Raw genomic sequence first — 57,671 nt, 5'->3', positions numbered from 1 at the left:
GTTAAAAATCAGCCGGCCGACGGTTGTTTCGAGCAGCTCCCCGTTAATCCTCACTCTAATAAGAGCGTGAATATCAACAACTCCGACATCTTTTGCCATAATCGCTTCACGGGAAGAGAAAAAGGTTTTGCCTTCGCCTTTTACCCCTTTTTTGGAGGCTGAGAGATAGTACGAACCAAGCACTATATCCTGTGAAGGCGTAGCCAAAGCTCCGCCGTTGGCGGGAGACATAATATTATTCGACGACAGCATCAAGGTTCTGGCTTCAAGCTGCGCCTCGAGAGACAGAGGCACGTGAACAGCCATCTGGTCGCCGTCAAAGTCCGCGTTGAAAGCGGCGCAGACAAGCGGATGTATCTGTATGGCCTTCCCCTCTATAAGGGTCGGATGAAATCCTTGAACACCCAATTTGTGCAGAGTCGGCGCCCTGTTGAGCAAAACGGGATGGTCCTTTATTATTTCTTCGAGGATATCCCAGACTTCCGGCCTTTCCCTCTCTACAAGTTTCTTGGCGCTCTTTACCGTCTGCACGTAACCCTTTTCTTCAAGCTTACGTATGATAAAAGGCTTGAATAATTCCAGAGCCATTGATTTTGGAATACCGCACTGGTGCATTTCAAGCTCCGGACCTACTACAATCACTGAACGCCCGGAATAATCCACTCGCTTGCCCAGAAGATTTTGACGGAAACGGCCCTTTTTCCCTTTAAGCATATCACTTAAACTCTTGAGAGGTCTGTTCCCGTGACCTCTTACCGGGCGGGAACGCCTCCCGTTATCAAACAAAGCGTCAACAGCTTCCTGGAGCATTCTCTTTTCATTTCTCAATATTACTTCGGGTGCCCGTATCTCAATGAGCTTCTTTAACCTGTTGTTTCGGTTAATAACCCTTCTGTATAAATCGTTCAGATCAGATGTCGCAAACCTGCCCCCTTCCAGGGGAACGAGCGGGCGCAGATCCGGCGGAAGTACCGGAATAGTTTCAAGTATCATCCACTCCGCTTTATTGGGACTGCCGAGAAAGGCTTCCATTACTCTAAGTCTCTTTAGCACTTTTTTCTTGCGCTGCATTGAGGTTTCGACTTTCGCCTGTGCTCTGAGATTAATAGATTCCTCTTCAATATCCACCTGGGCGAGAAGTTCTCTTATAGCCATTCCACCCATCTTGGCGGTAAATTCTACCTCTTTTTCAACAAGCTCATAATATGTTTCTTCATCTATAAGCTGCTTATGTTTAAGCCCTGATTCACCGGGGTCTATAACAACTCTGGACTCATAGTACAATATTCTTTCAAGGTTACGGATTGAAATCCCCAGCATATATCCTATACGGCTCGGAATGCCTTTCAGAAACCATATATGAGCAACGGGAACGGCAAGTTCGATATGCCCCATACGTTCTCTCCGCACCTTCGAATGAGTCACTTCCACGCCGCATCTGTCACAAATCACCCCTCTGTAACGAATCCGTTTATATTTACCGCAGGCACATTCCCAGTCTTTGACGGGGCCGAATATTCTCTCGCAGAAAAGTCCGTCCTTCTCCGGTTTGAAAGAACGATAGTTAATGGTTTCGGGTTTTAAGACTTCTCCGTAACTCCATGAACGAATAGCTTCCGGTGAAGCCAGCTTGATTCCCATAGCGTCTATTCCGCCGGGGTGATTTCGATTTTTATCAAAAAAGGTAGTATACAAAGGAAACCTCCAACTCTTTATTCCCTTTCAAGACTTACATCCAGACACAAACTCTGAAGTTCTTTTAACAGCACACTAAACGATTCCGGCAAACCCGGTTCGGGCGCGGTTCCACCCTTTACGATTGATTCATATACTTTACTTCTTCCGCTTACATCATCGGATTTGACAGTTAACATTTCCTGAAGGCAATAGGCGGCTCCGTAAGCTTCAAGAGCCCATACCTCCATCTCACCGAATCTCTGACCGCCGAACTGAGCCTTGCCTCCAAGCGGCTGCTGTGAAACAAGTGAATAAGGCCCGATAGACCTCGCGTGAATTTTATCATCAACAAGGTGTGAGAGTTTCATCATATAAATATATCCGACTGTAACCTTGTTATCGAAAACTTCGCCCGACCTGCCGTCGTAGAGGACAGCCTTCCCGTCTTCGGGCAATCCGGATTCCTTCAATGCCTCTTTAATCTCGGACACTGTCGCTCCGTTAAACACGGGAGTGATCGCTCTCGCTCCCTGTTTCTGCGTGGCCCAGCCGAGGTGTGTCTCAAGAATCTGTCCGACATTCATCCTGCTCGGTACTCCCAGCGGATTCAGTAAGATATCAACGGGGGTGCCGTCTTCCATGTAAGGCATATCTTCTTCGGGTACTATTGTAGAAATAACCCCTTTGTTTCCGTGCCGGCCGGAAATCTTATCGCCAACAGCTATTTTCCTCTTCCGGGCAACATAAACTTTAACAAGCTTGTTTACACCGGGGGGAAGTTCATCGCCGCGTTTTACTCTTTCGACCTCTTTTTCATATTTCGCGTCTATCCCGTCAATAGCTCTCGTGGCGGTCTCCATCAAAGATTGAATCTTTTCGTCAACCTTTGAATTCTTCACTATAGGCAGTCCCCAGTGCAGATAATCAACATCTATGGTATCGAGTAATTTTTCCGTAATCTTCCTGCCCGCTTTTGCCTGTATCTCGCCGGTTTCAGAATGAATCAGCTTCTCGGTTGTCTGCCCGAGCATTAACTTTTCCAATCTTTCTTTTCTTTTGCTTTTTACGAATTCCTTCTTCTCCTGGAATTTTTTCTCAAGGGCCTTGATTTCTTTCTTTTCCTGATTTTTCGCCCTATCATCACGTTCTTTCCTGGAAAATAGTTTGACGTCAATTACTATCCCGTCCATGCCGGTTCCGGCCTTGAGGGAAGCGTCACGCACATCTCCCGCTTTTTCTCCAAAAATCGCTTTAAGCAGCCTTTCTTCGGGAGTAAGTTCGGTTTCACCCTTCGGGGTAACCTTTCCGACAAGAATATCACCGGTTTTAACACGGGCTCCCACCATTATTATTCCGTCTCCATCGAGGTTGGACAATGAGTCCTCTCCCACGTTCGGAAGTTCCCTTGTGATCTCTTCCTTGCCGGCTTTAGTGTCCCGTACCTGCAATTCATACTCTTCGACATGAATAGAGGTCAAAACGTCTTCTTTCACAAGCCTCTCGCTAATGGCAATGGCATCCTCGTAGTTATACCCGCGCCAAGGCATAAAGGCGACAAGCAGATTCCTTCCAATAGCCAGATCGCCTTTAACAGAAGCTGAAGCATCGGCTATTACATCGCCTTTCTTAATCTTATCACCGAGGTTTACTATAGGCTTCTGGTTAATACAAGTATCCTGGTTTGAACGCTTGTATTTTACCAGCCTGTACTCGTCAATCCCGCCGAATCCCGAGAAATCATCCAGATCGCTGTCACTGCTGTCGACATTGTAAGAAATCTGTATTCTGTCAGCGGAAACGTTTTTCACCGTACCGCTTCTCTTGGCAATCGCGAGAACCCCGGAATCGTACGCGGCTTTACTTTCCAGACCAGTCCCGACTAACGGCGCTTCAGGTTTCAGAAGGGGAACAGCCTGACGCTGCATATTGCAGCCCATTAAAGCTCTGTTGGCATCATCATGTTCGAGGAAAGGTATAAGAGCGGCTGATATACCAACAAGCTGATTCGTTGAAATATCTATATAATTAATACCCTTAGGGTCCACAAGTACGAAATCGCCTTTACTTCTTGCCATTATTTTATCAGAAGTAAACTTCCCTTTTTTATCAACCGGTGAACTCCCATGGGCTATTATCATGTCATCTTCCATATCAGCGGATAACATCTCTACTTCATCAGTTACAACACCGTCCTTCACTTTCAAATACGGTGTTTCCAGAAAACCGAATTCATTGAGGTGGCCGAAAGAAGCAAGTGACGTAATCAAACCTATGTTAGGTCCCTCGGGTGTTTCAATGGGACACAGGCGGCCGTAATGCGTAAAATGCACATCTCTGACTTCAAATCCGGCTCTTTCCCGTGTCAATCCGCCCGGACCAAGGGCTGAAAGACGCCGTTTGTGAGTCAGCTCGGCTATAGGGTTAGTCTGATCCATAAATTGCGAAAGCTGACTGCTTCCGAAAAAGGATTGTATCACGGCGCTGACAGTCCTCGCGTTAACCAGATCATAGGGTGTCGGGTTATCTGATTCCTGAATAGTCATTCTCTCACGGATTATTCTGGCCATCCTGGAAAGACCTATTGAAAACTGATTTGAGAGAAGTTCTCCTATAGATCTGACACGCCTGTTGCCCAGATGATCAATATCATCAACCGGGCCGTCAGTTTCCTTGAGATTGATAAGGTTCGCCACAACGGCAATAAAGTCTTTGGGCGTTAATGTCGTCGTTTCAATTGGAACATCTATACCAAGACGCTTATTTATCTTATATCGCCCCACCCTCGCCAGATCGTATCGCTTCGGATTGAAGAACAACCTCTGAAGAAGAGCTTTGGCCGTTTCGAGAGTTGGCGGATTCCCGGGCCGCAGCAGATTGTAGATCCGCTTCAAAGCCTCTTCACTATTGGAAGTCTTGTCCTTAGCGAGAGTTTTGAGAATAACATCACTGTCAAGTCCCTTCTTCTTTTTTACAAGGACAAGTTTTGAGATCTTTCTCTCTTTCATTGATGTTAGAATCTCTTCAGTAATCAATTTGCCGCACTCAATGATTATTTCGCCTGTTTCGGGATCAACAATATCTTCCGCGACGGCTTTGTCGATCAGAGCGTTATCTTTCTTGTTCTTTCTCGGTGATAATTTATAAACCTCTTTTTTGTGGAAAAGCTTTATGATAGCGCTGTCCGGCTCAAACCCCATCGCTTTGAGAAGTGTCGTCACGGGCATTTTCCGGCGGCGGTCGATGTAAACGTACATTACGTCATTGACATCTACCGCGAATTGCACCCATGATCCCCGGTATGGAATTATCCTGGCGCTGAAGAGTCTTTTTCCGTTAGCGTGGTATTTGTCGCTGAAAACCGCTCCGGGAGAACGGTGCAGCTGACTTACAATTACCCTTTCCGCGCCATTGATGATAAAAGTGCCTCTATCCGTTATAAGAGGAATTTCACCAAGATAGACATCACTCTGGATAATGTCTTTTATAGCTTCCTTGTCGGCACCCTTTTCCATTATAACAAGACGCAGAGAAGCCTTCAGCGGAACCGCGTAAGTGAGATCCCGGTCCCTGCATTCCTCAACTGAATACTTCGGTTCACCTACGTTATAACCAAGATACTCCAGTGAAAAATTACCCCTCGATGATACAATGGGAAATATCGATTTAAAAACCGACTCCAACCCAACGTCTTTCCTTTTCTCCTTCGAAACTTTCGGCTGGAGAAAAGTGTCATAAGATGATAGCTGCAGATCCAACAAATGGGGAAGCCCCATCACTTTGGGAGTTTTTCTGTAATCGATTCGCTTAGACATTTTAATCATGCGAAACGGCCCTTCCCTTTCTTTGGTCTTATATTCAACATCAACCAAACTAGTAAATTACTTAAGTTCTACGGTAGCTCCAACTTCTTCTATCTTAGATTTAAGTTCATCCGCTTCATCCTTGGCGACACCCTCTTTGACGGGTACCGGCGCGGATTCAACAAGCTTCTTAGCTTCAATAAGTCCCAGGTCTGTAATCGACCGGATAACCTTAATTACCTGAATTTTCTGGCTTCCTATATCTTTCAGAACCACGTCAAATTCAGTTTGCTCTTCTTCCTCTCCGCCGGCCTGAGCGCCCGCGGCGCCTCCAGCCATCATAGCTACGGGAGCAGAAGCGCTGACACCAAAGAGATCTTCGAGAACTTCTACGAGCTCCGAAAGTTCCATTACAGTCAGTTCTTTGACCATATCCACTATCTTCTTAACATTTGCGGATTCAGGCTCTACGCTTTCCTTCTCTTCAGATTTCTCTTCCTTTTTGTCCTCTTTCTTTTCTTCCTTCTTTTCCTCTTTTTCAGTCTTTTTTTCTTTCTTCTTCGTCTCTTTCTTTTTAGTTTCTTTCTTCTTGGTTTCCTCTTTCTTGTCCTCTTTCTTCTCAGCTTTCTCCTCTTTTACTTCTACTTCCTCTTTCTTCTTTTTCTCTTCCTTCTTATCGGCAGACATTCTTACCTCTCTTTCAAGATTATTTCAAAGTTATCAAAAAAACATGTCTTATCTTACAATCCGAGCCTTAAGCCGCTCCCTTCTTTTCGGAAATGGCATGGAGAACATATACAAGATTCCGACGGGAAGCATCGAGGCAGTTAATAAGACCTCGCACCGGATTCTGAAGTGTCCCAACCAGTTTCGCCTGAAGTTCGGCTTTGCCCGGGAGTGACGCAAATGCGACCGTCTTTTTTTCATCGAGAATACGGCCGTTTACCAAAGCCCCCTTAAAACGGGGTAATTCATGTTCATCGGCAAATTTCTTTAAAATCTGAGCGGGCAGGACTTCTTCTTCGGCGCTGACAGCAAAAGCTGTCGGTCCGGAGAAAAATTTATTCATACCCTCTATGCCCATACTGTCGAACGCTCTGACAGCCAGGGTGTTTTTGATAACCCTGAAAGTGACATTATTTTCATAACATTCTCGCCTGAGCTTCGAAATTGCGGCAACATCCAACCCCTTATAGTCATTCAATATTACACTCTTAGCTCCTTTCAAGAGCTCTACGAGCTCGTCAACTCTGTCTATTTTGGCCTGCTGCACCATCAGATATACTCCTTTCCCTTTATCTCGCTATATCTACTATTGATGTTCTGTCAAGTTTAATGGAAGGACCCATGGTACTTGAGATATAAATAGTTAAGAAATATCTCCCTTTAGCGGCGGAAGGTTTAGCTCTGAGAAGCTCTTTCACTATCGCACTGATATTATCAGCGAGTTTCTCCTTATCGAAAGACATCTTCCCCACTTGAACATGGATATTACCGTTTTTGTCAACACGGTATTCCAGCTTTCCCGCCTTTGCCTCAGTGACCGCCTTTGTCACATCGGACGACACCGTCCCCGCTTTTGGATTCGGCATCAGTCCTCTGGGGCCCAAAAAGCGGCCCAGTTTGCCGACTTCGCTCATCATATCGGGGGTCGCGATGGCAACGTCAAACTCAAACCATCCATCATTTATCTTCTCAATATACTCGTCAAAACCCGCGTAATCGGCTCCGGCTTCCAGAGCTTCGCGTTCCTTGTCGCCCTGGGCAAAAACCAAAACTCTTACTTTCTTGCCCGTTCCGTGAGGAAGCATCACCGTTCCCCTTACCTGCTGGTCGGCATGCTTGGGATTGACTCCGAGCCTGGCTGAAAATTCAATCCCTTCATCAAAATTCGCCGGTTTCTGACTCTTAATGAGTTCCACAGCTTCACCTAGAGGATATTCTTTTGCTGGATCTATCTCTTTCTGGTTGTCCACATATCTTTTGCCGTGCTTCATCTTACTATCACTTTCTGTCTTAAAAACCTAGTTTTCAACAACTATCCCCATACTCCTGGCGCTGCCTTTTACGATCTTTACAGCGGCTTCAAGATTATAGGCATTTAAATCCTTCATTTTTTCTTTGGCAATCTCTTCTACTTGGGCTAATGATATTTTCGCCACTTTCTCCTTGTTCGGTTCCCCCGAACCCTTGGCGATCTTTGCCGCTTTTCTTAAGAATTCTGACGCCGGCGGCGATTTCGTCTCAAAAGTGAAACTCTTATCAGCATAAACAGTTATCTCTACGGGAACAATACTGCCAACCATCTTTTCAGTCGCCGAGTTAAACTGTTTGCAAAAATCCATCGAACTTACCTGAAGCTGGCCCAGCGCTGGTCCAACAGGAGGAGCCGGCGTAGCCTTTCCGCCGGGAATCTGAAGTTTAATAACCTTTAGAATCTTCTTTTTTCTTTTTTTAGCCATTGGTCGCGACTCTCCTCAATCTGAAATTCCTTATTCTTAGAGAAATTCTGTGACTTACAGCGGCTTTACCTGAAGAAAATCAAGCTCAACCGGCGTTTCTCTTCCGAAAATACTTACCAGGACCTTCAATTTGCCCCGTTCCGGGCTTATTTCATCAACAATACCTGTAAACTCAGAAAACGGTCCATCGACAACATTAACGTGTTCACCCAATGTGAAAGGAACTTCGGGAATAATCCCTTCTCTCTTCTCCATCCTTCCCAGTATTCTGTCCACATCCTTTTTGGGAATGGGCAGGGGTTTCTCTCTCCCCCCCACAAAATGCGTAACTCCCGTAACATTCTCGACAAGATTCCATGTTTCATTGCTCATTTCCATCTGGATCACTATATAGCTGGGAAAGAGTTTGCGTTCTCTTACTTTCTTCTTACCCTTCTTCATCTCCGCTACTTCTTCAGTTGCCACAAGTATATTCCCGAACTTATCCTCTAATCCGGAATTTTTCGCAATTCTTTCTATTGAATCGCGCACTTTCTTTTCCCGCCCGGAATAGGTGTGAACGACATACCATTTCATATTTTTATATTGATCATTATCTTCTGTCTTTTGAATATTCTGATCGTCCTTACCTTCACCCCTCTCTTCGGGCTCATCTGGCGCGGTGCTCTTTGAAGAATCCTCAGCTTTCCCCGCCTCAGCCGCCTTCTCTTCCGGGTGATTCTCCTGATCAGAAACGCTGTTTTTATTTTCCTTATCAGCTAATTCTTCTGTCTTATTTTTTGAAATTTCTTCGCCCATTCTTTTTCCTCAAAATCTAATTGAACTGAATTACCATCCCAGCAGATATCTGATGATAAACGAAAGTATGTTATCAACAACACCGATGAAAACAGTTACTACAAAGGAAGCAATAATTACCAGTTTTGTGGATTCTTTCAGTTCTTCACGAGAAGGCCACGTTACTTTCTTCATTTCCACTTTTACTTCTCTGAAAAAATTTCCAATTTTTTCTATCATTACAACCTCCATGGTACATCAACAAAACAGCCTTTTCTCTGACAGAACGCGTGAGCTGCTCTGCTGTATTTCCGCTTTGCCGCTACACGCGCGAACTCCAGCGTATCTTGGCCGGCTGTTTGAAACCCTTAGCCTCGCGCTACCTCGTTTGTTTGTGCAGCGTGTGCTTACCGCAGAATCTGCAGTATTTCTTCTGTTCTAATCTGTCAGGATGCAGACGCCTGTTCTTTGTTGTCTGGTAATTCCTATTCTTGCACTTCGTGCAAGCCATAGTTACTTTCTGTCTCATTTTTCGCTACACCTTTTATATAAAAATTCTTACTCAATAATTTCAGTTACAACACCAGCTCCGACGGTTCTTCCGCCTTCACGGATAGCAAACCGCAACTCCTTCTCCATCGCTATCGGGCTTATCAGCTCCACCGTCAGCTCAACATCATCACCCGGCATTACCATCTCCGTGCCTTCCGGCAGCGTTGCTACTCCCGTTACATCTGTCGTGCGAAAATAAAACTGCGGCCTGTACCCTTCAAAAAACGGCGTGTGACGACCGCCCTCTTCCTTCTTCAATACATATACCTTGCACTTGAACTTCTTATGAGGCGTTATCGATCCGGGCTTCGCGGCTACCATCCCTCGAAGCAGATCCTTCTTGTTTATCCCTCTGAGCAGCAACCCGACATTGTCCCCGGCTCTACCCTCATCAAGAAGCTTCCTGAACATCTCCACTCCCGTCACTACGGTCTTCTGCGTGTCCCTTATCCCCACTATCTCCACATTTTCACCTACATTTACTATCCCGCGCTCTATCCTTCCCGTTCCTACCGTGCCCCTTCCCGTTATCGAAAAGACATCCTCGACAGGCATCAAAAACGGCTTGTCCAAATCCCTCTCCGGCTCGGGTATATAACTGTCCAACGCATCCATCAGCTCCCATATACACTTGGCCTCTTCCGAATCCGGATCATCGCTCTCAAGAGCCTTAAGCGCGCTGCCCTTTATTATCGGTATCTCGTCCCCGGGAAATTCATACTCGTCCAAAAGCTCCCTCACCTCAAGCTCCACAAGCTCTATAAGCTCCGGATCATCAACCATGTCCGTCTTGTTCATAAATACCAGAAGCGCCGGCACATTAACCTGCCGCGCCAAAAGTATATGCTCCCTCGTCTGCGGCATGGGCCCGTCCGCGGCACTCACTACCACTATAGCCCCGTCCATCTGCGCCGCGCCGGTTATCATATTCTTAATGTAATCCGCGTGACCGGGACAATCCACATGCGCGTAATGCCGGTTCTCAGTCTCGTATTCAACATGCGCCGTGGCTATCGTTATGCCTCTGTCTCTCTCCTCCGGCGCCTTGTCTATCTCGTCAAACGGAACGAAATCCGCCCAACCCTTCGTCGCCAGATGCTTCGTCATAGCCGCTGTCAGCGTCGTCTTGCCATGATCCACGTGCCCTATTGTCCCTACATTTAAATGCGGCTTGGTCCTTTCAAATTTCTCCTTAGCCATTGGAGTATTTCCTCCTGCTCAAAAACATAATGTTCTCTAAGCCCACGACCGGATTTGAACCGGTGACCTCGTCCTTACCAAGGACGTGCTCTTCCTCCTGAGCTACGTGGGCAATGTATAACCCACAACAATTAAAACTGGAGCGGGAAACGGGGCTCGAACCCGCGACCCTCAGCTTGGAAGGCTGACGCTCTACCAACTGAGCTATTCCCGCTCTTTAATCCCGAATCATCGTTAATCCTTCGGGAATAACGAGCATTAGCCTGGTGGGGAGGGGAGGATTCGAACCTCCGAAGGCTTCGCCGACAGATTTACAGTCTGTTCCCTTTGACCACTCGGGAACCTCCCCCACTTACCTCAACAAAAAGACCGGCAGAACGGCTGAAATATTTAACTTTCAGCTATTCTTCCAGTGTGCTACAGCAAATTTATTTCTAAGCTGTTTTATCCGGTCTTGCAATTAGCTGGAGCTGGCGAAGGGAATTGAACCCCCAACCTACTGATTACAAATCAGTTGCTCTACCTTTGAGCTACGCCAGCAAAGGGCGTACTCCACCCTTAAAAAGGCTTAATTAATCAATAATATTTTCTCAGAGGTTTTATGTCAAGTAAAAACCTGTCGATTCCTTGAATAAAAAACAATAAAATCCACCATCCGTAAAACAAATAATTCAGATATCATTTCATCTCAACAGATAAATCAGAAAATATCAACAAGTCTGCTACTTGTCACAACTAAAAACCCGGTCAATCCAACCGGGTTTTGCAATATATGGTTACGCTCAATAAATGTAAAGTGGTTTTTTGATAATTTGCCTGTTGTAAATCATCAGGAAATTATTTGCCTCCCCCCCGACCGGGGAGCGCTTTGGCATTTACGTTACTCTATATTTTAGATACCACTTATTCGCATACTAAAGGCAGGCTATTGCAACATCAATAAAAAACAGTTTTTTGTTACCAGAGAATTCATCTCAGTTGTTCAGCCAATCCGGGAAGCATAATTATTCAGGCGATCCAGAAACAGTTCTTTTGACCACAGCTGCACAAACGGCAGTTCTTCCGCCGGGGACTTTGAAATGCCAATAGCCCGATAGAAGCTAAATATCCATTCCATTTGCCAACATGAGCAACTAAATAGTTTTGCCGTTACTAAAATAATGTCCTAAATTCCGAGGAATGTTCAAACCCTTTAAATATGTACGAATATTTATATTTGATAATCAGCCAGCCCGGTAAATATATATTTTTTACCGCGTTGATATAAATTCTTTCAGATCCGAATCCAGTATTCTTTGAAGCTCGACAAAATTGTCCCCGCTTGTTTCTGTGAGCAGAAAACCGAATACCGGATACTCCTTGTAATCGATTTTCCTGAGCTCTAACGGATTTTCAAACCTTGAAAGCAGTTTGTCGTAGTCAAAAGAAGTGACCTTATCTCCCTCTATGCCGGTTGAATTGTCCAGCACAATGAGAGCGTAAAGCTTTCCTTCTTTTCCTTCCAGAATCCTCGGCCACTGAGGCCTCTTCCGTGAGTAATAATACAGATAGGGATTAAACCCGTATGCCAGATATGAAATGTCCGCCGTTGTACACCAGGCGCCGAAACGCATCGGGTTTACTTCAACGGGCAGGAGAGTGCCGCTGTTCTCCCTGCGGAGCTCGATATGGACCGGGAAGTTTTTTACCCCGGTCAACCGGCCTATTTTCCCCGCGAAATCGGTGAACTCTTCAATATTATTTTCGATAATCTCCTTGGATGTAATATAAACCCTGTCACTGACATCTTCGTCTGAAGAAAATATATGTTTCAGGATACCTAAGATCACTGGTTCGCCCGAAGAATCATAATAGGCGTCAACGGCAAATTCTTCACCTTCAACGTATTCTTCGATAATGAATGACCCCGTATCTAACACCTTTTCCGGGTACAACCCTTTCAACTGTTTTATCTCCTCTGTTATCAAACCAATTGTCTTTACCCACTCTTCGCGTGTGGAAACCTTATAAACCCCCATGCTGAAAAATCCAACTGCCGGTTTGATAACAAAGGGGAGAGGAATATCCTCAAACCTTATCTCTTCTAAATCTCCAGCTCGAACCTCCATGAAGAACAGATCCCGAAAGACAGATTCAGTAAGCTGTCTGAATTTGATCTTGTCCTTGAATAAATCAATTTTGCCGGGCAGCCCGCTGAATGCCAGATTCTTTGATATCCATCCTATTGAGTTCTCAGATGTAGTATAAACGGAGGGATTATCAGAATTCCGAAAAATTTCAATTGCTTCCTCTTCACTCACAAGGTTAGTCCCGCTGTAAAGACCGAGCTTCTTTGCTATATCCGTACTTACAACGGGAATCGAGTTGTCCCGGACAGTCTTCTTGAAAAATTCCGAGATGTATGGTTTATCCGCGAAAAACATTATTTTGAAGTCCTCTGTTAAATTCAAATGCCGTGAAGAAGATTCCTTTCAGGAAAGTACTGACCGGAAAAGGAAGGGTTATTCTCCGTGAACTGTTTTCTACTCTTCGCTCAGCAACTGGTTTATCTTTTTTCCCAACTCTATTTTTGAAAACGGCTTCTGAATAAAATTAACTCCCTCATCCAATACGCCCTTTTCAGCAATAACATTCTTGGTGTAACCGGACATAAACAATATCTTAATATCAGGGTAATGGGACTTGAGTTTATCTGCCAGTTCGCTTCCGTTCATTTCCGGCATAATCACATCGGATATAAGCAATTTTATTTTATTCTCATTCTCCGCCGCGAGCTCGAAAGCCTCCCCGGCAGTACTGGCGGTCAGAACACTGTAGCCTAATTTCTCCAGTATCAGTCTTATTAATTCCAGAACACTGTTTTCATCTTCAACCACGAGAATTGTTTCGCCGCCGCCAATCCCGCCCCCATCTGTGCTTTCCTCGTTCGCTTTGCTCCCTTCACCTTTATGCCGGGGAAAGTAACACTTAACAGTCGTTCCTCTCCCCAGCTCGCTGTAAACATTAATAAAACCTCTGTTCTGCTTCATGACGCCGTAGATCATCGCAAGCCCGAGGCCGGCGCTTCCTTCTGAATCTTTCGTTGTATAATACGGTTCGAAGATATTGTCGAGCTCATTTTTATCAATACCGACGCCGTCGTCACTTACTGCCAGCATAACAAATTCGCCCGCGGTGAATCCGGCGTGTTTACCGCAATAGTCTTCATCCAAGAACACGTTTTCAGTCTCTATGATTATTTTACCGTTCCCCCCGATGGCGTCCCTGGCGTTTACGCAGAGGTTGACCAGAACCTGGTCGATCTGGGATTTATCCACCTTGACATTCCAGATTTCTTCTTCCGGCATCCAGGCCAGATCCACGTTCTCACCTATGAGTTGTTTCAGCATCTTAAGCATATCTTCAATCGTATCGTTCAGCCCCATAACCTCTGGATCAATAGTCTGCTTACGGGCAAAAGCCAAAAGCTGCCTGGTAATATCTCTTGACCGTTCAGCAGCTTTTTGAATTTCTAATAGATCTCTATAGAGGGGATTATCCGGCTTCAGCTTTCCAAGAATCAACTCCGTGTATCCTAGAATGACACTCAGCATATTATTGTGATCATGCGCCACCCCGCCCGCGAGCCGTCCTACAGATTCCATCTTTGTAGCCTGTATCAACTGCGACTGGAGTTCATTCCGTTTCTCTTCCATCTTCTTTCTCTCGGTGATATCCTCACAAACCCCCTCTATCCAGCCTTTATCGGGATATATCTTCGCGGAGTATCTGGCATAAAAAATTGAACCGTCCTTCCGGTAGAACCTCGCCTCGAAATTATTAATTTTCCCGTTCCTTCTGATTTCCTCGACCATTCTTTCCCTTGTTCCGGGATCAACATAGTTTTCAGAAGTTATATAGCTGCCAATCAATTCCTCTCTGCTGCTGTAACCGAACATTCTTGCCATCTGCTGATTACTTTCGAGAATCATTCCGTCTTCAATCTTTGTCCTGAATAATCCTACCTGCACGTTATGAAAAAGATCGCGGTATGTTTCTTCACTTTCCCGTAATCTTAGCTCGGCTTTTCTCTGCCCTGTAGTTTCCTGCACAAATCCCAGGAACCGGTCCCGGTTCATTTTGACCGCTGATATCCGCCAATATTTTACATTTCCGTTTTTATCTTTAAAGGGAAGTTCCTCATCGGAATATTCTTCTTCACAGAGGCGTTGAAAGTGAGAAACACCCATTTCCATGCTGTTAGCGGGCAAGAGGTCATGGATACTCATATTCAGCAGCTCCTCCTCTGTATATCCCGTAATCCCGGAGGCAGCCGGGTTGACTTCTACATAATTTCCCTCCATGTCGGCGACGAAAATGCCGTAGGGGGCTTTTTTAACATAGTTGCGCCATCTCTTTTCCTTATCCCTCAAGGTGCTTTCCAATTTTTTATGCCGGGTGATATCTTTCATCACACAGTATGTCTGTTTGAAGCGGCCGCCGGGGTCATAGCCAATTCGACCTTCAAACGACATAAATAAATAATGCCCGTCTTTATGCCTTATTCTAAACTGCGCGTCGTGAATATATCCGCGTTTTTTTAATTCCGGAAAATGTTTATCAAATTGCCGTTTGCTGTCCGGGTGCAGAAACTCCGCGAAATTTTTACCTGTAACTTCATCATTTTCATAACCGAGCATCTCCACCCAGGCGGGATTTACATCTATGAAACAGCCGTTTTTATCGAGGGAATGATAAGGCAGGGGAATATTTTCATACATTTTGCTGAATTTTTCATTTGTTTCACGGTGTAGACATTCCCTTTTCTTGCTCCCGGTAATGTCAAATAAAATATCGATCGCGCCTATTATGTCTCCGTTCTCGTCTCTAAGAGGTGAAGCCTTTGATAAATATCCCATTTGGCTCTCTGATGTTAATTCAGCTTCTTGCGGTTCGCCCGTCTCTATCGCTTCTATAACCGGACAGCCGCCGCAGGGTTTATCCAGTCCCCAGACAGCGTAACATTTATTCCCTTCTATCTCTCCGGGGGACAACCCCGCGCTGCCGGTGTAATACCTGTTTGCCCAGACTATATTGAACTCTGTGTCGAGAACGGCAATTCTGACGGAGGCTTGCTCTAGAAAACCCTTTATATCCTCTTTCAATATTTCCTTGATTTTCATTTCTATTCTCCGGCAATTCTCAACACTTAAACATTTTCAGGTCTTAAGCCCTTTTCCTTCCTGAAAGCTCAGCCTTCTTCACTCACCTTAGACTGATAAACTGTCACACTCAAAAAATCTTACCGTTCAACTCGCCGGGACACCTCAACCCGGGGGATAAATATCCCGGCATTTATTGGAACTTGCGATCGAAAATGTATGATAACAGTTATTATATAATCATCGTTCTTATGTTTCAATTCAAATCGAGAGGAATACCGGTTCAAAACATCTTCTATTCGACCTGTTTTGTCAAAACCAAGGTAGAACTAAACGAGCTTAGGGGAATATTGGTTTCGGCGATTTATCTCAGCTTGAAATAACTCCTGAAGAAATTTCCGCCCGTTGCCTTTCGCAATCCGTCAATATTTCTTTTCGCAGCCTCACTTCCCTTCTCGATGCACTCTTCGAGCCTTCCGAAATCTGTCCAGTGCATATCTCCCGTGTCAATTTCAACTACATAATCGGCTTTGCTAATGAGCATCCTGAACAGTTTCAACTTTGCCAGCTGGTCACCCCTCAGGATAACATCCATAGAGTTTCTAAGCCTTCCCACCGGGCGGGGGTCATACCCGAAAATAATTCCGATAACTACATCGGCGCCCAGTTCCCTCGCCGCGAGTACCGGATCATTAGCCGTCACTCCGCCGTCCACAAGCAACTTGCTCCCCATCTCTACAGCCGGGAATATTCCCGGAATCGCCGTGCTTGCCCTGAGAGCGTCCTTTATCAACCCCTCCCTGAATATCACATCTTCCCCGGATACCAGATCGAGCGCTACGGCGGCGAAGGGAATCTCTGTGTCTTCAAATTTTTTTTCATTATAGAATTCATCGAAAAATCTCTTTACAGGCTCCTCTGAAATAAGTGAAGGCTTTAAGAGCGCTTCAGCAAAGGTAACCCTCGATCTGGCCTTGTTTCTGATCCTGTCAAACCAGTTGTTCTCCCTGCTCGGTCTCAATCTGTCAAGTTTCAAATCCTTGTACATTTCAGATTTAACGAGTGAAAAGGCCGTTTGCTTCAACTTGCCGATATCCGGCTCGAGGGCGTAATTCGCTCCAATAATCGCCCCTATGCTTGTACCGGAGATAACATCGACAGGTATCTTGTTTTTCTCAAGAACTTCAAGTAAGCCGATATGAGCGAGTCCTTTTGCTCCGCCGCCCGCCAGCGCTAGACCTATCTTCTTTTTTCCAAATATCATCAAACACCCGCTGAATTTTTATAAAATTAACAGTCCCTATATTCAACCAAGAAGCCCGATTTGTCAAGAGATGTAAATATGGCAGCTTACAAGATTGCCATATAGAACTTGACTGCCGGTTGCTTCGGGCATTACTTTTGTTTCATACACTTAAAAAAGAAGGAATATAATATTGAAATCCAAGCTGGCCGATAAACGGGGATCTGAAAAGAAAAGGATTTTCAGAAGGGAATTTTCCCTGTTTATTTTCTCATTCTTTTCGATATGGATCCTCTCCTACATACTTGTTCGGATGAACCCCTCCATCACATCGCGCCTTCAGAATATTGTATCAAAAGAAATCGCCTTTTTCCTCAAACTGATGCGGTATGATTTTGATTTAAGGGGAAGCGTCTTTATATTTCAGACATCTCACGGAATTGAAAAAATGAGTGTAATAGCTGAATGCACGGGGCTTTATACCACGATGATATTCCTGTCGATTATCGGGGCGTTTCCGGCAAGAAACAGCGGAAAACTAATCGGCATTCTGATCGGCATTCCCGCCATCCATATTCTGAATATGCTCAGGATGATATTTATCTCTCTTATCCTTTACCATAAGAGATCGCTGTTTGGTTTTTTTCACGGATACTTATGGCAGGTCGGGTTTGTCGTTTTCATGCTTATACTGGTATTTCTGTGGATGAATAAATTCGCCCGGTTCGAAAAACCAGAAAGCGCCGGCGAGAAAAAATGAAACGAAAGGCCGCGCGGTGAAAATCAAAGAGTATTTTAGAAACACTGAAAATGCCGGTATCGGGAGATGGATATTGGTATTTGCCGTCCGTTTTACCGCCGCCTCCCTTCTCTTCTTTATACTGTATATCCTGGGTGGAAGTTACTACGCTAAGCTGATAGCTTACGGAGCAAAACCGGTTCTCGCGGTTTTCAGCCACGATGTAATAGTCGAAAAAGCCATGAATGTGACAGAAGATATAGCCATTAACCCCGTTGTCTTCTTCTCGCTCGTAACGGCTGTTTCGGGTATCAGACTGAAAAAGAAATTATCTGCGGCGGCGATCGGATTTCTGATCCTCACGGCGGCTAATATCCTGACCCTCTCGGCGGCTTTCTTGAGCTTCTACGAGAAAAGTGAAACGTTATGGTCCGGCACCGAATTCCTCAGCCTTACCATAAACTTCTTCCTTCCAATCCTTCTGTGGTTCGCTCTATTGCCGCTGGAAAAGGTTTTGCCGCTGGGCGGTTCGAGGGAACGTTGATCCGCCTGGTGTTTTCTATTCATTTGTGCGGGGTTTAACCTTGGAGCCTTCGGCGCTGTCCTCCACGATATAACCCATCTCTTTTATTTTGTCCCTAAGCGCGTCAGCTTCTTCGAACTCTTTTCTTTCTCTCGCCTTTTCTCTCTTCCGAACGAGCTCTAAAACTTCTTCCGGAATATCATATCCCGCGGCGGGAAGACCTTCTGCGAAGAGACCGAGAATATCATTAAACATATTCATAGTGTCTGTCAGCTTCTTAACCACGGCGGGATGTTCCGCGAGGTCTGTCCCGGAGGAGTTCTTGACCCTGTTGATCTCGCGTACCAGATGAAAAATGTGGCCTACCGCCTCGGCGCTGTTAAAATCATCATCCATCGCCCCCAGAAACTTATCCCGCACCTCGCCTGTGACCTCAGCCAGCTTCAGCGCCTTTTCCCCTTTGCCTGAGGTGCCTGAACCGCCGCCGCGGCTGAAGCATTCATCGAGATACATACAGGCATTCCTGATCCTCTCCAGCCCCGCTTCGGCTTCCCGCATAAGCTCTCTGCTGAATTCGGCTCTACTGCGGAAATGTGTTGAAATAAGATAAAAACGGATTACATCCCCTGAAAACTCCCTGTTTACCTCGTCTATTGAGAAGAAATGCTGTGTTGATTTAGACATTTTCTCGCCGCGTAGGTTCAAAAGCCCGTTGTGCATCCAGTAATTCACGAAATTCCTTCCCGTTGCCGATTCGCTCTGGGCTATTTCGTTTTCATGATGAGGAAAGATAAGATCCTCCCCGCCGCCGTGCATATCTAAAGTCTGACCGAGGTACTTCATCGACATGGCGGAACATTCAATATGCCATCCCGGACGCCCCCTGCCCCACGGGGAATCCCATGCCGGTTCATCCTCCTTGGCAGCTTTCCAGAGAGTAAAATCAAGCGGGTCTTCCTTGTTCTCTCCAGCCGCGATCCTCGCGCCGACCTTAAGGTCGTCTATCTTTCTGCCCGAGAGTTTTCCGTACTCTTTGAACTTTCTGACGCGAAAGTAGACATCACCCTGTGATTCATAGGCATACCCTTTTTCTTCCAATTTCCTGACGAGTTCGATTATATCATCTATATGCTCTGTGGCTTTCGGATAAACATCAGCGGGCAATATGCCCAGAAGGCGGGCGCAACGAAAATATTCATCTATATTTCTCTCGGCGAGGTCCTTAAAAGCAATGCCCTCGTCATTGGCTTTCTTTATTATCTTATCGTCAACATCGGTGAAATTCTGGACGTAAGTCACGTCATACCCTTTGAACATAAGATAACGCCTGATGATATCGCCGGAGACAAAAGCAAGCATATGACCCATATGCGGCTTTCCCTGTACGGTCAACCCGCAGAAATAAATACCGGCCTTCCCCTTTTCAACAGGTTTAAACTCTTCCTTTCTGCCGGTAAATCTATTGTACACCTTTAGAGCCATTAAAAAACTCCTTTCCAACAGCTTGACAACTTCATATATCCACTATCGAGGCTTCGCGAAATAACTAAATAAGATTCCGGACTGTTTCCTCATCCAGAGATTTAACAACTTCGACTATCAGCTTTACGGCATTATCAAAATCACTTCGATCCAATATTCCGGCGCCGCTGTGAATATAACGGGTCGGGATTCCGAAAACAATGGCGGGAACGCCGGACCTGTCCATGTGCAATTTGCCGCCGTCAGTGCCGCCTACCGATATAGAGCTGAAATGATACGGTATTTTCTTCTTCTCAGCTGTCGAGACAACCAGGTCTCTGAGCTTACGGTTTGGAATAAGAGAAGCGTCGTACACACAGATCGACACCCCGCCTCCGAGCTTTTCCATACCGCCTTCGGGAGCTCCGGGAATGTCCTGAGCTATCCCCACATCGACGGCCAGAGCCACATCGGGATTCACATAATGTCCGCTTGTAACAGCTCCTCTCAAACCTACTTCTTCCTGAACAGTTCCCACACCGTAAACCCCGCAGGGCGGATCAACAGAGCTGAGTTTTTTTAAGGCTTCCACAACGGCCATACATCCAATCCTGTTATCCCAGGCCTTCGCCAGATAGGTCCTGCCCCCGTTTAGAGGGAGAAATTCTGTGTCTGGAACAACTGGATCTCCGGGCATTACACCCAGATCTTCAGGTTTTTCGTCACCCGTAAGCCCTATATCTATATAGAGATCTTTCGCTTTTATCTCTTTTTTTCTTTCTTCCGCCTCCATATGAAACGGACTCTTAGAGGCAATTACTCCGTTTATCCAGCCCTTGCTTGTCTTTATCCTCACCTGAAGTCCGAGAAGCCGCGGTGCCCACCATCCTCCGATCTTATTGAATTTAATGAAAGAGCCCGAGAAATGAGAAACCATAAGTCCCACTTCATCCATATGGCCGGCGATCATAACCCTCGGCTTCTTGCGCCCCTTCTTAAGACGCCCGACGAATGAGCCGAGACCACATTTTTCAATCGAGGCAACCTTTCCGAGATGCTTCTCCATCAGCGCGAAGACCTCTTCTTCAGCTCCTGAGACACCCGCCGTTTCGGTAAATTCCTTCATCATCTTCTCTATCCGATCCATCATTCCCTCCAGTTCTATCTCCCGGGTAAAAAACTGTCTTTATTTATATTAGCTGTTTTAAAATTCATCACTTTTTTCCGCTTCTCTCAAGAGCCAGAAGACATATCTTCTCAATCAGCATGTCAAAAGGTATGCCGGCCTGACCGGCCGCCATGGGCACGAGACTCAGCTGGGTCATTCCGGGAAGGGTGTTAAGCTCAAGGCAGAAGATCCCGCTCTCGCTGTCGACCCTGAAATCCACCCTCGCGTAATCACGGCACAGAAGAGTATTGTAGGCAATTAAAGCCTGGGTTTTCAAGCTTTCAGCGCAAGCAGGCTCTATCTCTGCCGGCACAACATATTCGCTGCTTCCTTTTGTGTATTTACATTTGTAATTATAGAATCCTCCCTCGGGAATAATCTCAACCGGGGGGAAAGCCTCCCCGCCTACGACAGCTACGGTCAATTCTCTTCCGGGAATATACCTCTCTATTATGAGTTTATCTCCGAACTCGGCTCCCTTTTTCAGCGCCCCGTCCAGCTCGGAAGCCTTCTCTACAAAGGAAAAACCCACGCTTGATCCCTGAGAGTTAGGTTTTACAACAACGGGGAATCCGATTCCTTCTCCTATCCTCTTCTCTATCTCTTTGTCTGCCGCGCCTTGCCGGCAACTGTAAAGAATATGTTCAGCTGTCTGTACACCGGCTTGGCTCATAAGGGCTTTCGATAGATCCTTGTTCATCGCTATGGCGCTCCCCAGAATCCCGGCCCCCGTGTATACAACGCCGGCGGTCTCGAGAAGAGCCTGCACGGTGCCGTCTTCTCCGGCTCCGCCGTGAAGCGCGTTAAAAAGCAGATCCGCGCGCCCAGTCCACTCGCCGCGAAGCCAGCCCAGCGACTCAGCGGAGTCAACCCGCGGAACCTCTTCGGGAGGTTCCGTGTCAATCCCTGAATTTTCCCCTTCGCGGTATTTTCCATCCGGACGAGCAGAGTCGACGGGAAAGACTTCGTGCCCGCGCCCGCGCAGGGCCTTTATTATTTCACCGCCGCTGGCTAAGGATACATCCCTCTCCGGCGAATCACCGCCGAGAAGTACCGCCACTTTAAGTTTTCTTATATTTTTTTCCAAACTTAAGCCTTTCAATTCTTATTCCGGTCGCTATTATCAGCGGGAAAGAAAGAGTGCCCCGGAAAGCTTTAAATAGTTCATCTCCTGCTCTTCGAATAGGCGTGCTTTAAAGAATCAAGCACATCCTCTTTCCCCTTTATCATTATAATCGAAGAAAGATCGGGACCATGTTCTTCTCCGGTCAAAGCAACCCTTAAAGGTTTATAGAGATCTTTTCCCTTAACTCCCGCCTTCTTTCCTGAACTTTTTATAACATTTCTAACATTTTCGCCCGTCCACTCAGATATATTTTCCACTCCTTCAATTAGATACCCTATCAGCTCTCCGCTTTCCGCCAGGGTCTCCAGCGCCTCAGGGCTGAATTCCGGCTTCCGCGGCGAGAAGGGGAGTATTAAGGTCTCGATTTCCGAAAAGTGTGACATATTCTCTGAAATCACATTAAAGATCTTTTCAATCTCACCGCGTTTATATCTTTCCACAAAATATTCGGGGAAATACTTCAGGGCTGACTCTAAATACCTCTCCGCTTTACCGGCGCGTATATTCTGAGCGGAAACCCAATCGAGCTTTGTGACATCGAAGATGCTCGGGCTTTCCGAGACACGCTCAAGTGTAAACTCGCTTATCAGACTCTCAAGCCCCATAATTTCCCTTTGATCCGGACTCGACCATCCGAGCATGGCAAGATAATTCACGACCGCGTCCGGGGGGTATCCCTTCCTTCTGTAGTCTCTGACATTGGGAGCTCCGTGCCTCTTGCTAAGCTTAGACCTGTCCGAACCGAGAATAAGCGGTATGTGGGCAAACTCCGGTATATCCATGCCGAGTGCTCCGTAAACCATTATCTGACGGAGTGTATTAGAGAGATGCTCCTCTCCTCTTATAACATGCGTTATTTTCATAAGGGCGTCGTCGACAGCGGCCGCGAAGTTATAGGTTGGAAGGCCGTTTGACCTTAGAATCACGAAATCACCCACCATCCCCGGAGGAAAGACAACGTCCCCCCTGATAATATCTTTAATCCTTCTTTCTTTTTCCGCATCTACAATGAAGCGCGTGCTTTCCGGAACGCCTTCTTTTCTCTTTTCCTCTATCTCGCCGGCGCTCAGATGCCTGCAGGTCCCGTCATACCTGGGCGGAAGGCCTTCCTTTATCATCCGTTCTTTTTTGCGGGCCAGCAGCTCCTCGGAACAAAAACAGGGATACGCCTTTCTTTCACTGACTAATCTACCCGCGTAATCACTATAGATATCTATTCTTTCAGACTGACGATATGGACCGAAATCGCCGCCTGAACCCGGGCCTTCATCCCACTTCAGGCCGAGCCATTCTATATCTTCAAGCATCGCCGTTTCCAGCTCGGCGCTGGAGCGCTTCCTGTCGGTATCTTCTATACGAAGTATAAAACTGCCTCCCTCGTGCCTGGCGAAGAGCCAGTTGAAGAGGGCGGTTCTGGCGCCGCCGACATGCAGATAACCTGTCGGACTGGGCGCGAATCTAACTCTTACTTTTTCCATAACACCTTCCCGCCTGCACAAAAAAAATTCTTATTCTTTTATTTACTATTTCCCCGCGCTCTTTCAAGGGCGGCTTGCCGCAAGTCAAAGCAAAGGGTGCTTTCCAGCCCCGGAAACTTTCATGCTTAATCATTCTTAAGCAGCGCGACCGCTCTTGCTTCCATTGCCTTTCCTCTTCCAACCTCCCCCATACCTTCCCCCCTCGTAAACTTAACAGATACCGCGGAGCGATCTATTTCAAGGGAACGGGCTATATTATCTGTCATTTCAGGACGGTAGGAAGCTAAACGGGGATTCTCGGCGTTTACGATCGAATCGATATTGACTATTTTGAATCCGGCGTTTGAAATAAGTTCTGATATCTTTTCAAGAATAATCAGACTTGAAAGCCCCCGAAACTCCTCACTTTCGGGGAAATGCCGCCCAAGATCCTCCAGATTAGCCGCCCCGAGCAGGGCGTCACCCACGGCATGGGAAAGCACATCCGCGTCAGAATGACCGTCAAGCCCCTTGTGATACTCTATTTCCACACCGCCGAGAATAAGATCTCTTCCCTCGGTAAGAGGGTGAATATCATAACCGATACCAACCCTGTAACCTTCGTCGCCCACTAATTCTCACCTGCCCTTCATTCTGACTCAGCAAGATCGAGCTTCTTCTCTGTCAGAAAACTTAAAGCCACTTTAATATCATCTTTGAAGGTTACTTTGATATTCCATATCTCACCCTCGACGACCTTTACCGGCAGGCCGGCGGCCAGGACAAGAGAACTTTCATCGGTGGCTGTTCTTATGCTTTCTTCAGCCGTATCATAAGCCTCTCTTATAATTTCAGGGGCGAATGCCTGCGGGGTTTGAATCCCGACAACCCTCTCGCGCGGCACTATTCCTTCAAGTCTTTCATCTCTTATTCTCGCGAGCGTCTCGGTTGCTTGAAGCACCGGGACGGCCGCCCCGGATTCCATGCCGGCATCTACTACCTTCCGGACGAGACTGGGCGAAACAAAAGGTCTGCAGGCGTCATGAACGAGAATGAGACGGGCGTCTTTTATTTCATCCAAACCGATATTCACCGACTGCTGACGGGAATTCCCTCCGGCAATCACCCGGCATTTTGCGTCAGGAACTTCGGCTGTGAGCTTCTCCTCCGCCTTCTCCTCCCAGCCTGAAGGTACGAGAACAATAAATTCGATGGATTCATCAATTATGTTAATACTCTCTATCGATCTTGCCAGCAGGGTTCTCCCCTCTATCCGGAAAAAACTCTTAGGAATTTCCTTTCCGAATCTTTTTCCCCTTCCGGCTCCAGCTATAATGCAAGTAATTCCGCCTTTAGCCATATGTTGCCTTTCTCTTCCTGAATAATTAAGTTAGAATATTTCCAATTTCAGATACTTCCCCGGATTCTTCTTGATATCCTCTATCAGTTCCTCGAGCTCAATCACCGTGCTCTGAAGACGGTCAATAAACTCTCTGTCATTCAAAAGCGTTCCGGCCGTAGAGTCGGATGATTTCAGTCCTTTGGATATATCAACGAGAAGGGCCGTTAATGTGTCCACTCTCCCCACCACTACCGGCATTCTGCCCATTGTAGTATCGAACCCGGCAATTATCCTCTCTATTTTTTCTGAATTCCTTCCGAGTATGGAATCTATTCTCATGCTCGAGCTCTTGAAAGCCTCCGTGCTTTTCTTAAAGTCGGGAGATGTCTCTGAAATTAAACTCCTCAGCTGATCTGTTATAACGGCGAGATTCTCTATTGATCTCTTCAATTTGCCTTCCCCGGTCAGGATTCGGCTTATTTTCCCTATATTCTCTGAAATATCGTTCAGCCCGTCCATGACATCGCTCAGGGAAGAGAATGTTTCCGATATCCCGGGCTTGTAAACGCCTTCCAGTGTGGCGCCCTCCTGAATAGCTTTTTCCGAAGTGCCCCTTACTATCAGAATCACCCTTTCGCCCAGAAGCCCGTGAGATTGTAAAATCACTTTCGAATCCTCCGGAATAAAAGTTCCCGTGTCTATTCTCATCCCCACATCAACCCTGTCCCTTAAGAGTTTGACATTATGAACTTCACCCCTTTCAACCCCATTTACATTCACGGCGTCCCCGGGGCTGATTCCGCCAACCATTGGAAAAACGGCGTAGATCTGATAGCTTTTCCTTCCGATTTTAACCCCTTCAAACCACATAAGACCGGCTATCAAGATAAAAAGGGCGGCAACCACGGTAACTCCCACCTTCAATTCAAGTGATCTGAATTTCATTTTACTCCTCGGTCAATAATCCTGTTCAGCTGAAACCTGTCAGCTCTGTATTAAGCGGCAGCTTGTCTATCTACGTTCCGATCGGTAAATTGCCCTCGACAAATCCCTTTACTAAAGGATTATCCGAATTTTCAACTTGCCGGGGCGTACCCTCATATACAATCTTCCCTTCGTGAAGCATGGCTATTCTGTCACTCACAATATACGCGCTCTTTATATCGTGAGTGACGATAACAGATGTTATCTCCAGTTCCTTCTGCAGGTTCAGGATTAATCTGTTTATCACACCTGACATAACAGGGTCAAGTCCCGTTGTGGGTTCATCGTAAAGAACCACTTCCGGATCCATCGCCACAGCCCTCGCCAGGGCAACTCTCTTCTTCATACCGCCGCTTAATTCCGAAGGGTATTTCTCCGTAACGTCGGCAAGTCCGACAAGATTCAGTTTTTCAAGAACAATCCGGTTTATCCTGCCTATATCATACTCTGTGTGTTTTACAAGGGCGAGCGCCACATTTTCACCCACTGTCATCGAATCAAAGAGCGCTGAACCCTGAAAGAGCATACCAAAGTGCATTCTCATTTTAAATAATTTTCTGGTGCTGAATTTCGTTATATCCTCATTCTCGAAGTAGATCTCTCCCGCGTCGGGCTTCATCAGGCCCGCGATATTCCTGAGCAGCACACTTTTGCCGCATCCGCTTCTCCCGATTACAACAACGGTTTCTCCTTTAAACACATCCAAATCAAGACCGGTGAGCACATGCTGCCCTTCAAAGGTCTTCGAAATATTGACAATCCGGATCACCGGGCGGCTGTTTGTACTTTTGCTGTTATCTGTCATATACTTTCACCCCCGGCCTTTACACCGCGAATATGATACGGAATATTATCGTCGCCAGCAGATAGTTCGAAACAAGAATCAGAAGGCAGGACGAGACAACGGCTTTCATCGTCGAGAGACCGACTCCCTCGGCACCCTCCTTCGTCGCGAAACCATAATAGCAACCCATGAGCGAGATTATAAATCCGAAGAAAAAGGTTTTCATCAATCCCCCGACGACATCCTGATATCTGAAGAGGAGTTTCAGTCCGTCGGCAAAAACGTTGTAGTTTATTCCGATGGAAAACTTCGCCACAACCATACCTCCTAGAATAGCGAGAAAATCTGAAAACACGGTCAGTACGGGAAGCATGATAACAGCGGCGACTATTCTGGGGAGAACGAGATATTCGATTGGATCAACGGCGATCATTTCCATCGCGTCGAGTTGTTCAGTGACCTTCATCGTTCCGAGTTCAGCGGCCATCGCGGCGCTCACCCTTCCGCCTACAACAAGTGCCGTAAGAACGGGTCCCAGCTCCAGCGTGACGGTTTTCCCGACTACGGCGCCGAGGTATTGAAGCGGTACGTATCCATGAAACTGGTATGCCGCCTGAACAGCGGTAACCGCGCCCACAAACAATGACGTTACGAGCACCAGCGGGATCGACCCGACCCCTATTCTCTCCATCTGCTTAAACAGGCTTCGAAGATTACGGGGCAGTTTTGGAAGACGGCTGAAAACCCTCAGGATAAGCAGACCTATCGCCCCCGCCTCTTCTAAGAAATTGACAATGAGTCTGCCTATAAGGAAAAACAATCTGAATAACCGCCTTCAATAAATCGTTATACCGAATCCTTCTAATTACAAATACCGTAAAACCCGGTAAACCTGTTTTTGACAGCCTCACATATAACCACCCTGCTGATCAACTTTTTTCCGTAAGGTACGGGCGGTCTTAGACAGAATCAGTCCACTTCACCCGGAACGTCGATGTCTGTGAGGGAACGAAATCTCGTGTACTTCTTTTCGAACAACAGATTAACGGTGCCTGTAGGACCATTACGCTGTTTCCCTATTATCAGTTCCGCTTTTCCTTCATGTTCCGGATCGTCCGGATGATAGAATTCAGGCCTGTAAAGAAAAAGAACGACATCCGCGTCCTGCTCGATAGCTCCCGATTCTCTCAAGTCGGACAGCATCGGGCGTTTGTCTCCTCCCCGTGATTCTACCGCCCGGGAAAGCTGCGAGAGGGCTACAACCGGCAAATTCAGCTCCTTCGCGAGGGCCTTAAGCGAACGTGATATAAATGATATCTCCTGCTGCCTGTTTTCCTTCCCGATATCTAAGCGTATAAGCTGAAGATAATCGACGAGGATAAGTGCTATGTCGTGTTCCGCCTTCATCCTTCTCGCTCTCGCTCTCATTTCAAGCGGCGTTATAGCGGGAGTGTCGTCTATAAATATCTTCGCTTCAGAAAGAAGACCTGCGGCGTTCGTAAGCCTCTCTATATCCTTAGCCGATGTAAATCCTCTCCTGACTTTCTGTGAATCCACTTCGCCTTCAGAACAGAGGATCCTTTGAGCAAGGAGTTCCTTCGACATTTCAAGACTGAAAACCGCGACCGGTTTCTTCTCGGTGAGACCCACATGCTGTGCTATGTTCAGCGCGAAACTGGTTTTGCCCATTGAAGGCCGCCCCGCGACTATAACCATTTCCCCGGCATGAAGTCCCGCCGTGTATTTATCGAGGTCAATAAATCCGCTTGAAACCCCCGTTACACTCTCTCTCGTTTCATGAATTCTCTGTATCTCTTCAAAACGGTCTTTGAGAACATCCTTGATATGAGCAAATCCCTGACTCGCCCTTTCTTCAGAAACATGGAAAATACGCTGCTCGGCTTCATCGAGGATCGAATTCGCGTCCGTGCGGCCTCTGTAACAGCTCTCCGAAATCTTTGTGGACGCCCGGATAAGCTGCCGGAGCAGATACTTTTCAAGCACGATTTTCGAGTAGTATTCTATATTCGCGGCTGAAGGCACACTGTCAACAAGCTCAGTGAGAGTCGCCATGCCGCCTATAGCCTCCAAGTCATCTGTCTTCGTAAGTTCCTCTGAAAGGGTCATCACATCGATGGGTTCACGTCTTGTAAAAAGGGAGACCATCGCCCTGAAAATCCTTGAGTTCGCCGGATGGTAGAAGGCCTCCTTGTTTACGATCTCTATTGCCCTGGGCGCTGCTTCCGCCTCGAGCATCATTCCGCCCAGCACGGCCCTCTCGGCCTCAATCGACTGCGGAGGAACTCTTCCCATATTTATTCCGGCGGTATCCTCTTTTATCTTATCTGTCACAAAACCCTCCATAGGGCAGATGAATGATTACCTTCTAAAGTTCCTTTTCTTTCGCTTCGCTGTAGATCGTTTTGAGTAATTTCATATCTTCCCACGTCGGCCTTTTGAAATGAGGATTCCTCAGCAGGGCGGCCGGATGATAAGTCACTATCGTCTTTATCCCATTGTAATAGTGAATCTGTCCTCTCATTTTCCCGAGAGGAGTTTTGCTTCTAAGCAGATTCTGCGCGGCGACGCGGCCGAGGGCGCAAATAACCGCCGGATTTAAAAGCTCGAGCTGCCTTCTAAGATATGGCTCACACGCGCTGATTTCATCCTCTTTCGGGTCCCTGTTCCCCGGGGGGCGGCATTTCAGAATATTGGTTATAAAGACCTCATCCCTTTCAAGATCTATCGCGCGCAATATTTTGTCGAGGAGCTTGCCCGCCCGGCCCACAAAGGGCTCCCCCTGAAGGTCTTCGTTCTTCCCCGGGGCTTCCCCGAGGAATACTATGCCGGAAGATGTCCCGCCGGCTCCGAACACGGTGTTCGTTCTTTTTTCTGAAAGCCCGCAGCGCGCGCAGCTGGAGACTTCCAGCTTGAGCCCTTCAAAATCGAGTTCGCCGAGTTTATCTTCACTTCCGGAGGATCTCTCCTCGAACAAAGTGTCCTGAGAGGGGCCGCGCTCGGAATATCTTATTCCGTTCTCAACTTTTACTTCCTTTTCAGCCTCATGATCCCTTTTCATATAACCTTCGCCCTTATCCTCTCTGGCGGTTTCCGCGGCGGAACCGGAGAAGCTGCCGGCATCCTTTGTGCTCTCAGCGTGTGCTCTCTCTTTTTCAGTACGGTAGAGAATATTACTTCCTCTCTTTAATCTTCCGAGCAAGTAGTTTCTCACCTCAAAGAGGATATCAGTTCCGGCTTCGCGATTCAATTCTAACCCTTCTTTTTTCTTTCCGGGGTCAATAATTCCTTTAATATTATTCCCGCCGCTTCTTCCTTTGAAACAACCGGCGTTGAGAGCAGCTTCCCCGATTTGTCAAAAAGTGTTATCTTGTTTGTGGGAACGGAAAAGCCGCTTTTTTCTCCAATCATGTTGAGAACAATAAAATCACAATTTTTATCTTTAAGTTTTCTCATGGCTTTCCGCTCGCCGCCGGAAGACTCCAGCGCGAACCCTATAACACGCTGATTTTCGGACTTTCTTTTTCCCGCCAGAGCGAGGATGTCGTCTGTCTTCTTAAGCTCAATAGACAGCTTCTCTTTATCCCTTTTGATCTTTTTATCTTTCGGGTCGCAGGGAGTGTAGTCCGAGACAGCGGCTGCCATAATAAGCACGTCGCAGCCGCCGAATAACTTTAGAACCGCGTCTTTCATTTCAGCCGCGGTTTTTACTCTCGTAACGGCATCTGTCCGTGGGGGAGGAAAATCGGCCTGTCCGTGAATAAGTGAAACCTCAGCTCCCATATTCACTGCCTGCTTTGCTATGGCGAAACCCATCTTTCCGGAAGATCTGTTCGATATATACCGAACGCTGTCGATCTCTTCTTCAGTCCTTCCGGCCGTTATGAGAACCCTTACTCCTTCAAGCCGGCCCCCACCCTCAAATGAGCTCGCGATCCTCCGCTTTATATCTTCCGGTTCCATCATTCTTCCCCTGCCCGTTTCACCGCAGGCAAGGTCTCCGGAACCGGGCTCGATAATAACCCTATTATCTTCCCTCAGCGTCTTGATATTCCTCTGTGTCGCCGGATTAAGCCACATTCCTTCATTCATGGCCGGAGCTACAAGCACGGGGCATCCGGCGGCGCACACAACAGAGCTTGCCAGATCGTCGGCTATACCGGCGCTCATTTTAGCCATAAAGTCAGCCGTCGCGGGAGCTACTATAATCCTCTCGGCCCAGCCGGCCAGATCAATATGAGGAATTTCCGGCGTGTCCCTTTGATCAAACAGTTCTACCCGCACAGGGTTAGACGATAATGTTTCAAATGTTAACGGAGTTACAAATCTGGTCGCGGCTCTGGTCATCACGACCCTGACCCGAGCCCCTCCGCGTACCAGCAGACGAACCAGATAAACGGACTTGTAGAGGGATATCCCGCCTGTGGCAACGAGAAGGATTCTTCTTTCATTCAAGCTTTTCTGATATTTATTCTTCCCCCGATGACTTTGCATATTTATACTTTACTTTCCCTTCAACAACGCGTCTCAGCGCTATTGTAGTGACCTTCTCCTGAACCTCTTCACCGGAAAGCCGCAGAAGCGCGCTTATTCTCTTAGCCTCGCTAGAGACTACTCTTACAATCTCATACCGGTTCTTGTCCATATTGAGGAATTTTTCCATAACTTCAATATCCATAGCGACCCCTTAACATACTGTCGAATTACGGTAAACAACCCACTTCGCAGAACAATTTACATAATCGATCAGAGAAAGTATAATTAAATATAATTTTCTCTGATAATCAACCTATTTTCACAAATCAGCTCTTTCCGAGCGCATCGATTCCGCCTTGATTATCGTACAAATATCTTCGACGCAGCGTTCAACCTGTTTATTTACAACAACGTAATCGTACTTCCCGGAACAATCCATTTCACGCCTGGCGTTATCGAGTCTCTTTCTGACCGCCTGCTTATCATCTGTCTTTCGCCCTCTCAGCCTGCTCTCGAGCTGCTCAAGCGAGGGTGGGAGTATCATTATCAAAACAGCGTCGGGGATCTTCTCTTTCAACGCCAGACCGCCCTGAACATCCAATTCCAGAGCCACGTTCCATCCCTCCCCGATCTTCTCTTCAACGTAACCGATGCTTGTTCCGTAGAGATTGCCGTAGACTTCAGCCCATTCGATAAACTCTCCCTTTTCTATTCTATCTTTAAAATCCTCACTGTCTGTAAAGAAATAGCTCTCTCCGTCAACTTCACCCTCGCGGGGAGGGCGGGTTGTAAAGGATATGGATTCCTTTAAATTATCAAATCTGGCAAGCACGTGCCTGTTTACAGTTGACTTGCCAACTCCGGACGGACCGGAGATTACTATCACGAAAGGTTCTCTTAAGCGAATGATATCACACCTCCAGAGCTCTTAACTCTGAGCTTCCCTTAGCCGGCGCACAAGAGTCTCCACAGCCACGGCGGACAGGATCAGCTGATCGGAAGTAGTAAAAATAACAGACCGTGTTTTCCGCCCCTGCGTTACGTCTATCAATTTGCCTCTGCCTGCCTTCTCCTCCCTGTACCTGCGAACCGGCGATGAATCACAGGCTGATATAACTACGATCTTATCTTTTGCCACCACATTGCCGAATCCGATATTGAGCATCATTCCGCCTTCAAATCCTTTTAAGAATACTAACTGTATTACTAGTTACACACTGCCCCGGCCGTCTAAACCACGGCTATTCGAGATTTTGAACCTGCTCTCTGATTCTCTCCGCCTTTTCCTTAATATCCAGACATCTGTTTATTATTTTAGTGTCCGAGGCCTTGTTGCCCAGCGTTGTAATCTCCCTGTGAATCTCCTGAAGCATAAATGTGAGCTTTTTAGAGATCTGCCCTCCCTTTTCAAGCTCCCGCGAGAACTGAACGACGTGTGAATCGAGCCGGACAAGCTCCTCTGAGAAATCGGCCTTATCAGCCATAATAGCAACCTCTGTCAGCCAGCGCTTCTCATCTATCTTCAAGCTGCCCAGCATCTCTTTCACCCTTTTTCTGGACCTGGAGAACGCCCTTTCTATCGCGCCCGGGGCTCTCTTCTTTATACTTTCTACAGATTTCTCGATCTTTTTGATATTCCGCTCAATATCATTCTTGAGAATACTCCCCTCTTTTTCCCTCATTCGAACACACCCGTCCAGGGCACTGTCTAAGGATTCTTTTATAGCCGTCTTGATCTTACCTTTAGGGATTTTTGTTTCCCTGCATCTGAAAGCGTCGGGGAATGAAAGTAAAGAAGCTATATCGACCTCGCCCGGAATACCTTCAGATGAGGCAAACTTCTTAACCTCTCTGTAGAGACTTTTCAGAAGGGGTTTATTAATGCCACTTTGAAGAACGGCAGTATTTTTGTCAAAAGAAACCTTTATGTAGACCCTTCCCCGTCTGATTTTCTCACGCACTCTCTTTTCAATATAACTCTGAAACTCGTTCATCTCCGGGGGCAGCTTGATCGAAAAATCCATGAACCTGTGATTGACCGTCCTGATCTCCGTCATCATAGAGCCGCCGTCAACTTTAACTTTTCCTTTTCCGTATCCAGTCATGCTGTAAATCATTTATTCCTCCAGTAGGCGGTAATATTATTCAACAGCTATTCTACAGCCACCCGCGCTTAATTGTAAAGAGACTAAATATTAAAAGTTAAGATAAAAATTTTGACTTAAACTTCACATATCCTTATTATCTTATGCTGATGAACAGCCTTACAGCATACGCACTCGGCCCTCTTCTAAACGCGCGTCTTAAAAACAGCGTTATAAGGGGAATTTATCAGTATCCGGGCTTAGTTACAATATCACTCTCTTCGAGCTGGTCTTCATATATACATATCTTTTTTTCCGGCCCCGAGAGAGATCTTGTTCCCTCAAATTCACTTATAGCAGGCAGAGAACACTCCGCGGACCTGTTTAAACAGACCGCGGGATGCACGGTAACCGGCGTTAAGACACCCGGAACAAACAGGATCATTCTCATCAATCTGACCGCGCCAGGAAGCTGGGGAAGAGATAGAGATTTCGTGTTAAGACTCGATTTTATACCGTCTAACTCCCCCGCGACACTCTTCGGCGGAGAAAAAAAGAGAGTGATATCCACTGTAAACCCTACAAAATCAATTACTCCGCGATCGCCCGACGATGTGCCCGCCACCCAAAACTTTTCGCTCCTGACAATGCCTGACAGGAAACCGGGCGGGTTTCTGGAAGACGCGGGGGTATCTGAAAACTCCCTTCACGGCCGGCTTTTTAACCTTATAAACGGCTTAGACCCCCTTCTTGCCCGGGCAATAATCAGGGAAAGCGGGGGCGATCCCGATTCCGTCTGGGATATGACGCGCCGGATAAGAGACAGGATGAAAGACGGAAATTACAAATGGAATGTCTGCGGGTTAGAAGAAAAAGAGCGGGCCAAAACTGTGTTATATCCTATTTCGCTTCCCGTCGGACAGAGGATAATCGAGTCGGAAGACTATAGCGAAGCGGCCGGCTTGCACGCGGAGCGTACGGTTCTGCCCCTCTTTGTTGAAACCTTAAGGAACAGGGCCGCAAAAGAAGCAGGGAAAGAGTTAAAGCGGCTCAGGCGCCTGAGGAAAAACCTTTCAAAGGACTTAGATAAAGCCGCGCGCTCTGAAGAATTCCACCTCTACGGCAACCTTCTAACGACACACTTTGGCAAATTAGAAAAGGGAATGGAGAAGATAACTCTTCCCGATTTCTCTGAGAAAGAAGAAATCATTATACCCCTTGACAGCACCCTCGGCCCCCAGCAGAACATTCAGAAATACTTCAAGAAAGCCCAAAAGGGGAAGAAGGGGCGCAAGAAAATCAAGCGGAGACTAAGGGCGGTCGAAAAGAGTATATCGGCGCGGTCTGATTCGCTGGATAAATTGCTGAAGATCAAGAACCCGGGCGAACTTTTAGAATTAATCCCTCAGCGGGACAGGCCTTCTTCACAGCAGAGAGAAAAACCCGGCGAAGACTTTAGAAGATTTGTGCTTGATAAACACCACACTGTATTTGTCGGCAGAAATGCCGGGGAAAATGATCTCTTAACGCATAAGTTCTCTTCAAAGAGAGATTTATGGTTTCATGCCAAAGGAATCGCGGGCTCTCATGTTATCCTCAAGGGAGGCAACCCGTCCACCCCTCCCGATATTCTAAAAACAACGGCCTCGATAGCCGCCTATTACAGCAAGGCAAGAAATTCTAAAATTGTGCCGGTAGCTTATACTGAGAAGAGGTATGTCCGGAAACCTAAAAAATCCCCCCCCGGTACAGCGGCGATTGAACGAGAAACAGTCCTGTTTGTCCATCCTTCGATTCCGTCTTCAGACTGATTCAGCTCTGGCAGACAAACCGAACAACTGCTGCCTCGCCTATTTTTCCGCGTAACCAGTTTCTGATCCCAGAAGATAGGTCTCGCCCTCATCAGAGTCAAGCGTAATTACAACGGGATCGAAAGCATCCCATTGTATGTAAACCGGGCTGTATTCATCAGGTTTTTCCCCGTAGGGAACGATGTCTACCAATACCCATTCGCTGTCATACTCTTCGAAGCTGATGTAATATTCCCCGCTCGAGTAAATGCTGAAAAGGGTTTCGTTAAGATAAACAAACGAATAACCGCCGCCCGTCTTAACGTCAACCGGGATTCCCATTTCGTCTCCCGCGTAAACTAATGAACTGGCGAGAAGAAACAGCAGAACCACCGCGAAAAAGACTTTAATGGAATTCTCCACCAAGGTTCCTTTCCACATATCATCCCTTCCATAAGCGGATTTACTCCGCTTTATTTAAGACTCTGTTTCCTTTTCACACGGTGTTATTCACTGGTGTGTTTTCAAGGCGTATTATACCACATTCCCCCGTAAAATAAAACAACAATTTCTATCCGCCAGCGCTATACCTGTAAATAGCGGCGGCGGCCGGGGCTAAAAAAAAACGGATCACAAGCTCAATGCCGGACCGTTTGGCGTTGATTCCGCCGCTTTATTTATCTGAATATTTCATCAAACTTGTCCGGCCAGGCATTATCCTTTGAGCCTTCCCGGCTGTTTGCCATTGTTCTCAGTAATTCCAGGACAGCGTAGCAATCTGAGAGAGAATCATGAAAATCAAAATTTTTCCTGCCGCAGATTATATCAACGGCTTCCTCCAACTTTGGCCATTTCATCCCGTAATATTTATGGGCGATCGCGCAGGTTCCGGTAAAATTTCTCATCGTGCAGAAATTTTTCTTAAATTCATAATTATGAGCAGTCAGTAAAAACCCCGTATCAAAAGGGCTATTATGACAAACCGCGAGGTCCGCCTTCCCGCAGAACACGACGACCTCTTTATCCTGATTAAAATAAGAGGGATAACGATTATCTCCCTGCCCGCGCTTGTGCTTTATAACATCAGCGGTCAGACCGTTAACTCTTAGAGCTTCCGGATTATACGGTTCTATCGAGTAATAATACCTGTCAAATTCCTCTTTGACCTCGAAACGTCTGTAATCACCGTCACGAAATGTACTGACATGCAATCCGGAGAAACTGAGAACTGAATTGAAGGCCGGCATCAACCCATTGGTCTCAACATCAAAGATTATGAACTTATAAGCCATAATATCCACTCGGCACATTATTTATTGTAAGATAGAACTCCGCTTGAAAGATCTTTTTTCTATTATACAGTCAACACGGCACAGGTTCAATTTATACATTTAGTGGAGTTTTTCCAATTTTTATAACCTATAAGGTAGAGGGTGATTTGTGATAGTATGCGGCTGATTGATCTAAGCATGAAAAGAACTTTACTGAAAACCCCCGGCCGGTTATAATGGTATCGGCTTAAAAATTGTCTTTTTTAATAGTAACTCTTCCTGGGCATTGACTAAACTGATTAACATCAGAAGGTGAAGCATAATTAATAAAGGGAAATGCGAGGTAAAAGATGAAAATAATCTGCAAATCCGGTTTTAATATATCTCTGATGAAAGTCCTGCCTGTAATCTTAATCACGGCTTTTCTCTTCTCTTGCGCGATTGTTCCCCTTACGGGACGCAAGCAGGTCAACTTCATTCCTAATTCCGAGATACATGCCATGAGTTTCGCCCAGTATGACGAGTTCCTTAAAAGCAACCCTGTTGTCGAGGGAACAGACGACGCGAAGATGGTAAAGCGCGCGGGAAGGAGAATCAAAGAAGCAGTGGAGAGATACTTTGCCCGGGAAGGAATGTCCGCCCATCTGTCGGGTTACGCCTGGGAATTCAACCTCGTTGACAACAGCAAGGTCAACGCGTGGTGTTTGCCCGGAGGTAAAGTGGTAATCTATTCGGGTATCCTGCCTGTAACTAAAACCGAGGAAGGACTGGCGGTAGTCATGGGTCATGAAATAGCCCATGCCATTGCAGAACACGGCAGTGAACGCATGAGTCATCAGATGATGGCGCAATTGGGCGGCATGGCGCTCTCAAAAGCTATTGAAGAGAAACCGGAGAAGACACGGGCTTTGTTTATGACCGCCTTCGGTATCGGCACTCAGCTTGGAGCTATGCTGCCCTACAGCCGCCTGCATGAATCGGAAGCCGATCATCTGGGTTTGATATTTATGGCTATGGCGGGTTACGACCCCCGCGAAGCGGTCTCATTCTGGAAACGAATGGCGGCCGAAAAGGACGGAAACGCCCCGCCGGAGTTCTTAAGCACACACCCTTCCGATCAGAATAGGGTGGACGATCTTAAAAAGCTTCTGCCGGAGGCGCTGAAATACTACGGCAAGTAGCCTTTAGGGTACGTCTCTCGACAAAAATGCAGGCAAAAAAAAGGGCCGGATAAATTATCCGGCCCGAACAATTTTACTTTTTAATCCAGCTTGAACTTTCAGTCGAGGAGAAATCTCTCGAGGAACATAACGACCGAATAAGCCATGTAGTCCCTGTTCGATTTCTTTTTAAAGCCGTGCCCTTCGTCCTTCGCGAGAAGGTACCAGGCGTCTCCACCGTTCTTTCTCACCGCGGCGAGCATCTGCTCCGCCTCGCTCGCTGGAACGCGCGGGTCATTGAGGCCCTGAATTATAAAGATCGGTTTTGTGATCTTGTGAGCGTTCGTGGTAGGGGATATCTTGAGCAGAAACTCTCTCATATCCGGATCGCGCTCGTCGCCGTATTCGACCCTTCTAAGGTCACGACGGTACTCCTTCGTGTTCTCTAAGAAAGTTACAAAGTTGCTTATCCCCACATTATCTATAGCGCATCTGATTTCGCTGTTGTAATGGGTCATCGCGGCGTATGTCATATAGCCGCCGTATGAACCTCCGTACACGGCGATCCGCTCAGGATCGAACCGCGGCTGTTTCTTTATCCACTTTATAAGCGCTCCGATATCCTTTACGGAATCTTCCCTCTTGTAACCGTTATCCATCTTGAGGTAGGTCTTTCCGTAACCGCTCGACCCTCTGACATTCGGAGCTATCATAGCGATACCCATCTCGTTTACCGTATAGGACCACAGCGACGAAAAGTAAGGAACGTACTGTCCCTCCGGCCCGCCGTGGATGTAAATTAGAACGGGGCAGGGCTTCTCGGCGTTCTTCGGCTCATAGCAGAAGGCGGGAATCTCTCTCGGCTCGCCGTCAACCTCGTCGAACGTCTCGTAATGAAACAGCTCGGGCGACGCGAAAGAGTCAGTGTCAAGCCCCCCTATCTCACTGAAAGTCCACCTGGTAAGCCCGTAGCTTTCCAGATCGAGAACATAAGCGTCTCCCGTGGTTTTGGAAGTAGAAATCGTAACCGCTATACTCTTATCTTCCGGATGAAAGTCCAGCCCTCCTATCCTGCCAAGCGGAATACCAGGCACCTTTTCGTATTTCTCATCTTCAACGTCCATTATGTAAAGCGCTTCGATTCCGTCCTCGTTTACCGTGAAGGCAAGTTTGCTGCCGTTATGAGACATCGAGATTTGTCCTACGTCCCAGTTGATCTTTCCGGTAAGAACCTTTGACTTCTTTTTCTTAAAATCCCAGTAACGGAGATTCTTAAACTCCGAACCCTTATCCGATGTATAATAGAGGCCTTTCCCGTCCTTAGCCCACACTGCTCCTCCGTAGGATACCTTTTCCTCTGCCGGATCTACCTGAGCAAGCTTTCCGGTTTCAACATCCAGAACGTAGCCGTACGATTCGTTCGCCGACACATACCTTCCGGCGAGGATCCTCCCGTCATCCGGCGACCATTCTCCCGGGAACCAGAACCCGCCTTCCTCAAGGATGGGGCGGGACTTACCCTTTTCGCTGAGCTCCATAAGATGCAGGTCCCAGTCGCGCCCGTTTCGCTTCGTCGTGTAGAACGCAAACTTGTCCCCTCCGTTAGACCAGGAAGAGGTTCCGTTTCTGGAAGCGCCGTCTGTTAACATTTCGTAATTTCCAGTCTTAACATTGAAATAGAATATCTGATAAAATTCGTTCCCCCCTGTATCCTTAGAGAAGAGAAGCAGATCCTTCTCGGGATCGGGGCAAACCGCGGCTCCGCTTACGGGCTCGCTGAAGAAAGTTAGCTGTCTTCGCGCCCCTCCCGGTTTTGCCACGTAGTGTATCTGGCTTGTTTCTCCGAATCTGGTGCTGATGTAGATCCCGTCCCCTTCGGCATCCCATCCAATTCCTCTCGCTCCGCGGACATTCCTGAACTGCACCATCCGGTCCTTGATCTCCCGAGGTATCTCCGGGATCCCCTCTATGACCAGTTTTCCCTCTTCTCTTCTTTCAACTGCGAGAGCGGGGCGGGCGGCCGCGAGAACAGCCACCACAAGGGCCAAAGTCAGTATGAGCGACTTTTTCATAACAAACCTCCTCTGATTTAAACAAACGGTGACAGGCGTTTTTTTTCTATACAGCCTCATTCATATACCGCGCGCCGCTGAATTAACAGATATTAAAATCAGCGGCAGAACATTATTTTACATATTAGACTCACACTATGCCAGAGTTTTATACCCGCAATCGAAAAAGTCATCAAATTTATTTCACCATAGGACTGTTCTTCTTCATAGATCGATTTACCCGCGCTGATATTTACAATATGTTCCGCCGTGATTGAATCTTTTTTTTACAGAACTTTATTTATCTCATCAAAAAACGTATAGTATATTCATCCAAACCAAAGGATATGAATATGAAAAGGAATAACTCCGGTTCGAAGGGAAACGCGATCACAAACTATATCTCACAAGAGGAGCTTGATATATTAAGGCGAGGAAGGGAGCCGTCCCTGATGCCGGAAAAGACAGCTCTCATTATTCTGGATATGCAGAGATTTTTTCTAGACCCCTCTTCCCATGCCTATATCCGGGATGCCGGCAGCATTATTCCGGGATTAAAAAGGCTGGTTCTGGAATTCCGGAAAAACCATCTTCCCGTTGTGGTGACAAGGCATCTCAATACTGAGGAAAACGCCGGCTCCATGGCGCGCTGGTGGAATGATATGATAACCGAAGATAATCCCATGAGCCGAATTATTCCTGAATTCCGCCAGCCCGGCACAAAACAGCTCGTAAAGACGCAATACGACGCCTTCCTGAATACAGATCTTCAAAACTTTCTCACAGAGAAAGGAGCGAAACAGATTGTCATTGGAGGAGTAATGACCCACCTCTGCTGCGAAACAACCGCGCGCGCCGCGTTCACCAGAGGGTTCGACGTGTTCTTTCTTGCAGACGGAACGGCTACATATTCCATAGAGCTCCAGAGGGCGACGCTTCTGAATATCTCTCATGGATTCGGCTGCCCCGTTCTGGTCAATGAGGTATTAGCCGTCCTTATGAAAGACGAGAAAGATCGGGGGAGTTTCCAATGAATGATATCCGGGTTTCCATAATCGGAGCCGGCCCCGCGGGAATAGCCTGCGCGGTGCAGCTTAAAAGGTATGACATTCCCTTCAGAATCTTCGAAAGAGACCGGATTGGGGGATTGGTCAGGAATGCTAATCTTGTTGAAAACTATTTGGGATACCCGGACGGTATATCCGGAGAAGCCCTTACAGATCTGTTTCGCAGGCACTTAAGAGAAAACAAGATCAATGTCATAAACGAGAAAGCTGATTCGGTCGCATGGGGAGAAAACGGATTTCTGATAAATACGCGGGATTCTGAATTTTCCAGCGATATTGTTGTAGCGGCATCAGGAACGAAACCTAAGCCGGCACCTGTTTCTGTTCCGGAGAGACTTGAGGGGAGAGTTTACAGTGAAGTATATCCGCTTCGGGATTTAAAAGAGAGCAGGGTGGCAATAGCGGGGGCGGGGGACGCGGCGTTTGACTACGCGCTCTTCCTCTCGGCGCGAAACGATGTTACCATACTGAACCGTTCTGGGATCGTAAAGTGTCTACCTCTGCTTGAGAAAAGAGCAAAGAGAAATCCTCGAATAAAATATCTCGACAACATAAGAGTTTCAACTGTCAGGAGTAAGGAGAATGAGATTCTGCTGGATTGCATTCAAGCCGGCAGGCGCTGTGAAATCAGCTCTGACTTCCTTCTGTTTGCCGTAGGGAGGGAGCCGGAAACGGCCTTCCTTTCCTCAATCTCCGGCAGGCAGAAGAATGAACTTCTCGAGAAAAAGCTTTTATACATTATCGGTGATGCCGCAAACTCTTTATACAGGCAGGTCTCCATCGCATCAGGAGAGGGAATAATGACTGCCATGAAGATAGCAAAAGCCCTTGAAGCCCGGAAAGAAACAAACAGAAACGGTGAAAACTGATGGAAGTAATAAAATCCACCGGAACAGAAGATATCGCGACAGTATACCTTGCTCAAATGGACAACGGAAAAGCCGTAGAGTTTGTTGAATCCGTACAACCCCCCATCCCCAGGGAAAAGAAATGGGTGATAATAGTATCTACATTGTTCGGCTGCCCCGTCGGATGCAAAATGTGTGATGCCGGCGGAGATTATAGCGGGAAACTTACAAAGGGACAAATAACAGATCAGATTGATTTTTTGATCAGAAGACGATATCCCGGCGGTAATGTGCCGGCTGAAAAATTCAAAATCCAGTTTTCAAGAATGGGGGAGCCGGCGCTAAACAGCGCGGTCCTTGACGTTCTCGAGGAACTTCCAAAGATGTATAACGCGCCGGGGCTAATTCCCTCGCTGTCCACAATTGCTCCCGCCGGAAGCGGAGACTTCTTCGGCAGATTGTCGGAAATCAAGAAAAGGCTGTATTCAAAGGGAAAATACCAGCTTCAGTTTTCCATACATTCAACAGATATAAAACAAAGAGACGAGGTCATACCGGCAGCCAAATGGAGCTTCGGCGAGATAGCCAAATACGGCGAGAAATTCTTTGAAGAAGGAGACAGAAAATTAACTCTGAATTTTGCCCTCGCCAAAGATATGGCAATTGACCCCTTTGTTCTGGGAAAATATTTTTCGCCTGAGAAATTTCTTATTAAAATTACACCTCTTAACCCCACATATAAGGCAGCTCAAAACAGATTGGAATCTTTTATCGACCCGCAGCAACCCGGCCCCGGGAACGACAACCTCATAAGAAAACTAAGAAACGCGGGATACGAAGTTATTCTAAGTATCGGCGAAACCCGCGAGAACAGGATAGGAAGCAACTGCGGACAATATGTGCAGAAATATCTCAGTTCCTCAGAAAAGCTGGAAAAAGCATACGGAGTTAGATTCCAGAAGACAAGCTTTGAAACAACGGCTGGGAACGTAAGAAAAAGACCGGCGGAGAATAACGCCTGATTCTGTGATCCATGTTAAACCACGGCGGGTTCTGCCATTATTGCAATATGAATATTGAATATTTAAATTACAGGTTTTATAAAAGTAGCCCGCGGTCAGCCCTTTAGCCGGAATTTGGGTTGCAGTATCATTTTTATTAAAATAGAATTAGCGGGTAATCAATGGTTTTAATCAAAAGGAGGGCCAGGATAATTATGATGATTCGTAAGTTTAAAAAAGCGTTTATCACGGCACTGGTTATTATATTTTTTACGCCCGCTGTTTCTCTGGCCGCGGAGGACGGAAAGAAATCTCTCGGAGCTAAAACGATAGTGCCACCCTCGCCGGTCTGGATAATAGGCTCGTACGACAAAGAGGGAGAGCCGAATATTATGACAGCTTCATGGGTCGGTGTCTGCTGCTCAAAGCCTCCATGCGTTACGATCTCACTCAGGGAGGCAACCTATACGCACGGTAATATCAAGGAGAGCGGAGCTTATACCGTTAACATCCCTTCGGTAGATAACGCTGCTTCAGCCGCCTTCGCGGGGACAGTCTCGGGGCGGGACAGAGACAAATTCAAAGAAACCGGCCTTACGCCTGTAAGGAGCAAGCTGGTAAACGCGCCCTACGTAAAAGAATATCCCCTCAACGTGGAATGCAAGCTGATAAAAACAGTTGAGCTCGGTCTTCACACCATGTACATAGGAGAAATCATGGATGTCAAATCAGACACCTCTATACTGGGGGAAAACGGCATGCCTGACCCGGAGAAGCTCGCCCCCTTTATTTACAGCGTTGGCGGATGGGGATTCTACAGGCTTGGAGATCATATCGGTTCTGTTGGAGCGCTGGCAAAGGAGATTGAAGAAGAGAAATAGGCGTAGCGGACGCCTTCGATAATGGCGGTTAATTAACTCTCAGAGTGGCATATAGCCCGGAGCATGGCTTAAGGAAGTTTTGCTATGCCTGAAATCAGCCGGTTTCCCGGAATAACAACATTCTACCTGAGAAGAATCATCTTTTTCGTTATGCTCTTCTTGCCCGTTGTCAATTTGTAGAAATAGACCCCGCTTGAAACCATAACCTCGTCTTTATTGCGTCCCGCCCACTCCTTCTTATGCCTGCCGGCCTTTTTAACTGAATCTTCAAGCCTTACGATCCTTCTGCCTGATACATCATAGATATCAAGAGTCACACGAGATCTCTCCGGTATGCTGTAATAAATAGTAGTGGAAGGATTAAATGGATTCGGATAATTCTGGCTGAGGGCAAGTTTTGGAGTCTCGGTTTTAACTATTTCAGTTACAAAGAGCATGCGCATGCTCTCATCGTCTATTACATCCACCCTGTATCTGTAGCTTGACCCGGGCTCGTAGCTCTTATCAACTATCTTGTAGGATAATTCTTCTGTTCTGGCAATTTCAGCCTGTATCGGAAGAAATCTGCCGCTTCCTTCTTCTTCACGGTAAACTGAGAAGTCCATAGACTTACCAGCCTCTGACAGTTGCCATGAAATCTCTACTCCATCTTCGCTTAAAGAACACATGCACGAATGTAGCATAGTCGGAGTACTGTCATATGTACCGTCTCCGTTGTTAAAAAGAACTGATACGTTGTCGCTGTTATTATTCGCTACGGCAAGGTCAAGGTCGCTGTCTCCGTCAAGATCTCCCGCAAAAACTGACGCGGGACCATCACCGGCTGAATAATTTACAGCCCCAGCGTATGTACCGTCTCCGTTGTTAAGGAGAACTGATACGTTGTAGCTGTTATTATTCGCTACGGCAAGGTCAAGGTCACTGTCTCCGTCAAAATCTCCCGCAAAAACTGACGCGGGACCATTACCGGCTGAATAATTTGCCGCCCCCGCGTATGTGCCGTCTCCGTTGTTAAGGAGAACTGATACGTTGTAACTGTTATTATTCGCTACGGCAAGGTCAAGGTCACTGTCTCCGTCAAAATCTCCCGCAAAAACTGACGCGGGACCATCACCGGCTGAATAATTTGCCGCCCCCGCGTATGTACCGTCTCCGTTGTTAAGGAGAACTGATACGTTGTAACTGTTATTATTCGCTACGGCAAGGTCAAGGTCACTGTCTCCGTCAAAATCTCCCGCAAAGACTGACGCGGGACCATTACCGGCTGAATAATTTGCCGCCCCCGCGTATGTGCCGTCTCCGTTGTTAAGGAGAACTGATACGTTGTAACTGTTATTATTCGCTACGGCAAGGTCAAGATCACCATCTCCGCCAAAATCTCCCGCAAAAACTGACGCGGGACCATCACCGGCTGAATAATTTACAGCCCCCGCGTATGTGCCGTCTCCGTTGTTAAGGAGAACTGATACGTTGTAACTGTTATTATTCGCTACGGCAAGGTCAAGATCACCATCTCCGCCAAAATCTCCCGCAAAGACTGACGCGGGACCATTACCGGCAACATAATTTTCAGCAGGCGCGTATGTGCCGTCTCCGTTGTTAAGGAGAACTGATACGTTGTAGCTGTTATTATTCGCTACGGCAAGGTCAAGGTCGCTGTCTCCGTCAAGATCTCCCGCAAAGACTGATTCGGGACCATCACCAACGTCATATGACAATGAGGAATAAAATAGCGGTTCAAATGCTAAAACGCTGTTTGCTTGGAGCAGAAATAAAATAATTGTTGCCGAGAAATAGACTGCGAGAAAATGAATTTTCTTCTTCATAGCGCTCCCCTTTTGTTTCAGGTTTAACCCTTAAAATCTGATAATCGGAATAATAGCTGCATTGTATCACAAATCAATGAAATGAATCGTTCAAAAAATTAATATTTATAATAATCAAGTGCTGTTTCAGATATCAGGAAGGTTCTAAGAGTGGGCGGGATGGTTTGCCGGACGTTCTCTCTGAGGCGCCTTCACCGGTTTCCCTTGCCGCTCCGAACGCTCCTCTGCAGTCATTATCGGAGAGGGCAGAAGAGATGAGGAATATCTTTAACGCATCAGAGCGCCCGGCGTGATTTTCGATAATTCCCTTTATAATTATAGCGGGCGGTAGTATAATTTCCCGCAGTTTGATTGAATGATCATCCTGAACAGCAGATACTCCGGAGAATCCGGCCGGAAATTGAAAATCATTAATCCGCGAACTGAATAAAAGGTATTTCGCGGCAATTTAACACGGAGATGAAAATATGAGCCTGCTCGGAAACATTCTGTGGATTATTTTAGGGGGCGGAATATTTCTGTTTCTGGAATATCTGCTGGGAGGGTTGATTCTCTGCCTCACTGTAATAGGAATCCCCTTCGGTATTCAATGCATCAAATTATCATTCCTGGCCATCTCCCCCTTTGGAAGGGAAATCCGTCAAACCGGATCCTCATCGGGATTTCTCTCCATCCTGATGAATATCCTGTGGATTATCTTCGGGGGATTCTGGGTAGCGGTAACTCACCTGATATTCGGTCTTTTGTGTGCCATAACCATCATAGGGATCCCCTTTGCCAGACAGCACATGAAGCTCGCGACCCTTTCATTAACCCCGTTCGGATATACTTGCCGCCGGTAGAGCCGGCAGGCAGCATCCCTAATGTAACTTCCATATACCGGAAAATCAGCAAAGATCTGTGTGGCCGAACGGCCCCTTCAGACAGAAATGTTCCGGGCGGCCGTTACTTCTTTTTCCTTCCCACCGGCATGATCGCCATTGGCCGCTCGCTGCCGGGAAGCTCCAGGGCGTCCTTCACCCTATCCTCGCTGAAGGCCCCGATAACCACGGTGCCCAGCCCCAGCGGCTCGCACTGGAGATAGATATTCTGAACAGCCGAACCCGCCTCCATCGGCACATAAAGATCGGCCCTTTTCCCATACTTGCCCTCGACCCTCTGATATACCGCGGTGATGATTATATCAGCCGCGCATTCTCTGACATAACTCTGGCCCAGTGCGGCTTCGGCGAGGTGATCCCGCAGATCCTCTCCGCTTTGCGGTACCAGGGAATGCTTCTCTGGAATATACTTATACAACCCTGCATCCAGGCCGCTCACCCTGCCGGAGGCCACATAAATCTCCAGGGGATAGAGCGCTCCCGCCGAGGGGGCGGTCCTGAGCCCGCCGAACCATTCTCTCTCTTCCGGCCAGTGAGCCGGCTTGTCCATCCTTTTGGTTATCCCCTGAGCCGCCCAGAGAAGCTGCGATAGCTCTTCCAGCGAGATCGGCTCTGAAAGATAGCTTCGCACAGAGCGCCTCTGCTTGAGGGCCTTCTCCAGCGAGAGGGAACCGTCTTTTGCCGGCTCAGGAAGCTTTATCTCCCGCGGTCCGTCGGCGAAGGACTGTCCGGCCGTTGCGGACACAAGCAGCAGGCAGATCAGCTTCAACATAATTAACCCTTTAACTTTTATCACTTTACCTCTCTCCTCTCCGCGCCGCCTCGGCGCGCTGTTACTTCTCGGCACCCCTTCTGTACACAACGTCCCCTCCGACAACGGTATAATCCACCCTGGCCTTCATGATATCCTCCGAGGGTATGCTCATAAGGTCGCTGTCGAATATTACCATGTCGGCCAGGTAACCCTTCCTGATCATCCCCTTCCTGTCCTCCATGAACTGGGCGTAAGAGGAGCCGAGCGTATACAGCTCGATAGCCTTCTCCATGGTGAGCTTCTGCTCCGGGAACCATCCTTTTGCCTCTTCGCCCGCACGGGATTTTCTGGTGACAGCCGCGTACAGGCCCTGCAGCGGATCTATCGGCTCCACCGGGTAATCGGTCCCGAAGGCCAGATCCGCTCCCGCCTCCAGCAGGCTCTTCCAGGCGTAGGCGCAGCGACTCCTGTCCCTTCCGATTCTCTTCTCGCAGAAACGCTTGTCGGTGATGCAGTGGGTCGGCTGCATGGAGGCGATAACCCCCAACCGGGCAAACCTGGGGATATCATCCTCTATAAGTATCTGGGCATGCTCTACCCGGTGCCGGCTGTCCCTCTTCCCGTTTACTTCCTGAGCCTTCTGATAGGCGTTTAGTACCCAGTGGTTCCCCCTGGTTCCGATGGCGTGGATCCCTATCTGAAACTCCATACTGTCCGCTCTTACCACCCGCCGCTCCAGCTCACCGTATTTCATCTGGGGCAGCCCGGTATTCTCCGGCTGTCCCGCGAAAGGTTCGAACATCATGGCGGTGGCGGAACCGAGGGTTCCGTCCATGAAGTCCTTTAATATGCCGAAACGTATCCAGTTGCCGCCGCGGGGATACTCCTCCCTGAGCTTCTGATACTCGATTAATTTATCCAGGTCAGCTGTCAGCCGTTTGGATACATCCACACGCAGGGTCAGCTCCCCCCTGTCCATGAACTGACAGTATATGGCAAAATCGGCGTCTTCGGGAAGCTGAATGCTGGTAACGCCTTTTCTCGCCGCCATATCAAACGCGGCTCGCCATCTCCTGACCTTCTCTTTCCGGCCGTCCTGTTTCTCCTTACTCTCCGAATACTCAATCAGGTTCTCCGCGGATTCTTTCAGTATCCCGGTAGGCTCCCCTGTCTGAGGGTCTCTCTGAATCTCTCCACCGGGCGGGTCCGGGGTGTCCCTGTCAATCCCGGACATCTTCAGCACATAGCTGTTAACCAGCACGGAATGCCCGTCCACCCTGCCCAGTACAACCGGGTTATCCGCAGAGACCGGATCTATCAGCTCCTTCGTTGGCCATTTTTTATCGGGGAACAGCTCGTGCTCCCACCTTCCGCCCCTTATCAGTTCTCCCGGCTCCGCCTCGGATACCTTCTCTTTGACCCTCTCTGTGATAACAGCCGGTTCTGTAATATACCTCAGGTCTATGTAATCCGGGTCTATCGAGCCGAAATGAATATGCGCGTCGTTAAAGCCGGGCACCAGGAGGCGTCCGGCGGCATCTATCACCTCGGTCTTTCCCTCCTCTATATATTCTTCTATCTCCGAGTTGGAGCCGACCGCTATGATCTTCTCTCCCGCCACAGCTACCGCTTCAGCACGGGGATTATCACTGTCTATAGTCACAACCTTCGCGTTCTTAACCGCCAGGTCAGCTGGCCGGGAATTCTTCTCTTCCGAGCATCCCCCGGCCAGAAGAAGAACCACAGCTGCCGCCGAAAGCAATCTCTTAAATATCATATCTGCCCCCTTTAAATTCAGAGTTCCCACACAGTATATATCCTCTTCGAGGCATTCTTCCAGCATTTTCATCAAGAGATACTCCTGCCTGCCGGTCTCGTCTCTAGTGTTGTAATATGTAAATTAATTGTTTGTATTTACATTGGTCTCAATTCTGTCTTCCTCCCCCGGCCTTCCTCTCGAAGCGGTGAACGGGAAGAGGATCGTTCTCCCATTCGTGACTCTTATTATTCAATTTCTTAATATGCGGCGGCGGAGACCATATCGGGCATGTAACAGCAAAAGAGACCGGGAATACCTTATAACGCGCCGTAAGCGGCAGGAGGCAGACAGACGCTTGGCCAGCTAACAAAATTTACAGAAAAGATGTCGCGTGATTCTATTGTTTATGATTAAATAAAATTATGACCTATCCGCGTATATTAAAGATCAAATACACGTGTTATATAATATCAGCTCTGATATTTATCATTGCGGCTGCCTCCGGGTCGGCAGACACAGCTGAGACTTCAGCCCGGCCCAGGATAGGCCTGGCTCTTAGCGGCGGGGGAGCCAGAGGAGCCGCTCACATAGGCGTTCTGCAGGTGCTAGAGGAACATCAGATCCCGGTTGACTTTATCGCGGGAACAAGCATGGGCTCTATCGTCGGGGGGCTGTACGCCTCCGGCATGTCCGCAGGTGAGCTTGAAACGGTGATATCCAGGGTTGACTGGGAAGAGGCGTTTACAGACAGGATACTCAGGGAGGATAGATCCTTCCGCAGAAAGAGAGACGATGACCTCTATCTGATAAAGAACCGGCCGGGTATATCCAGCGATGGGTTAGAACTTCCCTCAGGGCTTATTGACGGGCAGGACATCGATCTTCTTCTCAAGCGCTATACGATTCCGGTGGTAACTGTGCGTGATTTCGATGATCTGTCAGTACCCTTCCGAGCGGTAGCCGCCGATCTTGAAACCGGCCGCGCGGTGGTGATAGGAGAGGGAGACCTTGCCCTTGCGATGCGGGCGAGCATGTCGATCCCTGTGGTTTTCTCGCCCAGAGTGGTTAAGGGCGACCTCATGGTTGACGGAGGAATCAGCAGCAACCTCCCCATAGATGTTGTCCGTGAGATGGGAGCCGATATAGTAATCGCCGTTGATATAAGCTCTCCGCTTAAAGAACGCCGGGAGCTTCGATCGGTATTCTCCATTACCAACCAACTTACTACTATCATGACAAGGAGGAACACCGAAGAACAGATCGCGTCACTTACAGATCGGGATATATTTATAAGGCCAGACCTTGGAGAAATTTCCACCGCCTCGTTCGACAGGGCGGCAGAGGCGATCCCCAAAGGAAGAGATGCCGCCGCCGAAGCGTTAGAATATTTAAAGAAGCTCTCGGTAAGCAAAAAAGATTACAGAGAGTATCTGTCGAACAGAAAGAGAGATACCAGGCCTCCCGTTATAGACAGGATCAGGATCGTAAATCACTCGCGCCTCTCCGATCTGGTGATAAAAGAACGGGTCAGACAGAAGGGAGGAGAATGCCTCGATCTGGACATGCTGGAGAACAATCTGAACCGGATCTACGGCCTGGAGCTTTTTGAATCTGTCTACTATGACATAACAAAAGAGGATGAAGAAACCGTACTTACCATCACAGCCAGAGAGGCATCCTGGGGGCCGAACTACCTTAATTTCGGAATAGCGGTGTTCGAGGATTTCGAGGGGCCGAACTTCAACATGGCTGCGGCATATACCAGAACCGCCGTCAACAGCCTCAACGGGGAATGGCGGACCGGTTTTCAGATAGGACAGGAACCGGGAGTATTCACTGAGCTCTACCAGCCGCTCGAGCACAGGCTGAAATACTTTATTCATCTAAGAGCAATTGCCGGAGAGAAAGCATGGAGCGTCTTCGATTCCGAAGGGAACAAACTTAGCGAATACAACATCAGGCGATACGGAGGCGAACTCGCCGCCGGCCGCGAGCTGGGCACCTGGGGAGAGATACGAGCCGGCCTGCTAAGAGAAACGGGTGAGTTCAACATACAGGTGGGGAATCCCGCCCTTCCCAACCGGTATTTCGAAAGGGGCGAGGCATTCGCTCAGATCTTCATTGACGAACTGGATAACCTGATGTTTCCCAATTCGGGAAGCGCCCTGAGACTGAGAGCCGCCGCGGGAAGAAAGGATATAGGTTCTGACAGAAACTATGAGCAATATACGGCAGAAGGCTCTCTTGCCTATACAATAGGGAAAAATACTGCTCTTTTAAGCGGACTGTTCGCTACGACCAGCGGCGACAGCACTTCTGTTCAGAACCTGTTTCAACTCGGAGGATTCACAAGGCTTTCCGGACTGGAACGAAATGAGCTCAGAGGACAGCAGGCGGGGCTCGTCTCGGCGACCTTCTATCGAAGGCTCGGAAACGTTCTCATGCAGCCCCTGTACGCGGGTTTTTCATTAGAATACGGAAATGTTTTCGATAAAAGAGATGATATCAAGTTCGACAGGGGGATTGCCTCAGGGTCCGCTTTCCTGGGAATTAATACGATCATAGGTTCTGTCTACGCCGCTTACGGGGTAGCCGAAGGCGGCCGAAGCAACTATTACCTGTTTCTGGGGCAGTCCTTTAATCACTGGAGGGTGGGTATCGGGGGGAGGTGAGGGATTGACAATAGGCTTATCGGTTTTACTTCATTTCATTAATAAATCTACCATTATCTTGTAGTATATATACTACAAGATAACACCTTAGAAGATATACCTCTAACATCCATATTAAAAGAAGCAGGAGATATTATTGGAATTGACGTTATAGACCATGTGATTCTTGGCAATGATTGTTTTTATAGTATGAAAGAGGGAGGAGAGATTTGATTGGTAGTATAATTTGAGAAAATTATCAACTACAACTCAACGGTTCATCATAGCGTTATACTTGAACTCAATCTAGACAGTTACAGATTAGAAGAATCAAACAAAGGAAGGAGAAATAAAAAAACAAAATCGGCCACAAGAAAATCCAGAAACTCTACCGGAAAGAAAAGGGAAATTTAATTGTCGTTAAAGAGAAAAAATAGTTGACGCTAGACAACCATAACATCCTCCCATAAAATTATTAAAACGATTTAATTATTTACTACCTAACGTCTAGCTTCAGCCGCAGGCGGGGCTGGCAGACCAGGTGCACTGCAGCTGGCATGACAGGCAAGTCTGTCTGGTGCAAGCGGGAGTTAGACGTTCTAACCTTTTATCAAACGTCCAATATTCTTATATAAATTCTCCTTTAAAACATCTCTATCTTCCGAATAATGAAGCGCACGATGGCAATTAGGGCAAACTGCAACAGCATTCTCAACACAATCAGGTCCTCCATCAGCAAGAAACCATATATGATGAACTTCAAGAAATAACTGTCCATCGTGAGTTACAAAGGGGGCTTTCTTCTCACAATTCTCACAAATACCATTAGCCTTTTCAAGAATCCATGCTTTAACTAAAGGATCACGTTCATATTGTGAGGTCTCCGCAATATTCGAAGAAGGATTTTTGTTCCCTGTGGGTTTTTTGGACATCTTCCTTTTACGAGCCCCACGAACTTTCGCCTCGAATGCGGCTGTGCCAGAAGGCCTAGACTTTTCAACTTCGGCAAGGAGTTTTTCGATTCGTTCAATGACTTTTGCTTCCACATTCGTGGCCGGTACTAAACCAGGAAGCCATTCTCTACCAATTAAAGCTAATACGTGAGAAATATTTTGTGCACGGAATTCGAAAGATTTTTCAGTACGTCCAAACTTTTTTGCTAGCGCACGATAGTAATCCTTCTTTATATATGGTTTGCCACGTCGATGTAATGAAAGCATTTCAAGGTAGGAATCTATGGAAGCTCTCAATTCCTCATCTGACCATTTGCTGCCTTCAACCTCGGAACCACGGTGCTCACCAGATACCTTGAAAGTATTTATATCCTGGATAAATCCAAGTTCATTTAAATAATTTAGTCCAAAATTCGTAAAACCTTGATATGTCACATCGGATTTCCAAGCATCTTGCTTTTCAATTTCTTCTGCGTATAAATGGGATAACTGTTTTCCAGAGTGTCCTTTTCTAACAAGTGAAAGAAGTGATGCTATGGTGTAGATCGTTGGTGTACGAGTTGGATCAGCAATTATGTGTTCACGCAGTAACTTTTTTTGTTGGTCTGAAAGAACCCATTTGTAATCAAGTCTAGCTTCGAAGTATTTTCGACCTAGTTCGCTAATTTTAACTGTTTCTTTTCCATCACGATTAAGAAGCCCCAGGCCTTCAGCAAATCTCATTAATGTTCGTGCCCTAGTTTTTGGGTGCATGACGTTGCCGCTTTTTGTTGTTTCTGAATAATATCGTGCGAGAGTAGATAAGTCCGTCTTGTATCTCTGGGCTACAAAGTAGACAACTCCATTTATATAGTTTAACTTCCCGATCGTGAATACTTGCCCTTTCATAGTTTTTCCCTAATACGTCTAACGCTCGCTTCAGCTGCTGACGCCGGCTGGCGCGGCGGGTGCTGCGCAGCCGCAGTGACAGCCAAGACCGCCAGCTGCAAGCAAAGTTATACGTTGTAGTAATATCCAGACTACATATTATTAAAATATTCCTTAATTCTCACTGAGTCATTGTGAAGCATATCTGCGAAATAGGTGATTAGCGATGGATCCTGTTCAGCACCAGGACCATTAAGTATGACACACATTTCCTTGCCGATATGCCAGTGCACCGAAGGAGAACTGTTTAAATTTGTGTTGTAGCATCCGAACAATCCTTCGGCAATTCCACCGTAAAGTGCTAGCAAGTCTGCTGAATCCTCACTCGAATCGAAGATATCCTTGAATTTGGTTATAACATTTGTTGTTAGGTGATCTGCAATATTCTGGAATTGTTGAGAAGATATCTTATCAGGTGATGACATTGCAGCACGTGTATAAGCCAGGTAAAATAACCAGAACAAGCTCATGAAAACACTGTGCTCTGGCGATTTAATGGAATGCTGAGTTTTCAATTTCGAAATAGCTGATTTTTCATTCCAGTTCTCAAAGAACATACCAGCTAGTTTATTCCCGACAGTCGAATCATCATTTGCCATCTTTACCCCTCCTTGAAGAATTAAACGTATAACGGGCTGCGGATCAGCGGCGGGAGAGGCCGCGAGCTTGCTCGCAGGCCCTACCGCCCGCTGCAGGCGCATGATAGCCGGCGCTTTAGCGACGGACAGAATGCGGATGGAAATCCGCAGCCCGTTGGCGCGGCACCACAGCGCCTCCACCCTCTTAATACTTATTTAGATATTCCTCATTCATTAATTCCTTGTCTCGCGAAGCGTCCGCGCCATCGCTGCTAATCAGCCGCGCGGCTTTTTGCGTCGGCTGAATTAGCCTTGTTAGGCTGTCAAATCTTTCATCATATCCATTAACAAAGGCCTTCGTTCAACAATTTCATCGAAGCACTTTTCAATTTGCTTTTTAATACTCATAACATTTTTTTGCGATCGAAAAGCTTGGGTTTGCAACAAATATCTCAAAGCCTTCTTTCCGACTATGAATCCATCAAGTTCTTCACGAAAAATTTTTTCAACAGTGTCCGAGAAAGAAATTACACCCGCCTTGTTGAAGGCAACTATACAGATACACCGTTCATCGAAAGAAGGAACGATATCATCGTCCTCGGGCGCATTCCGGATACTGAAATGTCCTTGTAGTGATAAATCGCACAGCCATGCTGGTGGAGGTTGATTCGTATTGCCAATTGTAGAATCCGCCCATTTCATAATTTGTCGGACCTTTATGAGGTTTTCTTCTATTGCTATCATGATCATTCGTGCGCGGGGATCTTTTTTCGGTTCGGATTCCAACGGCTCTGCTAGCCCATTTGAGTATATCTGAGATGAGACTGCATGGAGATTGGCGATTATCGATTTTGCTGCGATATCGCCAGAAGTCAACTCTAAGAAGCGACCAACAATTGAGTCATCGCCTATCTTGCATAAAGCTTCAAAGCAACGTGGCACAAGATGCACCCAAAAGTCATTGTAGTACGGCCAAGCAACATATTCGACAATGATGGGTGCAGCATCACGTATTTTTCTTCTGCCTATCTCCTCGATAATCAATCCAAGCACGCCAACCTGATTTCCACCATTTTCAATGCCAGCCTCTGCAATCTTACAAGGGTCGCATTCTGATCTTATGCACTCCAATAGTTCAGTATCCGTGGCCGAATCCCGATCTTTCCACACAGACATAATGTACTCATAGTTATTTCCAGGTTTGAATAATGAATCCATAGCCCTCTTTCGTTGCCGCCTAACGTCACTCCTCAGGCGCGGCCTTTAGGACGTCGCCTGCAGGAGATTGTTCGCAGTCCGGTTCATTGATTGTGCGAAGCCATCCACACGTTGGCAAACTCCTCGACTTTGTCCTGAAGTGTGTCCTTGATCATCCGTTGAAGGGCTTCTCGTGGTCCGACTACAAGGGAAGTGCGAGCAGACCATGATGCTACGGTATACATTTCGTTGGACTTGGTCTTGGCCAGTTGTTTGAAAGCGAGTTCAACTGTGTATGCATAGCCCACGATCCGTTCTCCTACGGTGACAGGGAGGGCGGTTACGCGGACGTAGAGCCACGGCCACGCTTTTGAGTTGAGGGGAAAAGAGTTCCTTCTGCACAGGAATTCCACTCGGTCCTGAATATCAGCCTCTGTCATGCCAATTCCCTTCAGGTAGGGCGAGAGGTTCTCCACGACAACACTGAAGGCTGACACTTCGGCAAGAAAGGGATTGCGATCAGCCGCATAGGAGAATGCGGGAAGGCAAACACACAACAATGCCACTGCAAGAACAGGAATTGACCTCTTCATTCTATCCTCCTTTGTGCTGCGAACATTGTATATACAGTTTACGTATAAACCTATATTTGATTATTTCGTCAACCTATGTTCCTTAAATATCTTTGCGATATCTCCTTTTAAGTAAGGTGCTTATTCAACTTTAATAAAACAAATAAGTTCTTATACGGTTTCCGTATAAAATCCCTTCAATATTTACAATTCATCTGCTGGACTCTTTACACCATTTGGCCCTCTATTAAAACATGCGTATATATCATTGTCGTTTTTATACCCTTATGGCCGAGAAGCTCCTGTATTGTTCTAATATCATAACCGCCTTTAAGTAAATGCGTCGCAAAAGAATGTCGCAGGGTATGGCAGGTTGCTTGCTTTTTAATATCTGCTTTTACTACAGCGCTCCTAAATGTCTTCTGCATAATAGACGGATCCAGATGGTGGCGGCCCTGTTTGTTTTTCGCTGTGTTTATCCAGCGGTTCGCCTGTGGAAATACCCATTGCCATTTCCATTCAACGGCGGCGTTTGGATATTTTCTATCGAGAGCATAAGGCATTTTAACTCTTCCCCATCCATCGGCCAGATCTTTTTTATGAAGCTTTCTGACTTCCTCTCGCGTTAAGACAACAGGAACACGTTTCGTTTTACGGGCACGGATTATATCACCAAGATCGCCGAGCTCAATCTTGAGCACATATTTGTATAGAAACAAAAGCGCGCTTAAAGCCTGATTTTGAGTTGAAGAACTTACACTTCTTTTAACTGCAAGGTGGGTGAGAAATTCGTTTATTTCCCTATCTCCCATATCAGCGGGATGTCTAAGGTTATTAAAATGGATGAACCTCTTAATCCATGATATATATGTTTTTTCTGTTCTTACACTGTAATGCCTCGATCGAAGCGCCGCTCTAGCTCGTCCCAACAGTTTTCCTCTACCCGGTTCTTTCCCCTTGTTATTACTGTATTTTCCCTTAAGTCTCTCTTCACGCACAACAGAGCTGGAAAAGGCAGCCTCCGAACTGATACTTTCGATTATATCTGAATAAATAAAACCCATATCTTCTCCCCGGATGGACAACCTTATACCATATAATCAGTTATAATGTCAAGAGTGAAACTGCCCTCTTTTTCGGGAATAGGAAGAGACAAAGTGACCACCTGGTTGTTCTCAGAAATTTTTTATCTTGAAAAAGATTGGATGAATATATTCAAGAATGCTTATCCGATAATAATCATTTTTTAAGCAATCCATTCTTCGCACAGAACTTCAGCCTGATCCAGAACCGTCTGAGTCGCCTTTTCTTACTTGTCGGTAGGATGACCCGGATCTCCTCATGCAGCCCCTCTACGCGGGTTTTTCATTAGAATACGGAAATGTTTTCGATAAAAGAGAAAATATCAGGCTGGACGGGGGCAGGTGAGGGAGTGACAATACGGCTTTTCCGTTTTACTTCATTTCTCAACAAAAAAGATACTATCACAATCAGAACAGCAGAAAGATCATCTCCATTATAAACTCGATGGGAATCTCTTCGTTCTAATCCATCCTTTCTATGAATATATCTCCTCTGAGTTTTTCAAAGACATAGGGGAACTGCTGGATCAGAAAGAAGAGAAACAATAGTTGACGCTAGACAGACGCTCTTGCCCTGAAAGAAAAGCATTTAGTAATTATTTGGTTGGCTCTAATTAGCTAAATCATCTGCAGGAATAAAAATACGGTCTAATAACCGTGGAGGAAAAGGTAAATGTACTAATTAACACTTTTCAAAGTTTAAAAATTGGCCTAATATTACCTTAGGTTGAAGAGGCGAAAACACTATCTTCTTAGGCAGGTAAAGAAGAATAGTGTAAGCATAGCTAAAAGTTACGAATATCTTATATAAACTGATAGGATAATCTTTTTATGACAACAGGTCTGATTACTAAAAATCAACCAAAAAGAGCTGCGAGACCTTTTCTCAAATGGGTTGGAGGGAAAAATCTTTTAATTAATGAATTAATATCAAGATTTCCTCAAAATATCAAAGATACCGGCAAGATTAAAAGATATGTTGAACCATTTGTTGGTGGTGGAGCTTTATTTTTTTATCTGATGAATAACTTTAAAATAGAAAAGTCTTTTTTATTCGATATCAATAGGGAATTAATTGTAGGATTTAAAGTTATCAAAAATAACCCTTCAGAGCTCATTAATGAACTAAAAATAATTGAGAACAGGTATGTTAGGAGAGAAGTTGTTAATAGAAAAAAAATGTATTACCAAATCAGGGAAAAGTACAATAAGCAAATGCTTAAATTTAATTTCACTGATTATACTGATAATTGGGTTGAAAGAGCAGCATATCTAATATTTTTAAATAAAACCTGCTATAATGGTCTTTTCAGGCAGAATAGCAAAGGAAAATTTAATGTACCTTCCGGAAGGTATAAGAATCCTACAATCTGCGATGAAGTCAATATCCTAGAGGTTAGTAAAGTAC

The 57,671-nt window shown here is 46.7% G+C and carries 52 protein-coding genes, 4 tRNA genes and 1 pseudogene (2 of these 57 running past the window's edge); 12 read left to right on the top strand and 45 right to left on the bottom strand.

What is annotated here, in order from left to right:
- From rpoC to U5O15_08535, 18 genes are all read right to left on the bottom strand, one after another.
- Window positions 1-1,641: the start of a DNA-directed RNA polymerase subunit beta' gene (gene rpoC / locus U5O15_08620; protein ID MDZ7860704.1), read on the bottom strand. The gene continues 2,412 nt to the left of window position 1, outside the view; only the first 1,641 of its 4,053 coding nucleotides appear in the window; it begins with the start codon at window positions 1,639-1,641; the stop codon falls past the left edge of the window.
- Window positions 1,642-1,712: 71 nt separating this feature from the next.
- Window positions 1,713-5,489 carry a DNA-directed RNA polymerase subunit beta gene (rpoB, locus tag U5O15_08615; protein MDZ7860703.1) on the bottom strand — a complete coding sequence of 1,259 codons (3,777 nt, stop codon included), beginning with the start codon at window positions 5,487-5,489 and terminating at the stop codon, window positions 1,713-1,715.
- 66 nt (window positions 5,490-5,555) lie between these two features.
- Window positions 5,556-5,918, bottom strand: a complete 363-nt coding sequence (gene rplL, locus U5O15_08610; GenBank protein MDZ7860702.1) for a 50S ribosomal protein L7/L12 — start codon at window positions 5,916-5,918, stop codon at window positions 5,556-5,558.
- 313 nt (window positions 5,919-6,231) lie between these two features.
- Window positions 6,232-6,753: a 50S ribosomal protein L10 gene (rplJ, locus tag U5O15_08605; GenBank protein MDZ7860701.1), complete on the bottom strand. Its 522-nt coding sequence runs from the start codon at window positions 6,751-6,753 to the stop codon at window positions 6,232-6,234.
- Window positions 6,754-6,772: 19 nt separating this feature from the next.
- Window positions 6,773-7,474 (bottom strand): 50S ribosomal protein L1, encoded by a 702-nt coding sequence (rplA, locus tag U5O15_08600; protein ID MDZ7860700.1) that lies wholly within the window; start codon window positions 7,472-7,474, stop codon window positions 6,773-6,775.
- A gap of 27 nt (window positions 7,475-7,501) precedes the next feature.
- Window positions 7,502-7,939, bottom strand: a complete 438-nt coding sequence (rplK, locus tag U5O15_08595; protein MDZ7860699.1) for a 50S ribosomal protein L11 — start codon at window positions 7,937-7,939, stop codon at window positions 7,502-7,504.
- Window positions 7,940-7,993: 54 nt separating this feature from the next.
- Window positions 7,994-8,737: a transcription termination/antitermination protein NusG gene (nusG, locus tag U5O15_08590; GenBank protein MDZ7860698.1), complete on the bottom strand. Its 744-nt coding sequence runs from the start codon at window positions 8,735-8,737 to the stop codon at window positions 7,994-7,996.
- Between the two features lie 30 nt (window positions 8,738-8,767).
- Window positions 8,768-8,956 (bottom strand): preprotein translocase subunit SecE, encoded by a 189-nt coding sequence (gene secE, locus U5O15_08585; protein MDZ7860697.1) that lies wholly within the window; start codon window positions 8,954-8,956, stop codon window positions 8,768-8,770.
- 139 nt (window positions 8,957-9,095) lie between these two features.
- Complete coding sequence (gene rpmG, locus U5O15_08580; GenBank protein MDZ7860696.1) at window positions 9,096-9,245, bottom strand: 50S ribosomal protein L33; 150 nt, start codon at window positions 9,243-9,245, stop codon at window positions 9,096-9,098.
- A 29-nt stretch (window positions 9,246-9,274) separates the two neighbouring features.
- Window positions 9,275-10,468, bottom strand: a complete 1,194-nt coding sequence (gene tuf / locus U5O15_08575; protein ID MDZ7860695.1) for an elongation factor Tu — start codon at window positions 10,466-10,468, stop codon at window positions 9,275-9,277.
- A gap of 39 nt (window positions 10,469-10,507) precedes the next feature.
- Window positions 10,508-10,580 (bottom strand) — tRNA-Thr (locus tag U5O15_08570).
- A 26-nt stretch (window positions 10,581-10,606) separates the two neighbouring features.
- Window positions 10,607-10,682: transfer RNA gene (locus U5O15_08565), tRNA-Gly, on the bottom strand.
- A gap of 50 nt (window positions 10,683-10,732) precedes the next feature.
- A tRNA-Tyr gene (locus U5O15_08560) sits at window positions 10,733-10,817 on the bottom strand.
- Between the two features lie 116 nt (window positions 10,818-10,933).
- Window positions 10,934-11,008 (bottom strand) — tRNA-Thr (locus U5O15_08555).
- A 442-nt stretch (window positions 11,009-11,450) separates the two neighbouring features.
- Window positions 11,451-11,585, bottom strand: a complete 135-nt coding sequence (locus tag U5O15_08550) for a hypothetical protein (GenBank protein MDZ7860694.1) — start codon at window positions 11,583-11,585, stop codon at window positions 11,451-11,453.
- A 133-nt stretch (window positions 11,586-11,718) separates the two neighbouring features.
- A complete protein-coding gene (locus U5O15_08545) occupies window positions 11,719-12,891 on the bottom strand; it encodes an ATP-grasp domain-containing protein (GenBank protein MDZ7860693.1) in 1,173 nt (390 codons plus the stop codon).
- A gap of 99 nt (window positions 12,892-12,990) precedes the next feature.
- A complete protein-coding gene (locus U5O15_08540; protein ID MDZ7860692.1) occupies window positions 12,991-15,630 on the bottom strand; it encodes a PAS domain S-box protein in 2,640 nt (879 codons plus the stop codon).
- 343 nt (window positions 15,631-15,973) lie between these two features.
- On the bottom strand, window positions 15,974-16,873 hold the full coding sequence (locus U5O15_08535; GenBank protein MDZ7860691.1) for a patatin-like phospholipase family protein: 900 nt from the start codon (window positions 16,871-16,873) through the stop codon (window positions 15,974-15,976).
- A 172-nt stretch (window positions 16,874-17,045) separates the two neighbouring features.
- On the opposite strand from U5O15_08535, the gene U5O15_08530 reads away from it, so the two are divergent.
- Together U5O15_08530 and U5O15_08525 are read left to right on the top strand one after the other, a co-directional pair.
- Entirely contained in the window at window positions 17,046-17,612 is a 567-nt protein-coding gene (locus U5O15_08530) for an archaeosortase/exosortase family protein (protein ID MDZ7860690.1), read from the top strand.
- Between the two features lie 16 nt (window positions 17,613-17,628).
- Window positions 17,629-18,135 (top strand): hypothetical protein, encoded by a 507-nt coding sequence (locus U5O15_08525; GenBank protein ID MDZ7860689.1) that lies wholly within the window; start codon window positions 17,629-17,631, stop codon window positions 18,133-18,135.
- Window positions 18,136-18,150: 15 nt separating this feature from the next.
- Here the strand turns inward: U5O15_08525 and cysS are convergent, their stop codons facing one another.
- From cysS to U5O15_08445, 16 genes are all read right to left on the bottom strand, one after another.
- The gene (gene cysS, locus U5O15_08520; protein ID MDZ7860688.1) at window positions 18,151-19,596 is read right to left on the bottom strand and encodes a cysteine--tRNA ligase; all 1,446 of its coding nucleotides are present in this window, start codon (window positions 19,594-19,596) and stop codon (window positions 18,151-18,153) included.
- Between the two features lie 64 nt (window positions 19,597-19,660).
- Window positions 19,661-20,722, bottom strand: a complete 1,062-nt coding sequence (locus tag U5O15_08515) for a M42 family metallopeptidase (GenBank protein ID MDZ7860687.1) — start codon at window positions 20,720-20,722, stop codon at window positions 19,661-19,663.
- A 67-nt stretch (window positions 20,723-20,789) separates the two neighbouring features.
- Window positions 20,790-21,830 carry a D-alanine--D-alanine ligase gene (locus tag U5O15_08510; GenBank protein MDZ7860686.1) on the bottom strand — a complete coding sequence of 347 codons (1,041 nt, stop codon included), beginning with the start codon at window positions 21,828-21,830 and terminating at the stop codon, window positions 20,790-20,792.
- Window positions 21,831-21,907: 77 nt separating this feature from the next.
- Complete coding sequence (gene gltX / locus U5O15_08505) at window positions 21,908-23,347, bottom strand: glutamate--tRNA ligase (GenBank protein ID MDZ7860685.1); 1,440 nt, start codon at window positions 23,345-23,347, stop codon at window positions 21,908-21,910.
- 125 nt (window positions 23,348-23,472) lie between these two features.
- Window positions 23,473-23,958 (bottom strand): 2-C-methyl-D-erythritol 2,4-cyclodiphosphate synthase, encoded by a 486-nt coding sequence (ispF, locus tag U5O15_08500; GenBank protein MDZ7860684.1) that lies wholly within the window; start codon window positions 23,956-23,958, stop codon window positions 23,473-23,475.
- A gap of 17 nt (window positions 23,959-23,975) precedes the next feature.
- Window positions 23,976-24,686, bottom strand: coding sequence for a 2-C-methyl-D-erythritol 4-phosphate cytidylyltransferase (gene ispD, locus U5O15_08495; GenBank protein ID MDZ7860683.1), 711 nt, complete (start codon window positions 24,684-24,686; stop codon window positions 23,976-23,978).
- A 30-nt stretch (window positions 24,687-24,716) separates the two neighbouring features.
- Window positions 24,717-25,613 (bottom strand): MlaD family protein, encoded by an 897-nt coding sequence (locus U5O15_08490; protein MDZ7860682.1) that lies wholly within the window; start codon window positions 25,611-25,613, stop codon window positions 24,717-24,719.
- Window positions 25,614-25,683: 70 nt separating this feature from the next.
- On the bottom strand, window positions 25,684-26,421 hold the full coding sequence (locus U5O15_08485) for an ABC transporter ATP-binding protein (protein ID MDZ7860681.1): 738 nt from the start codon (window positions 26,419-26,421) through the stop codon (window positions 25,684-25,686).
- 55 nt (window positions 26,422-26,476) lie between these two features.
- Window positions 26,477-27,256 (bottom strand): ABC transporter permease, encoded by a 780-nt coding sequence (locus U5O15_08480; GenBank protein ID MDZ7860680.1) that lies wholly within the window; start codon window positions 27,254-27,256, stop codon window positions 26,477-26,479.
- 149 nt (window positions 27,257-27,405) lie between these two features.
- Window positions 27,406-28,788, bottom strand: coding sequence for a replicative DNA helicase (dnaB, locus tag U5O15_08475; protein ID MDZ7860679.1), 1,383 nt, complete (start codon window positions 28,786-28,788; stop codon window positions 27,406-27,408).
- Window positions 28,789-28,822: 34 nt separating this feature from the next.
- Window positions 28,823-29,704, bottom strand: a complete 882-nt coding sequence (locus U5O15_08470) for a uracil-DNA glycosylase (GenBank protein ID MDZ7860678.1) — start codon at window positions 29,702-29,704, stop codon at window positions 28,823-28,825.
- Between the two features lie 2 nt (window positions 29,705-29,706).
- Window positions 29,707-30,909: a bifunctional phosphopantothenoylcysteine decarboxylase/phosphopantothenate--cysteine ligase CoaBC gene (gene coaBC, locus U5O15_08465; protein MDZ7860677.1), complete on the bottom strand. Its 1,203-nt coding sequence runs from the start codon at window positions 30,907-30,909 to the stop codon at window positions 29,707-29,709.
- Between the two features lie 13 nt (window positions 30,910-30,922).
- Complete coding sequence (locus U5O15_08460) at window positions 30,923-31,132, bottom strand: DNA-directed RNA polymerase subunit omega (protein MDZ7860676.1); 210 nt, start codon at window positions 31,130-31,132, stop codon at window positions 30,923-30,925.
- A gap of 117 nt (window positions 31,133-31,249) precedes the next feature.
- The gene (gene gmk, locus U5O15_08455; GenBank protein ID MDZ7860675.1) at window positions 31,250-31,816 is read right to left on the bottom strand and encodes a guanylate kinase; all 567 of its coding nucleotides are present in this window, start codon (window positions 31,814-31,816) and stop codon (window positions 31,250-31,252) included.
- Window positions 31,817-31,858: 42 nt separating this feature from the next.
- The gene (locus U5O15_08450; protein ID MDZ7860674.1) at window positions 31,859-32,098 is read right to left on the bottom strand and encodes a DUF370 domain-containing protein; all 240 of its coding nucleotides are present in this window, start codon (window positions 32,096-32,098) and stop codon (window positions 31,859-31,861) included.
- 73 nt (window positions 32,099-32,171) lie between these two features.
- Entirely contained in the window at window positions 32,172-33,047 is an 876-nt protein-coding gene (locus tag U5O15_08445) for a YicC/YloC family endoribonuclease (GenBank protein MDZ7860673.1), read from the bottom strand.
- A 131-nt stretch (window positions 33,048-33,178) separates the two neighbouring features.
- Between U5O15_08445 and U5O15_08440 the strand changes: the two genes are divergently transcribed.
- Window positions 33,179-34,825, top strand: a complete 1,647-nt coding sequence (locus U5O15_08440) for an NFACT RNA binding domain-containing protein (protein MDZ7860672.1) — start codon at window positions 33,179-33,181, stop codon at window positions 34,823-34,825.
- 39 nt (window positions 34,826-34,864) lie between these two features.
- On the opposite strand, the gene U5O15_08435 is transcribed toward U5O15_08440, so the two are convergent.
- Entirely contained in the window at window positions 34,865-35,245 is a 381-nt protein-coding gene (locus tag U5O15_08435; protein MDZ7860671.1) for a hypothetical protein, read from the bottom strand.
- Between the two features lie 236 nt (window positions 35,246-35,481).
- Window positions 35,482-36,096, bottom strand: coding sequence for a 3'-5' exonuclease (locus tag U5O15_08430; protein MDZ7860670.1), 615 nt, complete (start codon window positions 36,094-36,096; stop codon window positions 35,482-35,484).
- 329 nt (window positions 36,097-36,425) lie between these two features.
- Here U5O15_08430 and U5O15_08425 point away from each other — a divergent pair, with 329 nt between their 5' ends.
- Window positions 36,426-37,256 (top strand): M48 family metallopeptidase, encoded by an 831-nt coding sequence (locus U5O15_08425; GenBank protein ID MDZ7860669.1) that lies wholly within the window; start codon window positions 36,426-36,428, stop codon window positions 37,254-37,256.
- Window positions 37,257-37,354: 98 nt separating this feature from the next.
- Here the strand turns inward: U5O15_08425 and U5O15_08420 are convergent, their stop codons facing one another.
- Entirely contained in the window at window positions 37,355-39,307 is a 1,953-nt protein-coding gene (locus U5O15_08420; protein MDZ7860668.1) for a prolyl oligopeptidase family serine peptidase, read from the bottom strand.
- Window positions 39,308-39,639: 332 nt separating this feature from the next.
- Here U5O15_08420 and U5O15_08415 point away from each other — a divergent pair, with 332 nt between their 5' ends.
- From U5O15_08415 to U5O15_08400, 4 genes are all read left to right on the top strand, one after another.
- The gene (locus tag U5O15_08415) at window positions 39,640-40,320 is read left to right on the top strand and encodes an isochorismatase family protein (GenBank protein MDZ7860667.1); all 681 of its coding nucleotides are present in this window, start codon (window positions 39,640-39,642) and stop codon (window positions 40,318-40,320) included.
- The gene (locus U5O15_08410; GenBank protein MDZ7860666.1) at window positions 40,317-41,222 is read left to right on the top strand and encodes an NAD(P)/FAD-dependent oxidoreductase; all 906 of its coding nucleotides are present in this window, start codon (window positions 40,317-40,319) and stop codon (window positions 41,220-41,222) included. The genes U5O15_08415 and U5O15_08410 overlap by 4 nt, the downstream gene beginning before the upstream one ends.
- Entirely contained in the window at window positions 41,222-42,223 is a 1,002-nt protein-coding gene (locus U5O15_08405; GenBank protein MDZ7860665.1) for a radical SAM protein, read from the top strand. The genes U5O15_08410 and U5O15_08405 overlap by 1 nt, the downstream gene beginning before the upstream one ends.
- Window positions 42,224-42,417: 194 nt before the next feature.
- Window positions 42,418-43,083 carry a flavin reductase family protein gene (locus tag U5O15_08400; GenBank protein MDZ7860664.1) on the top strand — a complete coding sequence of 222 codons (666 nt, stop codon included), beginning with the start codon at window positions 42,418-42,420 and terminating at the stop codon, window positions 43,081-43,083.
- A 122-nt stretch (window positions 43,084-43,205) separates the two neighbouring features.
- Here U5O15_08400 and U5O15_08395 read toward each other — a convergent pair whose 3' ends face one another.
- On the bottom strand, window positions 43,206-44,909 hold the full coding sequence (locus U5O15_08395) for a T9SS type A sorting domain-containing protein (protein ID MDZ7860663.1): 1,704 nt from the start codon (window positions 44,907-44,909) through the stop codon (window positions 43,206-43,208).
- A 467-nt stretch (window positions 44,910-45,376) separates the two neighbouring features.
- Here U5O15_08395 and U5O15_08390 point away from each other — a divergent pair, with 467 nt between their 5' ends.
- On the top strand, window positions 45,377-45,751 hold the full coding sequence (locus U5O15_08390; GenBank protein MDZ7860662.1) for a YccF domain-containing protein: 375 nt from the start codon (window positions 45,377-45,379) through the stop codon (window positions 45,749-45,751).
- 103 nt (window positions 45,752-45,854) lie between these two features.
- On the opposite strand, the gene U5O15_08385 is transcribed toward U5O15_08390, so the two are convergent.
- Window positions 45,855-46,652, bottom strand: a complete 798-nt coding sequence (locus U5O15_08385; protein MDZ7860661.1) for a SagB/ThcOx family dehydrogenase — start codon at window positions 46,650-46,652, stop codon at window positions 45,855-45,857.
- On the bottom strand, window positions 46,624-48,393 hold the full coding sequence (locus tag U5O15_08380) for an amidohydrolase family protein (protein MDZ7860660.1): 1,770 nt from the start codon (window positions 48,391-48,393) through the stop codon (window positions 46,624-46,626). The genes U5O15_08385 and U5O15_08380 overlap by 29 nt, the downstream gene beginning before the upstream one ends.
- Before the next feature lie 332 nt (window positions 48,394-48,725).
- Between U5O15_08380 and U5O15_08375 the strand changes: the two genes are divergently transcribed.
- On the top strand, window positions 48,726-50,975 hold the full coding sequence (locus tag U5O15_08375; protein ID MDZ7860659.1) for a patatin-like phospholipase family protein: 2,250 nt from the start codon (window positions 48,726-48,728) through the stop codon (window positions 50,973-50,975).
- 45 nt (window positions 50,976-51,020) lie between these two features.
- Window positions 51,021-51,188: a JAB domain-containing protein gene (locus U5O15_08370; protein ID MDZ7860658.1), complete on the top strand. Its 168-nt coding sequence runs from the start codon at window positions 51,021-51,023 to the stop codon at window positions 51,186-51,188.
- Window positions 51,189-51,553: 365 nt separating this feature from the next.
- Here the strand turns inward: U5O15_08370 and U5O15_08365 are convergent, their stop codons facing one another.
- The 5 genes and pseudogenes from U5O15_08365 to U5O15_08345 all read right to left on the bottom strand — a co-directional run bounded on the left by U5O15_08365 (window position 51,554) and on the right by U5O15_08345 (window position 56,113).
- A complete protein-coding gene (locus tag U5O15_08365; GenBank protein MDZ7860657.1) occupies window positions 51,554-52,630 on the bottom strand; it encodes an HNH endonuclease in 1,077 nt (358 codons plus the stop codon).
- Between the two features lie 296 nt (window positions 52,631-52,926).
- The gene (locus tag U5O15_08360) at window positions 52,927-53,433 is read right to left on the bottom strand and encodes a hypothetical protein (protein MDZ7860656.1); all 507 of its coding nucleotides are present in this window, start codon (window positions 53,431-53,433) and stop codon (window positions 52,927-52,929) included.
- A gap of 294 nt (window positions 53,434-53,727) precedes the next feature.
- A complete protein-coding gene (locus tag U5O15_08355; protein ID MDZ7860655.1) occupies window positions 53,728-54,630 on the bottom strand; it encodes a hypothetical protein in 903 nt (300 codons plus the stop codon).
- An 83-nt stretch (window positions 54,631-54,713) separates the two neighbouring features.
- Window positions 54,714-55,202, bottom strand: coding sequence for a hypothetical protein (locus U5O15_08350; GenBank protein ID MDZ7860654.1), 489 nt, complete (start codon window positions 55,200-55,202; stop codon window positions 54,714-54,716).
- Between the two features lie 183 nt (window positions 55,203-55,385).
- Window positions 55,386-56,113 (bottom strand): annotated as a pseudogene (locus U5O15_08345) (phage integrase N-terminal SAM-like domain-containing protein).
- A gap of 981 nt (window positions 56,114-57,094) precedes the next feature.
- On the opposite strand from U5O15_08345, the gene U5O15_08340 reads away from it, so the two are divergent.
- A protein-coding gene (locus U5O15_08340) for a DNA adenine methylase (GenBank protein MDZ7860653.1) crosses the window boundary here: on the top strand, window positions 57,095-57,671 show its 5' portion. The gene runs 374 nt beyond the window's last position; 577 of the gene's 951 nt are visible here — the first part of the coding sequence; the start codon lies at window positions 57,095-57,097; its stop codon lies off the right edge, out of view.

The organism is Candidatus Krumholzibacteriota bacterium (assembly GCA_034520215.1).
Classification (GTDB): domain Bacteria; phylum Krumholzibacteriota; class Krumholzibacteriia; order Krumholzibacteriales; family WJIX01; genus JAGHBT01.
Note: the sequence above shows the minus strand (reverse complement) of the source record. Positions and strands in the feature narration are given on the sequence as shown.

Excerpts from the sequence above, each read along its gene's own strand:
- U5O15_08400 (MDZ7860664.1), top strand. The coding sequence starts at position 42,418 with ATGATGATTCGTAAGTTTAAAAAAGCGTTTATCACGGCACTGGTTATT.
- ispD (MDZ7860683.1), bottom strand. The coding sequence starts at position 24,686 with ATGGCTAAAGGCGGAATTACTTGCATTATAGCTGGAGCCGGAAGGGGA.
- U5O15_08515 (MDZ7860687.1), bottom strand. The coding sequence starts at position 20,722 with ATGGATCGGATAGAGAAGATGATGAAGGAATTTACCGAAACGGCGGGT.
- U5O15_08550 (MDZ7860694.1), bottom strand. The coding sequence starts at position 11,585 with ATGGAATGGATATTTAGCTTCTATCGGGCTATTGGCATTTCAAAGTCC.
- U5O15_08545 (MDZ7860693.1), bottom strand. The coding sequence starts at position 12,891 with ATGTTTTTCGCGGATAAACCATACATCTCGGAATTTTTCAAGAAGACT.
- rplJ (MDZ7860701.1), bottom strand. The coding sequence starts at position 6,753 with ATGGTGCAGCAGGCCAAAATAGACAGAGTTGACGAGCTCGTAGAGCTC.
- U5O15_08540 (MDZ7860692.1), bottom strand. The coding sequence starts at position 15,630 with ATGAAAATCAAGGAAATATTGAAAGAGGATATAAAGGGTTTTCTAGAG.
- rpmG (MDZ7860696.1), bottom strand. The coding sequence starts at position 9,245 with ATGAGACAGAAAGTAACTATGGCTTGCACGAAGTGCAAGAATAGGAAT.
- U5O15_08420 (MDZ7860668.1), bottom strand. The coding sequence starts at position 39,307 with ATGAAAAAGTCGCTCATACTGACTTTGGCCCTTGTGGTGGCTGTTCTC.
- U5O15_08410 (MDZ7860666.1), top strand. The coding sequence starts at position 40,317 with ATGAATGATATCCGGGTTTCCATAATCGGAGCCGGCCCCGCGGGAATA.
- U5O15_08350 (MDZ7860654.1), bottom strand. The coding sequence starts at position 55,202 with ATGAAGAGGTCAATTCCTGTTCTTGCAGTGGCATTGTTGTGTGTTTGC.
- U5O15_08430 (MDZ7860670.1), bottom strand. The coding sequence starts at position 36,096 with ATGGCTTATAAGTTCATAATCTTTGATGTTGAGACCAATGGGTTGATG.
- U5O15_08445 (MDZ7860673.1), bottom strand. The coding sequence starts at position 33,047 with ATGATTTACAGCATGACTGGATACGGAAAAGGAAAAGTTAAAGTTGAC.
- U5O15_08450 (MDZ7860674.1), bottom strand. The coding sequence starts at position 32,098 with ATGATGCTCAATATCGGATTCGGCAATGTGGTGGCAAAAGATAAGATC.
- nusG (MDZ7860698.1), bottom strand. The coding sequence starts at position 8,737 with ATGGGCGAAGAAATTTCAAAAAATAAGACAGAAGAATTAGCTGATAAG.
- U5O15_08365 (MDZ7860657.1), bottom strand. The coding sequence starts at position 52,630 with ATGAGATTTGCTGAAGGCCTGGGGCTTCTTAATCGTGATGGAAAAGAA.
- U5O15_08380 (MDZ7860660.1), bottom strand. The coding sequence starts at position 48,393 with ATGAAAATGCTGGAAGAATGCCTCGAAGAGGATATATACTGTGTGGGA.
- rpoB (MDZ7860703.1), bottom strand. The coding sequence starts at position 5,489 with ATGTCTAAGCGAATCGATTACAGAAAAACTCCCAAAGTGATGGGGCTT.
- U5O15_08405 (MDZ7860665.1), top strand. The coding sequence starts at position 41,222 with ATGGAAGTAATAAAATCCACCGGAACAGAAGATATCGCGACAGTATAC.
- U5O15_08390 (MDZ7860662.1), top strand. The coding sequence starts at position 45,377 with ATGAGCCTGCTCGGAAACATTCTGTGGATTATTTTAGGGGGCGGAATA.
- U5O15_08395 (MDZ7860663.1), bottom strand. The coding sequence starts at position 44,909 with ATGAAGAAGAAAATTCATTTTCTCGCAGTCTATTTCTCGGCAACAATT.
- gltX (MDZ7860685.1), bottom strand. The coding sequence starts at position 23,347 with ATGGAAAAAGTAAGAGTTAGATTCGCGCCCAGTCCGACAGGTTATCTG.
- U5O15_08425 (MDZ7860669.1), top strand. The coding sequence starts at position 36,426 with ATGAAAATAATCTGCAAATCCGGTTTTAATATATCTCTGATGAAAGTC.
- cysS (MDZ7860688.1), bottom strand. The coding sequence starts at position 19,596 with ATGGCTCTAAAGGTGTACAATAGATTTACCGGCAGAAAGGAAGAGTTT.
- U5O15_08435 (MDZ7860671.1), bottom strand. The coding sequence starts at position 35,245 with ATGTGGAAAGGAACCTTGGTGGAGAATTCCATTAAAGTCTTTTTCGCG.
- rplK (MDZ7860699.1), bottom strand. The coding sequence starts at position 7,939 with ATGGCTAAAAAAAGAAAAAAGAAGATTCTAAAGGTTATTAAACTTCAG.
- U5O15_08440 (MDZ7860672.1), top strand. The coding sequence starts at position 33,179 with ATGCTGATGAACAGCCTTACAGCATACGCACTCGGCCCTCTTCTAAAC.
- U5O15_08535 (MDZ7860691.1), bottom strand. The coding sequence starts at position 16,873 with ATGATATTTGGAAAAAAGAAGATAGGTCTAGCGCTGGCGGGCGGCGGA.
- U5O15_08490 (MDZ7860682.1), bottom strand. The coding sequence starts at position 25,613 with ATGAAATTCAGATCACTTGAATTGAAGGTGGGAGTTACCGTGGTTGCC.
- U5O15_08460 (MDZ7860676.1), bottom strand. The coding sequence starts at position 31,132 with ATGGATATTGAAGTTATGGAAAAATTCCTCAATATGGACAAGAACCGG.
- secE (MDZ7860697.1), bottom strand. The coding sequence starts at position 8,956 with ATGATAGAAAAAATTGGAAATTTTTTCAGAGAAGTAAAAGTGGAAATG.
- U5O15_08415 (MDZ7860667.1), top strand. The coding sequence starts at position 39,640 with ATGAAAAGGAATAACTCCGGTTCGAAGGGAAACGCGATCACAAACTAT.
- U5O15_08355 (MDZ7860655.1), bottom strand. The coding sequence starts at position 54,630 with ATGGATTCATTATTCAAACCTGGAAATAACTATGAGTACATTATGTCT.
- tuf (MDZ7860695.1), bottom strand. The coding sequence starts at position 10,468 with ATGGCTAAGGAGAAATTTGAAAGGACCAAGCCGCATTTAAATGTAGGG.
- rplA (MDZ7860700.1), bottom strand. The coding sequence starts at position 7,474 with ATGAAGCACGGCAAAAGATATGTGGACAACCAGAAAGAGATAGATCCA.
- U5O15_08360 (MDZ7860656.1), bottom strand. The coding sequence starts at position 53,433 with ATGGCAAATGATGATTCGACTGTCGGGAATAAACTAGCTGGTATGTTC.
- U5O15_08375 (MDZ7860659.1), top strand. The coding sequence starts at position 48,726 with ATGACCTATCCGCGTATATTAAAGATCAAATACACGTGTTATATAATA.